The sequence below is a fragment of the Paenibacillus sp. XY044 genome (assembly GCF_002257645.1).
Taxonomy (GTDB): Bacteria; Bacillota; Bacilli; order Paenibacillales; family Paenibacillaceae; genus Paenibacillus_AQ.
This window is the reverse complement of the sequence record NZ_NQMO01000005.1, coordinates 288,357-346,027: the sequence shown is the minus strand read 5'-3', so window position 1 is coordinate 346,027 and position 57,671 is coordinate 288,357. Positions and strand designations below refer to the sequence as shown.

Genomic DNA, 57,671 nt, shown 5'->3' with positions numbered 1-57,671 from the left:
TCATGAAGGCATCCGAAGCCGGAGCGAGCATTATTACGGTTCTCGGCGTGTCCGATGATTCCACCATCCGGGGTGCCGTGGAAGAGGCCCGGAAGCAAAACACAAAAGTCATGGTCGATATGATCAATGTGAAGGATATTGAACAGCGTGCCCGGGAAATCGACCAAATGGGCGTGGATTATATTTGCGTGCATTCAGGGTATGACCATCAGGCGGCAGGCATCAGCTCCTTTGAAGACCTGCTGACGATCAAACGCGTGGTGACCCGCGCCAAAACGGCCATTGCCGGCGGGATCAAGCTGGGAACGCTGCCTCAGGTCATTGCGGCTGGCCCGGATCTGGTCATTGTGGGCGGAGGAATTACCGGTGAGGAAGACAAGCGGGCTGCGGCATCGCAGATGAAGCAGCTAGTGAGTCAGGTCTAAGATGAACACAGCCGATTATGCCTTCGAAATTACGAAGGAGCTGCAGCGATCGGTTACCCGCATCTCGGATGAAGAGGCGGACCAGCTGGCCGACATGATTCTCGGAGCCGGAAACGTATTTGTGGCGGGAGCCGGGAGGTCGGGCCTGATGGGCCGGGCGCTGGCCATGCGTCTGATGCATCTTGGGATCAACGCTTATGTGGTAGGCGAGACGGTGACGCCGGGAATCGGCCCGGAAGACCTGCTTGTGATCGGGTCAGGGTCAGGCGAAACGCAAAGTTTGGTTACGATGGCCAGAAAAGCCAAGGATATCGGTGCAGCGGTCGTAAGTGTAACCATTCACCCGGACTCCACGCTGGGCAGGTTGTCCGATCTCGCGGTCCGTCTCCCGGGTACGCCCAAGGATCAGCAGACGGCGGGCAGCGGAGAAAAGGCGACCATTCAGCCGATGGGATCGCTATTTGAGCAAACGCTGATCATTTTGTACGATGCCGTCATTCTCCGGTTGATGGAGCAGCGGGGCCAAAATTCCTCCCAGATGTTCGGCAGGCACGCCAACCTGGAGTAAAGCTTTACCTGGAATAGAAATCAAGCAATCCGAACAGGAGCCATCCCGGAGGTCGCAGACCGAGGGATGGTTCTTTTTTGCATAAAGCGAAAAAGCGAATCGTGTAGTATGCTATAAGAAGGAGGTGGCAGCGTGGCAACGGAAATCAAAGACCGTATTAATTTAAAGGAAATCAATTGCGCGAAGGAACTGACCCTTGCCGTGATCAGCGGCAAATGGAAGTTAATTATATTATGGCATCTGGGGCTTGAGGGGACGAAGCGGTTTGGCGAGCTGAAGAAGCTGATCCCCAATGTGACCCAAAAAATGCTGACCAACCAGCTTCGGGAGCTTGAAGACGATCAGCTGATTTCGCGAAAGGTATATCCGGAAGTCCCTCCCCGGGTGGAATACTCGCTGACGGAATACGGCCGCTCCTTGATGCCGGTGCTGCGGATGATGTACGACTGGGGCAGCCATTATGGGGACCGTGTCATTTGGAATGACGACAAATAACAGGGCTTCATTCTCTTCATCGGAACGAGTTTTTCCACCTTAAAAAAATATGAATGGCATCAATCCCCCGCAGAGACCAAGGCATCAGAGCGCTGAGCCCCACTTTGCGGGGTTATTTTTGTGACATCGCCTGCAAATGGGGTAATAATTAGAAATTGATTCCAATTTTAGGGGCTGCAAAGGAAGGGTGATGATGAAAGACCAAACGCCGACACGACGCATTGAAGCAGGCTATCTCATCCTTGTGTTTGTCATTATGATTCAGGAGCTGCTCATTTTTATCAAGGTATATGCAGACCAGACCTATACCACCCAGGAGCTGCTGTTCAGCCTGGGGACACTGGCTGCGCTGCTGATCGGTTTCTTTATGCCGGCCGGCGTTACGGCAGTGGCCGTCTTCTTCTATCTTGTGAGTTATTTTGTATGGCTGAACACTTATGCACATGTGGATATCTTATCCTTCTCATGGCTGCTGCTCGTTCCCGCCAACATGATCCTGGCCTCCGTGATTCATACCGGCCTGATCCGTAACAGGCGGTTGATTGAGCGGCTGGAGGATCTGAAGGACATGAGCCCGCAGCTGGACCTCGATACTTCCCTTGGGAACAAGCTTTCCCTGGAAGATGCCGTCATCAAACACTCCAATCTCGCCAAACGTTATCCACACCGGTACGACTTTTGCATGGCGATGTTCAAAATCGAATTTTTGCCCCTTGTCAAAGAGTCGCTTGGTTCCAGACGTTACGCCCGGCTGCTGATCGAGTTATCGTTCACGATTCAGAAGCAGATCCGTTATGAGGATTATAAATTTTTTATCGACCAAGGGCGCTTTGTAGTCTTGTGCCCGATGACGGATCAGGAGCATTTGCATCAGCTTACCGCCCGGATCAAGCAGGCCATGATGAATGTTGAATCTGTGGATCGAAGCGGGAGTCCGCTGAAGCTCGTCGTCCGCGCAGGGGCGCTCGTGTTCCAGCCGGAGCAGTACGGCAAATATGAACATATCGACGCGGTCATCGCCGCATTGGAGCGCAATACGGAAACCGATCTGATCGGTGAGTATGTGTAAGGAGAAAGGAGGGGCACCCGCATGTCGTATGCCCATTGGTTTATTCCTGTATGTATTGGCGTCAGCATCCTTTTTGCCGCAGCGGTGCTGGTGCTTACGATCGCCACGCTGATGTTCCGGGCCAAAGTAAAGAAAAAATACGATCGGGGGAATTTCAGTGGCTGACGTCATCCTGCTCCTGTCGATTGTATCGATCTGGATTGCCGTACTGGAGTCGATGGTCATCATGTCCGGCGCAATCCGGTTTGTGTACAGGCAGAACCGGGGGGCTCTGGTGCGCAGAGGGCAAATGGACGATTATCCGACCGTGACGGTGATGGTCCCGGCCCACAATGAAGAGTTGGTCATTACATCGACGGTGGAGCATATCCTGCAGCTGTATTATCCTCCGGAGAAGGTCCAGATCATCGTGATCGCCGATAACTGCACCGATCGCACGGCGGACAAGCTGAAGGCGCTGAAGGCGAAGACCAGCTATAAAGACAGGGACCTGATCCTATTGGAGAGAACCGGCACCGGCGGGAAATCGGGAGCTCTGAACGATGCGCTGAAGGAAGCCACCGGGGAATGGATCTGCGTCTATGACGCCGATGCCGCGCCAGAGCACAACGCCCTTTACTTTCTGATCCATAAAGCCATGGAGCAGCCTGAGCGTTACGGCGCGGTGTTTGGGCGCAACAAAGCGCGCAACCGCGGGCAGAACCTGCTGTCGCAGTTCATCAATCTGGAGCTGGTCACCATCCAGCGGGTGCATCATACCGGTCTGTGGGAGCTGTTTCGTTTGGGAACGATCCCCGGGACCAACTTTATCGTTAAACGCTCGCTCATGGAGGAGATCGGCGGATGGGACGAACATGCCATTACGGAGGACACGGCGGTATCCTTTGAAATTTTGGGCCGCGGCCAGCTGATCGCACTCGCACCGCAGGCAGAGGCCTATCAGCAGGAGCCGGAAAGGCTCGGCGTCTATATGAAGCAGCGCCAGCGCTGGGCCAAAGGGAATTACAGGGTGGTGATCGATAATCTCCACCATCTGTTTAATAGGAGCAGCTGGCGGATCAAGCTGCATGTGCTCTATTATGCCGCCAGTTACTTTTGGTTCATGGTGGCGATTATCGTCTCCGATCTCATTTTTATCGTCAATATCGTGTACCAGATCATGGCGTTCTTTTACCCGGACACGTTATCCCCGTTCCAATTTAGCAGCGACCTGTATGTGTATCTGGTTATCGCCTGGGCCCTGATGTACTACATTTATGTTCTTCAGATCAACCTGGCGCTGGCCACTGATATCGGACAGAGCAACGTCAGAAACTTCATCCTGTCCTGCGTGTCTTACTTCACGTATGCCCAGCTGTTTCTGGTCATTTCGCTGCTGGCCTTCTGGTCGATGATCGTCGATAAAGTAACGGGAAGACAGAGTAAGTGGTATAAAACCAAGCGCTTCGGGTAGGCGTTTCTCACCATTGCCCAGCCGCGGCATATAATGGACCGACCGGTACTTACAGAAAGGAGATCACGCCATGAGTTATCCCTCATATGGTGGATGGTGTCCCCATTATTACCCGCGGCCCTATTACTATTCATGGATTCGTGAATACCCGCAGATCAAGACTGATACCCTCAACGAGTCCATTCAGGGATATTATTCGCTGATGGAGGAAGGCTACAAGATTCTCAATAGACTGTCGGACCATTCCTTTGCCGTTCAGGTGATGACGGCTGCCCAGGCAGGCAACAAGCAGGAGGTGGACCGGCTGATGAAGTCGATCAGCAGCTCGTCGAAAATCTCGTCCGTGTTTTCCCCAAGCGGGATCGGGATTACCGTCGACCCGTTAGTTGAGACCAACCCATGCTGCAAGCTGGCTATGTTCCTGAAATGGGGAGATTAAAAAGTTTAACGGTGTGCATATTCAATGATCAGGCCCGAAACCTTTGCGTTTTGGGCTTATTGGCGTTCGATGCGGGGCTTCCAAAAGCCTGGGTTTCTTGATTCCTGCTGTCCTCAGCCTACGGAGTGCCGCGCCTCCTTGATCCTGTTGTATACTTAAATCTACGGAACGGACAACCTGTTCCGCGAGAGCACGGAATGACAGGACTTTGGCGAAAGCCGGGGTTATGATGACATACGAGGGGTGAGCGAATATGGCATGGGTGGAATCGCTGCAGCGGGCTATCGATTATATGGAGGACCATCTCTATGAGGACATCACCATCGAAGAGATCGCGAAGCAGGCGCACTCGTCGCCGTTTCATTTTCAGCGGACCTTTACGCTGCTGACGGATATAACGATCGGCGATTATCTACGGCGCAGGCGGCTGTCTCTTGCGGCGAAGGAGCTGACGGGGACGGATACCAAAATCATCGACCTTGCCTGCAAGTACGGATACGACACTCCCGAGGCGTTCTCGAAGGCATTTCGCAAGCAGCACGGCGTCACCCCGACGGAGGCGCGGAAAGGGATCGGGAAGCTGCAATTTTATAACCGCCTGGTCATCCAGGTGAGTCTGAAAGGAGCCGAACCGGTGAAATATCAAATCGTGGAGAGAGAAGCGTTTCAGGTCGTTGGAGTCAAACGGGCCTTTTCCTATGAAAATGGCCAGAACCTTGAGGGAATTCCGAAGATGTGGCAGGAGGTTCACCAGAACGGGGTCAACGACTTGTTGTTCCGCGTGAACAGCGGGCAGATCAAGGGCGTGCTCGGCGTGTGCCTTGATCAAGGGGCGGTGAGACCGAAGGAGATGGACTACTGGATCGCGACCGAATGCGATCAGGAAGTGCCGGAAGGCTTGGAGAAGCTGGACATCCCGGCTTCCAAGTGGGTAGTGTTCGAAGTGCGCGGTCCGATGCCGGATGCGATGCAGAACGCCTGGAAGCGGATTTTCTCTGAATGGTTTCCGTCCAGCGGGTACGAATATACCGGCACCGCCGAGCTGGAGGTTTATACAGACGAGGATCCTTCCAGTCCGGACCTGTATTCAGAAATTTGGATTCCGGTGAAGTAACGATCTATACAAGCGCTGCAGCCCAAACAAGGCCGCCTCTTTAGAGGCGGCCTTGACTGATGTTTAAGCGGCGGAAGCCGTCATTTAATTCCGACGCGCGGCTTACGGCTGGATTTTGGTCAAAATTTTCGCCTGGCTTTTGTCCTGGATCAACAGCTCGAAGCCCTCTTCAATGAGGTTGTCCAGCGCAATTTTCTTGGTGATTACCTGCTTGACGTCCAGCGTACCATTTGCGATTAAGGAAATAATTTCAGGGAAAATGTGGCGGTAGGCCAGGATGGCGGTAACGCTCGCTTCCTTCACCATCAGCTGCATCAGATCAATGCTCGCCGGTTTGGCGAACGCAGCGATCACGACAACCTCGCCGCCCTTCTTGACGGTGTTCACGGCATTGGTGAACGTCGGCTGCGCACCTGCGGCTTCAAAGGCCACATCCACGCCGGTTCCGGTCAATGCAATGATTTCTTCCTCGGTGTTCTGCCGGGCCCCGTTAATGATCGCTGTCGCACCGATCTCCTGAGCCTTCGCCAGCCGCTCATCGGAGACGTCCACCGCGATGATTTGGGCTGCGCCGGCCGCCTTGGCGGACAGAATGGTGAGGAGCCCGATCGGTCCGACGCCGAACACGGCCACCTTGTCGCCGACCTTCATGCGGCTGCTGCGCACCGCGTGAAAGGCAACGGCGGTGGGCTCCACCAGCGCGCCTTCCTCCAGCGACACGTGATCGGGCAGCTTATGCACCATATACGGCTGAACGATTGCATATTCGGCAAAGCCGCCGTTCGCGTTCAAGCCGACGAACCCGAAGTGCTCGCACTGGTTATACCGGCCCTGGCGGCAGTATTCGCACTCCCCGCAGTAGATCAGCGGCTCGATCGTGACCCGGTCGCCCACGCGGACGTTCGTCACGCCATCGCCGACCTCGGCGACCGTGCCCGTGAACTCATGTCCCAGCGTAAGCGGTGCCATCTCTCCGGAAATCGGGTGCGGCACTCCGGTTTGTACGCCGATACCGTGATGGTAAGCATGCAGGTCGCTGCCGCAGATGCCTGTCCATTCCACCTTAACCTTCACTTGTCCCGGCTTCACGGCGGGTTCTTCGATGTTTTCGATTCGTACGTCGTTGGTTCCATACCAAACGGCTGCTTTCATATCTATATCTCTCCTTGTCCAAGAAGTGGATGATGGGATTCGCCTTGCCTCAAGCAGGGCAAAAGTTAACCTTACCCTTTTATTGTACGCCCGGCTTATGTTTAAATAAAATTAATTGTGGTTACCTTAACTTAAGTTAAACTTATATAAGAAGGGGATAAGCTGCCTTGAATATCGATCAGCTGTCTTACGTGGTTGAAGTCGCCCGCGTGAACTCGCTTGCCGAGGCAGCGGGGAATTTGCATATTACCCAATCGGCGGTCAGCCAGGCGATCACGAGCCTGGAGCATGAACTGGGCCTGAAGCTGTTCAAGCGCTCCCGGCTGGGCACTTTTCCAACGGCCGAAGGCCAGAGTCTCATCAAGAAGATGACGGAAGCTGCCAAAATGATTCAGGAGATTCGCCTGGAAGCGGAGCACCGGACGCAGGTCATGAACGGCGAGCTGCGGCTGGCCACGATGCCTGCTGAAATGGCCGCGCTGGTCAAGGTCATCTCCCTGCTGCGCAGCGAGCATCCCGGGCTTCAATTTGAAATATCGGAGAAGGGTTCCAAGGAGATCATCAACGACATTCGGCATGATCTGGCGGATCTTGGCTTTGTAGGTCTGCCGGAAAGCATGCTGCATCAGGAGGGGCTTACGTTCGATGCGGTCTATACCGGCAAATTGATGATTGCCGTACCGCGCATTTCTCCGCTCGCCGCCCGCAAATCGCTGACGCCCGAGGAAGTCCGGGGGCAATGGTTTGCGCTGTATAAGGACGACTACGTCGATGCGTACATTAAGGAATTTACCCGCCAGTTCGGACCGGTGCGGGTGCTGTTCAAGACCAACAACGGCGGAGCCGTGCAGAGCGCATTGCAGGAGGGACTCGCCGTTACGGTAGGACATGATTATTCCTTTTACAGCCTGGGCGGACCGCTCCGCGACAATCTCGTCATGCTGGATGTCGAAGGTTTCGTCCAGGAGCGGGTTCACTTTGGCTGGATTTGGTCGGAGAGCCGAAAGAGGCCGGCATATCGGTATTTTATCGACCGTTTTAAACATGAATCCCGGTTTGGAGGTTGGGGAAACCAATGAAGCCTTTTACGATGAACGTCATCCAGATTATTCAAAATATACCGGAGGGCCGCGTGATGACCTACGGGCAAATCGCCGAGTTGGCGGGGAGCCGGAGAGCGGCAAGGCAGGTCGTGCGCATTCTTCATTCGCTGAGCAGGAAGCACCGTCTTCCTTGGCATCGGGTTGTGAATGCAAAAGGCGAGATCGCCATTGCGGAGGAGGAATCGCGCATGCTGCAAATTCTGTATCTTAACGGCGAGGGGGTAGAGGTCGACGCCGAGGGACGGGTTGACTTGGAGGCATATCGCTATCATCCGGCTTCTGTGGCCGATTGAGGTGCGGCCGGAGAATTCAGGAAGAAGCGAGCAATGCGCCCAGGTCTTTTCGATACTGCATGAATTGGGCTGAGGAAGGGATGACCCGCGCGGCGGACCGGATTCCGCCGATATTGATGCTTCGGACAACGGGATAAGGAGCAGACAGCAGCGCGTGCAGCAGGGAGAGATCCGAGGCGCTGAGCTGCCGGTACCGCTGGTAATATTCGACGGCGCGAAGCATTCCGCTCGCGTTCCAGGTAAAGTTGCGGTGGAGGATGTGGGATAAATCCTTCATTCGCACATGCAGTGAGCTGTTTTCAAAATCAATCAGATGCAGCTTCCCCTGTTTGTCCTTAATCAAGTTGGGATAATTGTAATCCCCATGGATAAAAGCGGATGCCTGCTGCTCCGCTGTAATTGCCGCAAGTAAGGCCGGCTCTCGCAGACGGCTTATTACTTCTTCGCAAAGAGGGACGAAGTAGCCTGTGTTATCGTAGCTTCCGAGCAGGTCCTTATATTCCGAGACATCGTTGTCCAAATCGAAATATCGGGTTCTAGAGGCAGGGGCTTCCCCTGCGGGAAAGCCTTCGGCGGCAGCGTGAAACCTGGCGAGCGCGCGAAGCCCTTTCCTTAAGTCCGTTGCCTTCCCAAAATCCGGCTGCCTTCCGTGCACCCAATTCGTCAGCATGTACACCGTGCCGCGATGGGTCATGACCGGTGAATGCGCGGTGGTAGGATGCACTTTTGGACTGCGGGTAAATCCCCGTTCATCCAGCCAGGCAAAGATCCGGGCTATATAAAAGACTTCTTCCGCCTGAACATCGTAGCCCTTTAAGCAGTAAGTACCCAGAGGGGTCCGAATCCGGAATACGTCCTTCACCCGCCTGATTTCGCGGATTCTCATTCCATAGGTTTCTTCAATGCCGGTCCTCAAGTCCGTCACAACAATCACCTCTTGTTATGGATTTGCCCACCTGCTCATGTATTCCATCGCTTGACGCCTGAGCGTCCAAGTCTGGTCTATCGTCTTCAGCATTTCAGCGCTTCTTTTGCTCCGGGGGAACCGGACGGCATACCAGGCTTCCCTCGGCAAACCGTATAATGCCTTGATCAATCTTCGCTCAGGTGGGCTTAAGGGCCGGATACCTTCGTATCCTCTTAAAAAAGCCTCCATGAATGTGGTGTTAAACCCGGTCGTATTCATAATTGTCTTGGCCGTATCCGCATAGGTGGAACCGACTCTGATAAAATCCCAGTCTATAATATGAAGACGCCCGTCATTTGCGATAATGACATTCGGTGGCGTGATATCGCCGTGAATAAGGGCGGGATTCGTCTTTTCCTGGGCGCAAATCCGGGAAATATCCGGATGGCGGATCTCGGACCATGCCTCATCGGAGAGGCGTTTCCAAGCCGCGCCGTATTTCTTGATGGCCCTTCGGAGCGTCGGACTTACGGAAGAAGCCTGAACCATGTTTTTCCGGAGAAGATGATCCTTGACTTTCCACAGCCGAACTTGCTCCAGGGTAGCAGATTGAGGTGAGTGCGGAAGCCCGCAGCGGAGGGTGTGAAGCTTTGCCAGGGCATGGCCCAGCTGCTCATAATCTTGCTCCGCCCCCAAAGGCGGCCCATGAATCCACTCCGTCATGTAAAAAGGTTTCCCTTGGCGCATGATCCACAGCTTTCCTGAGTCGGCAGGAAGCCAGTCCGGCATAAAGCCATACGCGTTGTTCATTAACAGGCGGACATACTTTGCGGCTGTTTTCATTTGGGCCGCCAGACCTGAGCGAAGATGGGGGTTCCGCTTATACGGCTTTAATGCAAACGTACCGAGGTTCGTCTGTATTTGGATCACGGCATTTTTTTGGTAAAGCGTAGAGACAGGCATGGAGCGAAGGGCTTGCAGGCGGAAGCGCCGAGAAATGCTGCGGATTTCCTTTTGACTAAGAAGATGTGCCATGGTGGGGTCTCCCTCCATTAGAATGTAACTTAGACGACAGCGCATGGTGTGATGACAGTTGATGTTTTTATCGTATTCTTTCTGTCGTGAAAGGTATGGATTCTCGCCTTGGATTTCGCAAAAGCTTATGGATTCCTATTAGGGTGGGCGCTGTTCCAGGGGTTGACTTTCCACTTAAGGGAAAGCTTTATACTGGAGCGGAGAGGAGGCTGGGAAATGTTCAAAATTACGGAATTTTCAAAAATAAGCCAGGTATCGGCCAAAGCGCTTCGCTATTATGACCAGATCGGGCTGCTGAAACCGTCTTTTACCGATCCGGATACAGGTTACCGCTTCTATACGGCGGATCAGCTGAAGCGGGTTCACCGGATCCTTGTTTTTAAAGACTTGGGGTTCACCTTGGAGCAGATGATTCCGCTGCTGGACGGAGCCTTGGGCACGGAACAGATGCGGGCGATGCTCCTTCATAAATCGGCCGAAATTACCGAGATGCTGAGGGAGGAACAGGCCCGCCTGAACCGGATCGGTGCCAGGCTGGATGAGCTAGACCGGAGTGAGGCTGGAGAGCCGCCCCTGGACGTCGTCGTGAGGGAAGCCGGCCCTGAATGGATCGCCTCCATTCGGGAAGTCACCTCCAAATCGAAGGTTCCGGGGCTGATCCGGGAGCTGCTGCAGGCCGTCAAAACGCTGTACAAGGGCGCTCTGAATCAGCGGGTGATCGTTCTGTGGCACAGCTGTGCCGAATGCGAGGACGCCGTGGACCTTGAGGTAGGCGTTCCGGTTGCGGGACCCCTCCCGGATCAGGGCCGGGTACGGGTTAGGGAGCTGAAAGGCGCCAAGCTCGCCTGTATCGCCCATTCCGCAGGCCTCGCGGGTTCCTATGATGTCACGGCCAAGCTGGCCGGTTGGCTCGAGGAGCAGGGATACGGCATCTCGGAGCAGGAGCCGAGCCGGGAGGTCTACTGGGAACTGCCGGAGCAGCCGGCCAGCCCGGTGCTGTCCGAGCTGCAGATGCCGATCGTGGGCAGACCTGGCGGGGCACCCGGGGCAGAGGAGGTGCAGGGTTGAGGGATAGCGGATGGATGCGGTCCGGCACCCTGCAAGTCCTCCTGCTGGCCGTGGGCATTTTTGTGATCAGTACCTCAGAGCTTCTGCCAATGGGGCTGCTGCCGGACATCGGGCGGCAGTATCACGTCACCGTTCAGACAGCGGGCTGGCTCGTCACAGCCTATGCGCTCGGGGTCGTCGTGGACCTCCCGAAGGCGGGAGGTCCTTTTTTGATTTTGCCGCCTTTTTTAATCTTTTTCTCCTTCCGGTGTCACAAATGCTTCCCCTTTCTCGTGATATATGCAAAACCAAAGCGGGGAGTGGACGTTATGGAAAAATTAACATGTGTCGTGGTCGGCGGCGGCTATGCCGGAATCAATGCGGTCAAGGCTTTGCAAAAATCGCTTAAAGGGGTTGGTCGGGAGCTCAAACTCATTCTGATCAACAAGGACCCCTATCACCTTCGCAAGGTACTGCTGTTCAAACCGGCGGCTCTGCAGGAGGATATTGCCGTCCCCTTGAGACGCTTGTTCCCCGAAGGGGAAGGGGTGGACATCGTTCAGGGGGAGGTCACGCGCGTAGACTTCGAAGCGCGGCGGCTGGCCTACAACCGCAGCGAAGGCGGGGAAGTGCTGCTTGGGTATGATATTCTCGTGATGGCGGCAGGAAGCATGGTCCGGCATCCGCAGCCGGATCAGGGCGGCATCGCGCTGACCTCGCCTGAAGCGGCTGAACAGATCCGCCGGATGTGGAAGCATAATCTACGCGAGGCGGCCGGCGCCGGTGCGGAGGAACGCGCCAAGCTGCTGGCATTTGCCGTGGCCGGAGGGGGCATCAGCGGCATTGAAACCTCGGCCGAACTGGCTCATGCCATCCGGGCGGATGCCGAGGGCTTGGGTCTCAATCCCGCGGACATCCGGGTGTACCTGGTCAATGCAGAGGAGCGGCTGTTTGCGCAGGGTCCGGCGAAGGTGTCCCGTAAACTGGAGGGTCTGCTTGCCGACGAAGGGGTCACCACGCTGCACGGACGCAAGGTCATCCGGGAACGGGACGGGGTGATTGCCCTTTCCGACGGGAGCGAAATTTCGGCAGGGCTGTGCATATGGACGCTCGGCATCGTACCGAATCCACGCCTTCAGAGCATGGGTTTTCCGGTCACTGCCGAAGGAAAGATCGTCGTTGATGCGAGCTATCGGGTGGAAGGGAAGCCCGGCGTATACAGCATTGGGGATTGCGCGCAGATCATCGATCCGGAAACGGGCAAGGCGGACGGAATGACCTGCAAGGAGGCGGGCGCTCAGGCGACCAGGCTCGGGCAAGTCGTGGCGGCGGATGCGGAAGGCCGAACTGCACCTGTCCATAAAGGGTACATGGATGTCTTCTGCTTCGGCCTCGGTCCGGACAAAGGAATGGTCTGGACCCGGCAGTGGGGACTCGATATGATCATACAAGGGAGACTCGGCTGGAATATTCGGAAATTCACCTGGGATCATGCGAGTCTGCTCAAGTGAGCACTGCTATGCCAATAGGAAAGGTGAGCATCCGATGAGGGAACTGTATGAAAATTACCGGCCGCTGCTGTTTTCTATCGCTTATCACATGATGGGCTCCGTGTCCGATGCAGAAGATGCGGTGCAGGACGTTTTCGTGAAGGTCGCGGACCGGGATATGTCGCAGCTGATTGAACCGAAAGCCTACCTGTGCAAAATGGTTTCGAACCGCTGCCTGGATATGCTGAAATCCGCCCGCAGGCAGCGGGAGCAGTACTTCGGGCCGTGGCTGCCCGAGCCGGTGGAGACGTCGGCGGAGGACACGGCTGAAACAGTCGTACGCGGGGAGCTGCTGTCCTATGCGATGCTGGTGCTGCTGGAACGGCTGTCCCCGCTGGAGCGCGCCGTGTTTATCCTGCGGGAGGCGCTGGGTTTCGAATATCCGGACATTGCGGAACTCGTCGACAAAACGGAGGTTCACTGCCGCAAGCTGTTCAGCCGGGCCCGGGGCAAAATGGGGTTTGATCCCGAGATGCCGATTCAGCCGGAAGCCGCGGACGAGGAGTGGGTCCACCGGTTTCTGGCGGCCCTGAAGCAGGGAAGCATGGATTCCGTATTGTCCCTGCTCTCGAAGGACGTCGCCATTACGTCCGATGGTGGCGGTAAAGCGTCCGCTGCGGTTCAGCCGATCATGTCGCCGATCTTCGTCGCCCGCTTTGCTCTGGGAATCTATCATAAATTTTTGGCCTTTGAGGGCGGCATACAAATGGAACATGTCTCACTGAACGGCCAGGCGGGGCTTGTGTTCCGGTCGAAGGAGGGAATCGAGGGCGCCATGCTCCTTCATGTGGAGGATGGCCGGATCCGCGACCTGTATATCGTCAGAAACCCCGATAAGCTTCAGCATCTGTAGAACGATGGGTTAACGTATCAGTTACTCCAGTTAGACGAATACTGATTAAATGCCCCGGGGAGTCCCCGGGTCTTTTGCTTTTTTCTCGCCCCCTAGAAAATACCTGGGTAATTTCCCCCATCATATGGGTAATACATGTTTACGGCTGAATCCAAACATCTGGGGTGGACATTGTGGGAAAAAGAGAGAGGATTACCTATCTGGAGCTGTTGAGAGGTATATTGATCATCGCGGTAGTCGCCATTCATACGACTTCGTTTTCGGTCACGAAGCTGCCGACCGGCTCGGCGTTATACCCGCTCTACTATATCGTGAATGTCGGCTGCAACTTCGCCGTTCCGGGATTTCTGTTCCTGAGCGCACTCCTGCTGTTCTACCATTACGATGGGCGGCAGCTGAGTTGGCTTTCTTTTTATAAAAAGCGGGTCAAGAAGGTCGTGGTCCCCTATCTATTCTGGTCGTTCTTCTATGCCGCCTATTACACGTACGATCACCGGCTTTCGCTGGAGCAGGGCTGGAACCGCTTCTGGAAGAACCTGCCGCTGGGGGACAATTACGAGCACCTGTACTTCATGATCATTATCGCGCAGTTCTACCTGCTGTTTCCGCTGTTCATGCTGCTGCAGAAGGCTCCGGTGCTGAAGCATCATCCGCTCGTTTTCGGAATCGCCATCCAGCTGGCCATCTATTTGCTGAACTATTATGTTTGGCATATGGACGAAGTCGGCACGTTTATCGGATCGTATATGCTGTATTTATACCTGGGGGCGTATGCTGCCAAAAAGATGAGGGAGAAAGGCGTCCAGCAAGCCTTTGGCTCAGGTATGGGCTGGATGTTCGCTGCATTTGCAGCATCTGCAGTCGTGTATGTAGGGCAGAAGTGGCTGCAGACGGCCGCACCGCACTGGGTTTCGCAGCCTTATCTTTCGTACGTCAACAAGCTGTCCGAAGGATTGTATTTCTCGCTGGCCTGCTTATTCCTGCTGCAGCTGGCGCGGGGATTCCGCCAAGGAAGCCCGCTGTACAGGGCGCTGTTTTCACTGGGAACGTATTCGTATGGCATTTACCTGCTGCATCCGTTCTTCCTGCTCCTGTGGCGGGAATATGTGCAGCAAAACGGTCCAGTCTCCTATCATCTGCTCTTATGGGCCGGCGGAGCGCTGTCCATCCTGCTGTCATGGGTGATCGTCAAGGCGGTCTCCCGGACGCCGCTGGCACCATACATTGTTGGCGAATCCGCGAAATAGTCATAATTTCCCCTATTCATTTCCCAAGCGATCCTCTATCATATAACACAGGCATTGAAGGAGGACACGATGAGATGAGAAAGTGGTTTTTCATGCTCGCGGTCATCATCATCCTGGTGCTGGTAGGCTTCAGAAGCGTACAGCATCAGATCGGTGGCACGGGCAAAAGGCACGTCACGACAGAAACCGAACAGGGGGCACCCAAGCAAGACGGGGCTTCGGCGAAACCGGACCCAGAGTCCCCAACCAAGGAAGAAAGTCCGTATTTGGACGTCAATTCGAATCAGGTGCATCTGGGCAACCTGCTGCTGGTCAACAAGGATCATCCCGTTTCCGGGGATGCGGTAAAGAAGGACGTTGTCAATCTGTTTGATCATAAAGAACTGATGGAAGGATACAGCCTGCTGGACGCGCATATTATGCTGTCCGAGGATTTGGCACGCCATTTTATGACGATGGTGGATGCGGCCAAGAAGGACGGTGTGGATCATTTCCTCATCAGCAGCGGCTATCGCGATTTTGACAAGCAGGAGGAGCTGTATAAGGAAAAGGGCTCCAAATACGCCCTCCCGGCCGGTGCCAGTGAGCACAATTTGGGACTATCCATGGATATCGGCTCCAGTTTGAAGGAGATGGACCAGGCCCCTGAAGGAAAGTGGCTGAAGGAGAACGCCTGGAAGTACGGCTTTATTCTGCGGTATCCCGAGGACAAAATCAGCATTACCGGCATCGAATATGAACCGTGGCACTTCCGGTATGTCGGCCTGCCGCACAGCGCCGTGATGAAAGAGAAGAATATGGCGCTGGAAGAATATCTGGACTATTTGAAGCAGCAGGGGAAGATCACGGAGACGGTGGAGGGCAAGACCTATGAGATTGCTTATTATCCGTCGGCGGATATGGCAAAAATGGATAAGCCGGCTTCCGCAAACTATGAAATTTCCGGGGATAATATTGATGGGGTCATTGTCACGACCGAGAAAGAGCAGGCAGCGGAATAAAGGGGCGAGACGTAACTGTAACCATTTGGCTGCTTGACTCTGCTGAAGGCAAAGGAGTAGGATAGTTGCATGACTATCAAACTAACGTCAAAAGACGATGAGAAGCGAACCAAAATTTTCAAGGCGCTGTCGGAAGTGAAGAGGATCGAAATGATCCGGTATCTGGTTCAGCATCCGGAGCACAAAACATGCGGTGAGGTCGGCGAATCGCTTGGGATGGACAAGTCCAACGTGTCGTATCATCTCAAGATTTTATATGAGGCCGACCTGATCCACATTTACCGGAAAGGCCAGAATAAATACGGACAGCTTAGAGAGGATACGTTTAACGCATTTTTGCCGGGTTTCCTAGACAGTCTATGATTGGGCGGGAAACCTCTCTTTATTCTGGATAATTTGAAAGTTTTAAAACTATCTGAAAAGATCAGAAAGTATACATTTCGGAGCTTCTGCTTCCTGATCTCGCAAGAAAAACTTCCTCTAGACGCGATTTGTCTTCTTTGAAGGTACGTCGATAGACGTTTTTCTTATTTAAATTTGATTGTTTTAAGGATCGCATTCGTCGCCTTTTGACCCCAATTTTAAACGATGGAGATGTGAATATTGTATGGTACAACAAACAATGAATCGTTCGATTCTGTTAAAATCGCGCCCGGTGGGCATGCCCGGACCGGAAAATTTTGAGTTCCGCGAAGGGGCCGTGCAGGAGCCGAATGATGGACAGGCCGTCATCCGCACGCTTTATTTGTCGGTGGACCCGTATATGCGGGGAAGAATGAGCGACGCGAAGTCGTATGTGGAGCCGTTCAAGCTGGATGAGGCCATTTCCGGCGGAATCGTCGGCGAAGTGGTGGAATCGAAGTCCGATGCGCTGCAGCCGGGCGATAAGGTGATCGGGATGCTTGGTTGGCGGCTGTATAACACGGTCGATGCCGGCAGCGTCCGCAAGCTCGATCCGTCGCTCGCCCCGTTGTCCGCGTATTTGAGCGTGCTGGGTCTGACAGGACTGACGGCTTATTTCGGTCTGCTGGATATCGGCAAGCCGAAGGTAGGGGAAACCGTCGTTGTGTCGGGCGCGGCCGGTTCCGTTGGGATGTTCGTCGGCCAGATTGCCAAGATTCAAGGCACGCGCGTCGTTGGCATCGCCGGTACGGATGAGAAATGCGAGTATCTGATCCGCGAGCTCGGTTTTGATGCAGCGGTGAATTATAAAGCAGCCCATTTCCAAGAGGCGCTGGCAGCAGCATGTCCGAACGGGGTCGATGTGTATTTTGACAATGTCGGCGGCAGCGTATCGGATGCGGTCATGAACCTGCTGAACGACTATGCGCGGATTCCGCTGTGCGGTGCGATTTCGTCCTACAACAGCACGGAGGATGTCGGCCCGAGAATTTTGTCCAAGCTGATCAAGACCCGCTCGATGATCAAAGGTTTTGTGCTCAGCGATTATGCACCCCGCCAAGCCGAAGGCCTGCAGCAGCTCGGGCAGTGGCTGTCCGAAGGCAAACTGAAGTACGAAGAAACGATCGTCGAAGGCTTTGATCATGTCGTCGACGCGTTCCTGCAGCTGTTCCAGGGCACCAATCTCGGTAAAATGTTAGTGAAGGTCAGCGAGCCCAAAGCCTAAAAAAGGCGCGTGACGAAAAAATATCTTGATCTGGTATGCATTTCATACGTTATGATCATTACAGGGAACGGCTAAGGTCCGCCGGCGTTACCGCTTTATCGCGGGCGTGACGGGGACTCTCTTGGCGCCGTTCCTTGCTTGTTGTGGATCATGAAAAAAGGATTAGAGCGAGAATCGCTCTAATCCTTTTTTGTCTGCAGCCTTTAACGTCTGCCGCGGCTTACGCGCGGATATAGAACAAAAACTCCTGGCCGTTCCGGACGGGGTCCTGTTCCAGCGTATACCCATGCTTCACGACTTCCTCCGGTACGTTGCGGAAGGAAGAGGGGCAGTCGGTAATGACCTGCAGCAGCTGGCCTTCCTTCAGATCACGCAGCGTTTCCAGCGTGTAAATGACCGGGTACGGGCAGGATTCCCCGCGGAGATCGAGCGTAAAATCAATGGACATGTTTCGTTTCCCCTTTCTTAAAGCCGATGCCAAACCGGTAGTTTTTTTGCCAGTACACGGCGATGCCAAATCCGACCGCCAGCAAAGCCAGCGTCAGAATGATCGCACCGGCCGGTCCCATGGCCGTAATGAGGTTGATCGGTTTGCCGGGCTTCACGATGGCATCGAAAATGCCGAGATGGTCCCAGGCGTATGCCAGAGCGGTGGCTCCTGCAATGTTACCGATGAATACAGGCAGGAACACGACCTGGCCTTCCATGAGACGGTACATCATGCCGGTCTCGCAGCCGCCGGCCATGACGATGCCGATGCCGAACAGGATGCCGCCGATCAGTGTGCTCGGCGCGGCGATCTTCGTAATCGGATCCATTCCGTTTACCAGAATAATGATCAGCGTGGCGACCGAGCTGACGGCCATACCGACGAAGATCGCCTTCGTCATGGACGCCCGTCCGCTGATCCAGAGGTCGCGGAACGCGGACGTAAAGCAGATCTGTCCCCGTTCGATCAGAATGCCGAAGGCAGCCCCGAACAAGGCGGCCGTGCCCAGCATCGTTTTGCCTGCCGCATAGAAATAGACGATCAGCACGGCGTAGGCGAGCGCCAGAACGGCGCCGATGTAAGGCTGAATCCTCTTGCGGGGCGCGGAAGGGGCGGCAGCATTCCCTTTCAGAAGGGTTGGCATTCCCTTCCACCACGAGGCATTCACCAGCTTGGTTCCGAGGTATGTACCGATTGCGGTAGCCGCAATGAAAATCCAGGAGTGGAGGGAAAATTGCGGCACGCCCGTAAAAAACGCCGCAAGATTGCAGCCGAGGGCAAGCCGTGCGCCGAAGCCGGCCACAAAACCACCGGCCAATCCCTGAACAAGCCGGCGTTTCTGCCGCGGGACCCTGATTTTGAAGCTGTTGCTGAGCAAAATCATGACCAGCGCGCCGATGAACATGCCCCATACGATCCATCCGTCGGTCCGGGTGAACGTGGTTCCGTCCATATGGATCAGCTTAAAGTAAGCCCAGCCCGAAACATCCACACCGCACCATTCCAGAAGATGCCCGCCGAGGCGGGTAAACTCCCCGGTGACGGCCCAGACCGTGCCGGTGATGCCGAAATAAACGGCGCTTAATATACCGGCCAGCGCCATGGCCAAATAAGGGCTCCAGTAGCGGTTAAACACCTTGTCGTACACCTGCTTCATTCTCGTCCAACATTTCCTTTCCGAACCCGTCCCGAGTAGGGGACGAGTGATTTCATCGTTTGGCTCTCCCAATGGTTACCTTGCTTTCCATAGGGATGCCATTCTATTCTACAACAAAGGCCAGGAATTAGAAGAGGGATTTTTCGCGCTAGGCGATGCCCATGGAGTTCGGGGGAAGTTGTGGTACAATGGCTCTAGTTAAACAAAGATTGGAGATGATTTCACCCATGAACAAGCCGCTCAAACAACAAGAGTTGATTTCATATATTGCCGAGGAAACGAAAGCCGACCGGGACAGCGTTGCGCTCGTCCTGAAGCATGAGGAAGCCTACATTAACAACGCCAAGGCCGACGTGAAAGGCGAGGTAGAGATCGATATGGATGATTTGGTCGATTATGTGGTGAGCCGCCGCGACGTCAAGCTGGATGAGATGACCATAGAAGCCATTCTGGAGGCGGAAATGGATTATTTGATGGACCAGGGTTTGGCCGGTTACGAGGACTAGGGCAGCCGGGGCATGCCGACAGACGGAAAAACCGCTTCGAACTTTGTACTGCATCTCCAATCGCAGATTGTATCTACGATTGGAGATGCAGTCCCGTTCGGGCGGTTTTTTTGTTAGTGCAGCATTTTGCCGTAATCCCGGATTTTGACGTCGACGTGAACGCTAATATCGGCTTTGGAAAATACCTCTTCCCACTTTAGCTGCTTCCATACGCTGTGGGGAATCGAATTACGGACATGCTGTCCGATACCCATAGGGTCGGATTTTTTCTCCTGCATGGAGTCAATCAGCTCTTGGCACTTTCGATGGACCGCTTTCTCCAGCTCGACTTCAAGCTTTTGTTGGTCGGTTCTCTTTTTCATATCAAGCTGTCCGATATATTCCAGCAGCGATCCCGCCAGCTTGATGTGGAGGACCACCTGAATCGGTTTGCCCTCGCGAATGTCCCGGGTCGAAAGAACCTTTACCTTCCGGCTGCTGGACAGGTACTCCAGCGTCGCCTGTTCTTCTCCGTCACGCTCTGACTTGAGTCCGACGTTCAGATCCCCCGCCCGCACCCCGTGATGGAGCAGAGCGAAGAACATCCGGTCATCCGCTTCGATTTTCCCGACGTATTGATCGTTCTTGAACAAGGCGATGCCGTCAACGGTCAAAGACTCCTTCTCCTCCTTTAGAATGGTGGCCACAGGATCGATGCCGTCGTCAAAGTAATCTCTTGTGAACGTGTACAGGCTGGTGTCCGGAATTTCCCCGGCTTTGGCTTCGGTCCGGATCAGTGTGTCGATATATTCCCCGGCTGTGGGGCCTTGGGGATAATCGTTGCGGATCAGGATGTGATGCGGGTCGGATTCCGACACAATGATATGCAGACGCGAGCCGATGGACGGGTCACGGGTCAACGTGTCCATATTGCTCCAAACGCCTCTTCTTGCCAACCTCTCCCCGAATACGACCTGGCGCAGCTGCCCGTTGACCAGGCGGCGGTTGTTCTGCCGGTCAAAGGTCATTTTGGCCTTTTTCCCTGACTCCGCCATGGTGGAATAGACAATCGCATCCTCGTGGTTTGACTTCGGGATGCTGACGGTCACTCTTAATTTCGTGTCTGCTCCTTCCCCGGATAAGTCATAGGCGATCGTCCGGACGAAACCCGCCCTTTCAATAATATGCTGGTCGGTACATCCCGTGAGCAGCAGAAAAACGGCAATCAGCGTTATCAGCAGGCGCTTATTAATGTCCATGACTGTTTGTCCTTTCCCGAAGCTTTTGGAACAGGAGCATCATGATCAGCAGCATCGGCAGGATGTAGGCAATCCCGATCTCCGTAAAGAGCACACGCCGGAGTTGATACTCCGACTGGGCTAAATATTTGGAATACAACCCGACGATAAATACTCCCAACACGATGAAGAACTCGAGACGCTTTGGGCGGGCCTTGGGAAAGATCCGCTTGACCGTGGACAGGGACGCAAACGAAAACATGGTGGTCGTCACCAGATTGCCGAATACGAAGATGACGAACACCAGGTTTTCCACCCGGTTAATAAACGGCATTTCAATAAAGTCCAGCATATCGATGATCGGGTACAGCAAGGACTGAAGCTGCTGGAAGCTGAAGAAGCCGAACGCCGTCAGCAGGACGATCACCTGGGCCAATGCGGTCAGCAGATGCCCGAACAGGACCCCTTTAAACAGCTTGCTCTGCTTATTGACATAAGGAAATAAAAAAATGCACAGCTCATAGCCTATAAAGGAAGTGTAGACCTCGGCCCAATTATGCAGAACCTGCCCCCCTGCGGGATCTTCAAAAAAGTATGACGTCAGGCGGACCAGTTTCCACTCGCGTAGCTGGTAAGACGTTAGCAGCAAGGTCCACCAGGTCATAAAGGCGAATATCGTAGCAGCTTTGCTGATGTTGTAAATATGCTTGGTGAGCAGTAAATACACCATGACGCAGAACAGCAGAAAGATAAGGGTTACACTGGATGTCTGGAAAGAAATCATCTGGAAGATCAGAAAGAAGTTTTTTCCGACAAAGGAAGCGATCATGATATAAAATATGGCCAATCCTACATATAGCGGGTAGAGAATCCATTTGGAAAGGGACTTCTCCAGAATGTCAAACATGGACCTTCCCTTCCCCATGCGGTAGACCGCCCAGTACAGCAGAATATTGCCGGTGGATACCAAGGCAAGAATGATATATCCCACCCAGCCGTTAGTTCCCATGTTCTCCGCCACCAGACGCGGGAGGGCAAACAAGGTGATGTTGTTTTCGATCATATAAATCAAGGTTGCGATATGAAAAGCACTTAGTTTTTCGTTCATAGTCATTCACCGCCGCTATTTCCGCATTTTATTGATTTTCTTGTTGGGCGTTCTTGTAATGGTCGGCCGTGAGCGCAATGCCCAGAAAGGTCCCCGCATATAAGTGTCCAGCATGTCTTTAAAGTTGATAGGGGCGAGCGGCGTGAGATAGGAAGCTCCCATATTGGTCACCCCGGCGAGATGAATGACGACGAAGCCGATACCCATGAACAGGCCGAGGTTCCCCAGAATACCGGCCATGATGATCAGTCCGAACCGGATGAGGCGGATGGATGCACTCATAATGTAACTGGGGATGACAAAGGAAGCGATGGCAGACGTAGCAACCGAGATAATGAGAATGTTGCTCGTAAATCCAGCCTGAACCGCGGCCTGCCCGATCACGATACCGCCAACGATGCCGATGGTCTGTCCGACTTTAGTCGGCAGCCGGGCCCCGGCTTCCCGCAGCAGCTCGATCGTCGTTTCCATGAGCAGCGCTTCGAGCAGCGGAGGAAACGGGACCTTGGCCCGGGATTCCGTCAAGTTGAGCAGCATCGTGTGCGGAATCATTTCATAATGATAGGTCGTGACGGACACATAAAAAGCGGTAAAGGAAATCGTGATCAGGAAACCGATGAACCGCAAAACGCGCAGCGCGGTGCCGATCAGCCATCGCTGGTAGTAATCGTCCGGCGACGAGAAAAAGTCGAAAAAGTCGGTAGGGCAGATAAAGCCCGACGGACTGCCGTCCACGAATCCGGTCACCCTGCCGGCGACCAACTTGGACACGATCGCGTCCGGACGCTCGGTCGTCATAAATTGCGGGAAGATAGAGTTGGGATTCTCATCAATGAACTGAATCAGCATATTGGAATCGGTAACGGCGTCATATTCAATCGATTGGATCCGTTTGACCAGCTCGTCGACAATCTGCTGATTGGCGATGCCTTCGATATATGCAATGACGACGACGTTTTTGGCGACTTCCCCGACCTCCAGCTTGACGAACTTTAAGTGGGCGCTCCTCAGTCTTTGGCGCAGGACGCCGAGGTTCTGGTCGATATTCTCCACGAATCCGTCATGGGGACCGGAGATGACCGTTTCGGTCTCGGACTGTTCGATGCTGCGGCCGACCGGTTTGGCGATATCGACCAGATAGGTGCTGCCCCGGAAGAAAACGGCCGCCTTGCCGTTCAGAATGCCGTTGATGCACTCCTTGCTGTCCACGACCACGACATATTGGGAACGGTTAAGGGCGATTTTGACTTCTTCTTCGTCCGCATCGGTAAAGGGCTGAATGACTTCGTGCAGCAGCTGGTCGTTTCCGACGATAGAAGCTAAATATAGGACATCTACTTTGCATTGCGGATAAGTCCGGTGGACAAAATCCATCGAATGTTCGAATTGCCGTATCGTGTGCTCAAGCGAAGGATGCTCGTTTTTCTCCGGCTCTTTGACCGTCGTCTTCTCTTCTTCGCCGGCCACGAAAAAATGCTTAATTTTTGCAATAATGTCCATAATCACACCTCATGGGTATTCTATCCAACTGCGGTTCAGTTATACGCTCCCCGGATGTAGACTGAACAGGTTGTTGTTTGAGCGCAGAACAGAAGGGTACTGTATGAAGTAGGGACTAAACAAAGCGAGAAAAAGGAGGCAGGCCGGGAATGAAGGATTACCGGGAGATGTATATTCGCGGTATTTTGGATATAGCGGAGGAGCACGGATTGGATTATACGAAGGAGCAGCTTGATCTCATGCATGAAGACGAGCTGATTGCGCTTCGGGATCGGCTGAGAATGAAATATGAGAACATCCATTTCAAACGGTACTGCTGATGCGACGCAGGTGCGATTATGGAGTGAAATATTTCTCCTTTTAAAAATTTGATTATGGAGAAAATATCTAGTAATTGCTATAATGGAAGCATCTGAGCAGGACCGAAGGGATGTGCGATAGATGAAGGCAATTGGCCTGGATATTGGCGGAACTTCCATCAAGGGCATGGTGCTCGATGGGAGCGGACAGGTACTCGACCTCGGCAAAATTGCGACCGATGCGCAGCAGGGAAAAGATCGGATTATGGCTAACATGCATTCACTTTTGCACGAGTTGATCCAACGACACGAGGATGTATCCGGCATCGGCATCGGCACCGCCGGCCGGGTCGATGTCCATACTGGAAAGATTGTGTATGCGACCGACAATTTGCCGGGCTGGCAGGGGACGGAGCTGATGTCGATCCTGGAGCAGACATACGAACGGCCGGTCTTTGTCGATAACGACGCTAACACGGCACTTGTCGGGGAGGCCTGGCTGGGAGCGGGAAAGGGAATTCCCGACATCACGATGCTCACCCTGGGCACCGGCGTAGGCGGGGCGAACATGACCCGCGGCGAACTGTTCAGGGGAGCCGGTTGGAATGGCGGAGAATGGGGACATACCATTCTCGTACCTGGGGGACGGCTCTGCAACTGCGGCCAACGGGGCTGCGTGGAGCAATACCTGTCCGGAACGGCGCTGGTTTCCCTTGCGGCTGAGTCCGCAGGCAAGGCGTATTCATCAGGGGTTGAAGTGCTGGGGGACTACAAGCGAGGAATCCCGTCCGTTGTGAAAGTTGTCCATGAATACGTCCGAAATTTAGGCGTGCTGCTGCACAATATCCATATCGGCCTCAACCCCGGGGCGATCGTGATTGGAGGAGGCTTGGCCGATTCCCGGGAAATTTGGTGGCCGCTGCTTGACGAATGCCTCTCCGGCTTTGGTCCGGGGATCGATGTCCGCCCGGCGGTACTAGGCAACCAGGCCGGAGCGATCGGGGCGGCAAGGCTGATTTTGAACCGATTGGGGAAGGATTAGGGTACATAGCAGAGCAGTCATTCGTGCAGAATGGCTGCCTTTTTTTCGTTTCGGCACAAATTTTTTTCTCGGAAAGGAATGTATCCCCTTACACCTTTGCTGCGCATCATGTAGGTGGAGTCATGTGATTCAAAAATTAGTTTGTATGTTAATTATTTGTCTGCGAATATTATTTACAAAAAACATTATTGGTTGTAGAGTGAAAAGAAGAACATGGACAAGAGAAAGGACTATCCGGCCGTGAATAAGGGAGACTACGAGGATCTGTACGGACAATTTGTATCCAGAACGAGCCGTGCGCTGAACCGGTACATGGCGTTTCATTTAAAGGATGACGATATCACCCCGGAACAATGGACGGTCATTAAGCGGCTCAGCGAGCAGGACGGCATCACGCAGAAGGAACTCGCATGGATTGCGGATAAGGACCAGGCGAACCTGACGAAGATTCTCGACATCCTGGAGCGGAAGCACCTCGTCCGCCGCAGCCGAAATGAAGAGGACCGGCGTTCGTTTCTGATCTATATCACGGAAGAGGGCAAGCAGCTGCACGTGGAGCTGGTCGGGCAGATCAACCGGCTGTACCGGGAGGAGGTGCTGGCCGGAATTCCGGAGGCAGAGCTGGCACTGTTCAGCGAGACGCTGAAGCGGATCAACCGGAATATCGGCGTGGGCGGTCCGTTTGTGGATGATCATGGAGCTGAGTAGATAAGAAAGAGTGACGTACCACGGTGATGGGTGCGAACAAAATATGGAATTTAAGAAGAGAGAGATGATGTGAATTGAATTCGATGAATACTTATCCGGGGGTTCGGGCGGTGCAGAAAGGCCCGGCTCCCGGAACCGTCCGGGATGCGTTCCGCATCCGGCCGCTGCCGCTGCAGTGGTTCCGGGGAATTGGCTCGGCCGTTGCGGCAGGAGTGCCTACGCTGGTCGGCGCGCTGACCGGGCATCTCGATTACGGGCTCTGCGCCTCGATCGGGGGCTTTGCTTTCTTGTACGTGGGCAGCGAAACGTACCGGCAGCGGGCGATCAAGCTGGCTTGCGTGGCCCTGGGCCTATCGCTTACCTTTGGCCTTGGAGCGATCTCGGCGGCAACCCCGTGGCTGATGGTGCTGCTGTTCGGCTTGATCGGTGCCCTTGCCGTATTCGGCTTCGGAGCATTTCAAATGGCCGGGCCGTCGGCGATGTTCTTCATTCTGACCTTCTCGGTCGGGACGAGTCTGCCGTACGATCTTCATGCCCTGCCTCTGCGAACCCTGCTCGTGCTAGCCGGTGGGGCCTTCGCCTGGATCGTAGGGATGAGCGGCTGGCTTCTTCGTCCTCATGGGCCGGAGACGAAAGTGGTCGCCGGGGCTTACCGAAGCCTTGCCGCTTGTGTGGATGCGATCGGAACCGACCTGTACCCGGAGAAAAGATACCAGGCGGCCGTTCAGCTCCGCGCCGCTGACGCAGCCGTGTCCGGCGGGGAGCTGCGCTGGCGCCGGAATTATGGGCCGACGCTGCGCCTGATGGCATTGACCCGGAAGGCCAATGAAATGTTTATGGCTGCCGTCGAAATCTCGCTGGACCGCCAGGCGGCGAAGGTGCCGGCCGGCACGGCGGCGTCCCTGCTCTCGATTGCGGATCGCTTGCAGCATCCGCAGCAGGAAGTGCTGCAGCCCAAGGCGGCTGCGGACAGCCCGAACGGGCATGTCCGGCGCTTGTCCGGGCTGCTGAACGAGGCGGCCGCCATCTGCCTGGGCGAGGCTGCGGGCCGCGTGAAGGCGGAGGAAGTGACCCTTCCTCCCTCTTTTTCTCTGCGCCGTCTCTTGTCCGGCGCCCTGAACCCGCATTCGGCGCTGCTTCATACCTCGCTTCGTTACGGCATCATGATTGCGGTCGCTGCCGCGGTCGCCTACTCGCTGGATTTGAACCGGTCCTACTGGGTGCCGCTCTCTTGCACGGCGGTGATGCTCGGTACGACGGTACTCGGCACGACCCACCGGGCCATCCAGCGGACGGCAGGCACCGTCATCGGACTGTTCCTCGGCGCCTTCATCTTGTCGCTGCGGCCTGAAGGCATCTATATCGCGCTCATTATGGCCGTTCTTCAATTCATTATCGAACTGATTTACTTGCGTAATTATGCTCTGGCCGTCATTTTCATCACCCCGAGCTCGCTGCTGATTGCGGAGAGCAGCCATCCGGACATGGCAGTAAGCTTCTTCATCTCGGCCAGATTGACCGATATTCTGATCGGGAGCGCTATCGGCATCATCGGCATGTTTTTCCTTTGGAGACGGGCTTCCTCCAGCAAGCTGCCACGGGCGCTCGCGGGCGTCATCCGGATGGAAGGCAAGTTGCTGGAAAGTATTCTGTCTTCCTCCCCCTCCAGTAGGGTCACCACATTGACGAACGAGCTGGAAACTGCGCTCATCCGGCTGCGCCTGCTGTATGACGGGGCTCTCGCCGAATCGGTGGGCCGGCGGAATCAGGCCAGCTCCTGGTGGCCTGCGCTGGATGCGGTGCAGCATATTGGATATGCCGTGATCACGGCTGCTGGGAACGCCCAAAGCCATGCCGCTTCGGGCGATGCGGTATCGGATTGCAGCGTATTTTTTGAACAAATGGCCCAGGCCGCCGAGCGGCAGCTTCCTCCGGATCCGGCGAATATACCTGCGCTCAGCTCCATCCCCGCGCTTCAGCACGAGCTGGCCGGGCTGCATGAAGCGCTGCAGATTCGGGACCGCACGGCGCAGTCCCCTGTCTTGAAATCATCATAACCCTTCCTCTCAGGCAAGCCGTATGGACTTCATATCCCGCGGACTTGCCTTTTTCTTGTCCTCCTCAGCCTGCGGGCTACACCGCCCACCACCAGACGTTCCTCTACAAAGTTCGGCATAGTTGTACTAAACAATACAACGCTTTTCGACAAGTTATGACGTGGTCAAAATCATATCGATGAACCTCTGGGCGGGAGGAGAAGACTCCTCCTTCCGGGTGTATATGGAAACCGGATTTGTCAAATGGACACCGTCGACCTCCACCCGGGAAATATCGCCTGCCGCGATATGTTCGCGGGTCTCCAGCAGCGACAGAAAGGCTGCGCCGTAGCCCTCCATCACGACCCGCAGCGTTTCGTTCAGGCCGTTCATCTGCAGCCCTACCGGCGGGGAGGGAAGATGGCGGGCGGAGCATAAAGCGATCAGCTGCTCCCTGCCGAAGCTGCCTTCCTCGCGGTAGATGAACGGCTCCTGCAGCATCTCTTCCAGGCTGACCCGGGCGCCGGCGAGCGGATGCCGTTTGTGGACGATGAAGCACATCTCGTCCTCATACCACGGGGTGCGCAGCAGAAGCGGGTGATCCAGCCGGATGCCGCCGATAAAGGCGATCTCTGCGTGGTAATGCAGCAGCATATCGGCGGCCTGGCTGGAATTGGCGGTGCTGAGCTCGACCCCTACGCCGGGATAAGCGCGTTTGTAGCGGGCGATCCACTTGGGGAGCAGGAAGTTGGCCGGAAGATAGGTGGCTGCCATGTGAAGTCTGCCGGCGCTGCCTGACTTCAGCTGCTCCAGCTTCTGCTCGATATGGCCTTCCAGCTCGAACAGCCGCCGGGCTTCGGCGGCCAGATGCTTGCCGGCCTTTGTCAGCATGACGCCCCGCCCTTGGGGAATCAGCAGGCGGAGGCCGATCTCGCGTTCCAGCTTTTTGATTTGGGCCGTCACGGCGGGCTGGCTGAGATGCAAAGCCTCGGCGGCGAGGGTCACGCTTCCCAGGGAAGCGGCCTGGTGAAAGAGGCGCAGCGCATGCAGGTTCATGGAAATTCTCCTTTACATAGGGATTAGGGATTACGGCTAAATCATAACTGAAATTTATGTTTCCTTAAAAATAATATATTAGATTTATACCAGGTTTGAGCATATTCTAAGCTTAAATTGCAGGCGGGTGCAACCAAATGAGGAAGCGCGACGTCAAAATAGGAGGAATTTGTCAATGAGGCTGAAATGCGTGGATTGCGGCAGCAGGCATCGCCTGGAGCCGTTTCGGGTTCAATGCGAATGCGGCGGGCTGCTGGAAGTGGAGCAGGAACTGGCTCAAATCGATACCGAGCTTCTGAAGCGGCGATTTCAGGAACGCCTGTCCGAACGGATGGGGGTCTATGCCAGCGGAGTATGGCGGTATAAAGAATTAATTTTTCCGGAACTTCCGGTCGAATATATTGTTACTAAATATGAAGGCAATACCGGACTGTACGCCCCCGAGCCGATTCGCGAGATGCTGGGGATCCGCCGGCTGTACTTCAAGGCGCAGAGTGAGAATCCGAGCGGATCTTTCAAAGATAACGGGATGACCGTGGCTGTGTCGCATGGTCGTTCTCTCGGGTACTCCGGGTTTGCGTGCACCTCGACGGGAAATACTTCCTCTTCGCTCGCCATGTATGCGGCCATGGGGGGAAGCCGCGCTTATGTATTCGTCCCCAATCGGAACGTATCCGAAAACAAAGTGCTGCAAACCCAGGCTTACGGCGCCCGGGTGTTCAGTTTTGACGGCACGTATGATGACGGAATCCGCTTCCTGCAGGAGCGGGGCGAGGAGCTGGGGTTGTATGTCTGCAACTCGGTGAACCCGCTTCGGATCGAGGGGCAGAAGAGCATCATTTATGAAACCGCCCAGACGCTCGGTTGGAGCCTGCCGGACTGGATCATCATTCCCGGAGGCGCGCTCAGCAACGTGTCGGCGCTTGGCAAAGGGCTGATGGATTTGAAGAGCCTTGGGCTCATCCCGTCGGTGCCGCGGATCGCGCTGATCCAAGCGGAAGGGGCCAGCCCCTTTCACCGCATGATGGCTTCCGGCAGCTCGGTACTGACGTCGGAACCCCGGCCGGATACGCTGGCTACCGCGCTGAACATCGGTAACCCGCCGAGCTGGAAAAAGGCGCGCAGCGTGCTTGAGATGAGCGGCGGCGTAACCTGTTCCGTCACCGATGGGGAAATTCTCGCCGCCAAGGCGCGGATTGACCAGAGCGGAATCGGGTGCGAGCCCGCTTCGGCGGCAACGCTCGCCGGGTTGCAGAAGCTGATCGCCGAGAAGACGATCACCAAGGACGAGACGGCGGTCTGCATTTTGACGGGAAATCTTCTAAAGGATACCGATGTGCTGAAGGGGAGCTTTCAGGATGTTCCGGTGGACTTGTCGGGTTCCGAATGGCAGGCGCTTCTCCGGTAAACCTAAGCTGTGCGCCCCATAAAGGTGGCGGGGGAAGCCGGAGGGACGATTGCAAACATACGGGGAGCGTTTTTGGGGTATTTTTTATGGAATAAGAAGGGATGGCCTATAGCCTGTGCGTCTTTTGCCTCCCTTATATCTGTCACGGATTTATTTTATCAATACCCAAGTATCCTCGCGGGTTTTCCATGACCACGACTCTGTTGGCACCCGCATCATTAGACGTTTTCCATGCAATGATTACAATTGGACAAGGGGCGCATGCTTTTTCATGATCAACAAGCGGAAATTTGTATATTTCGTCCTTTTTCCTCTCCTTATTTTGGGGCTGGTTATTTCTCTGACGCCGGCCTCCCTGTTCCCTGAGGCCGCGACGGCTGAGGTGGATGCTCCCGTGAGGACGGGGGGCACGGCGGGAACGCAGGGCAAACATACGCAAGGCAATCACACGCAAGGCAATTCTGCGAAGAACAAGCATTACGACGTGGTCGTAATCGGCAGTGAAATCCAGGGGGTGCTGCTCGCGAGGGAAGCGCAGAAGCAGGGGCTCAGCGTTCTGATTCTCGACCCGCGGAACAAGCCGGGCGGCGAGCTGATTCAGGGGCAGATGATGTTTCTGGACGAGCCGCACGACGCCAAGAAGCGGAGTCTGGTCCAAGGCGAAATCAAAACGTTGTTTGACGGCTACAATAGCGGAAAAATCCGTAAGGAGGCCGACTTTAACCGGTACTACGACCGGCTGATCAAGGGAATTCCGATCCAGAGCGGAATTACGGTCATGTCCGTGGCGAGCACGCCTTCCGGCGGGAAGGAAAAGCTGCTGAAATCTTTAACGTACCGGGACCATCAAGGCAGCATCGGCATAATTGAAGCGGGCTATTGGGTGGAGAACACGGACTTTAACGCCCTGACGGGTCAGCTGAACGTGAAGCGGATTCCCGGGATGGAGCGCATTTCAAAGGTCGGCCATCCCGACTACATGGCGGCCACGATGATGCTCAAGTTCAAGCACGTGAATTGGAGCAAGCTCCATCAAGCCGTGCTGGACGATTACCCGTTGACCAACGTGCGGGATAAATACGGAGGAAATACGTATGTCGACTGGGATTTTGCCACCGGGTTCAGCAACATTACGCTCAAATACAAGCCGCGCGATCCGCAGCTGCTGCTAAGAGGAATGAACACCTCTTATCAGAGGGGCGGCGAAGCCATAATGAACTCGCTTCTGATCTTCGACGTTAATCCTTCCGATCCGAAATCGGTGCAGACTGCTCTAGAGAAAGCTAAGGCGGAGGCACCGTCCATCCTGCAGTTTTTGCGGCAAAACATACCCGGGTTCGACCGGGCGGAGCTGAACGGTTTTCCGGATTATTTATATATCCGCGATTACAACCGGTTCGAAACGGATTATATGTTGACCTTCTCGGACGTCATGAACAGCCGGATGTTCTGGGACAACGTGAGCATCGGCGGCTATGCGCTGGATCTGCAGGGAACCCGGACGGTGCCGAAGGGCATCCATCTGGGGCAGCCGGACCGATACGGCATTCCGCTGCGTTCCTTTGAGCTGAAGGGCTATGGCAACGTCCTGGTGACCGGCAAAAATATCGGGGCAACCATCGAAGCCTACGGCAGTGCGCGCATCATGCCGAACACCGCCCTGGCGGCGCAGACGATCGGCATTATTCTGGGCCGGGAGCTAAAGCAAGGCAAGCGCCTGCACGACCTGAACCCGGATGACTTCCAACGGATCCATCAGTACTTGAAGACGGACTACCATATTAAAGTGGCCGGATAAGGAACACGTCAGGATGCCTGTGCGCGGTCTCTTTTCCCGGGGTCCTTGTACTAGTTCAACCATTAACCGTGCGGGCAGACGGAATCATCGACAGTATGTAGTCAAGGCAGAGAGCTTAGGGCTCTCTGCTTTTTTGCGTTCGGCAGCTGCTTTACGGGTTCACGCACCTGTCCGGCAGCTTATCCGGCAACTGAAGGGGTGCCTCTTTAATTGTCTTTTGTGCCGAATCCTCGGGTTCCTTTCACGTTGGTACGATAGGTTCGCCTTTCAGACAGGCACGAAACCAGAGGCAGCGGTTTGCCGTTTCACTCATTTACAGCAGTTGACCGATCTGCTAGAATAGCGGTAAATTAATTGTCAACCAACATTGAGTCGATTAGGTTGACAATTAACGTGTGGCTAATAGACCGATTTTACGATGTAACGATTAAACGATACCGAAAATATGACAGTTTGAAGGGAAGATGACCTATGCATAAAGACACGGTTCTGGAAAGTCCGGCACGACAGGATTGGCAGGCTATGGCCGACAAAGCGCTGAATGGACAGCGGCTTGCCATGGAAGAGGGGCTGGCTGTATTAAACGCGCCGAACGATGAGATCCTGGGGCTGATGCAGGCAGCCTTTGCGGTAAGAAAGCATTTCTACGGCCTGAAGGTGAAGCTGAACATGATCTTGAACGCAAAAAGCGGACTGTGTCCCGAGGACTGCGGCTATTGTTCCCAATCCATCGTATCCACGGCGCCGATCGAGAAGTACAGCCTGCTGGATAAAGAAACGGTGCTTGCCGGGGCCCGGGAGGCCCTAGCGCGTAAAGCGGGTACATACTGCATCGTGGCCTCCGGCCGAGGCCCGACGCCGAGGGAGCTGGATCAAGTCGTGGAGGCGGTTCAGGAGATCCGGGAGACGATGCCGCTGAAAATTTGCGCATGCCTGGGGCTTTTAAAGGACGGACAGGCGGAGAAACTGGCTGAGGCGGGGGTACACCGGTATAACCACAATCTCAATACGAGCCAATCGAATTATGGCCGCATTACCACTACGCATACCTATGACGATCGGGTGGACACGGTCCAGAAGGCAAAAGCCTCCGGTTTGTCCCCCTGCTCCGGGGCCATTATCGGCATGGGCGAAAGCGACGAGGATATCGTCGGAATGGCTTACGCCTTGCGGGAGCTGGACGCTGACTCGATCCCGATTAACTTTTTGAACGCGATTCCGGGGACCCCTCTGGAGCATGCCGGGCGTACGCCCGCGCTGAAGGCGCTGAAGGTGCTGGCATTGTTCCGGCTCGTGTGCCCGTCCAAAGAAATCCGCGTGGCCGGCGGCCGCGAGCTGAACCTCCGTTCCCTGCAGCCGCTGGCGCTCTACGCAGCCAACTCGGTATTCGTGGGCGACTATTTGACGACCGAGGGGCAGGATGTGCTTGCGGACCATGCGATGATCGAGGATCTCGGTTTCGAGATCGAGGAGCGGGCGATAGCTGAGGGACGCTGACCGTAACCGCCTAAAATCAACGTATGTTTCGACAATTTCCCGCATAGGATGAAAAGCCGGAAAACCGACAATTGCCAGCAGGCGATGAAGCGGCTATAATTAACTCATTAATCTATCAGTAAACGGGTGTTTATTAATGCAAATTCTCAAAGACGACGTCCGCCAAAGTATACTGAACGCCGCTCTGGCCGAATTCAAGCAGCATGATTACGCCGACGCCTCCATGCGCCGCATTTCCGCCTCGGCCGGCATGACCACCGGGAACATCTACCGTTATTTTAAAAATAAAGAGGAGTTGTTCGAAGCGCTGGTCGGGCCGGTCTATGAGCGATGCATCGCCAACATCCTGGTCATTAAGCAGGAAGTGGACCAGAACTTCGCCAAAGGGACGGAGGCGAGCGACTGCCTGCAGATGGTCGAGAGCATTATCGTCGGTCTGTTCGAGGAATCCAGCGCCGAGCTGATGATTTTGCTCAACCGCAGCACCGGTTCCAAATACGCCGGTGTGAAGGCAAGCATTTGCGCCTTGGTCGTATCGATTCTGGAGAGCATGATCCGCTTCGGTAAGGAAGAGACCGGCGAGCTGACGCTGGAAGAGAAACAGACGGCCCAGATGCTGGGCGGAACCGTAGTGGAAGGCGTATGTCTGATCCTGCGCGATCATGAAGACGGGGAGACGGTCAAACGGCTGGTGAACCAGTTGGTGTATCTGTACTACTTTGGCACGGATCATTGGAATAAAAAAAAGGGCTGAATCCATAGGATTCCCTTTTTTTCGCTCAAAAATGAACGCTTGTTTACTAAGGAAGTTGAAGGAGGAATATCAACAACATGCGGCAAATCATCAAGTGGCGCTGGGCGATTCTGGTGTTATGGCTGGTGGCGACGGTCCTGCTGACCGTATTTCAGCCCGACGTGAACGCTATTCTCCAGCAGAGAGGCCAGGATCCCCTCGCCGAAGACAGCCCATCCAAGGTTGCGGGGGCGCTGCTGAATAAAATGACCGGCCAGACCGGGACCAGCGACATCGTGGTGTTCCATGAGGACAACAAGCTGACGGACGAGGATATGAAGAGCATCGAGAGCGGCGTAATGGACATGAAGGCGAAGCAGTCCGAGCTTGGCATCACCGAAGTCCTGGATCCGTTCTCTATGCCCGAAGCCAAGTCACAGCTGATTTCGGAGGATGGCACAACCGTGATGGTCAGCTTCAGCCTGGATAAGAACGGACGGGATATGGAGGAAATCACGGACCAGTTTAATCAGGTGCTGAAGGATGTCAAAGCGACATACTACCTGAGCGGCGAGGATTTTATCCAAAACGACTACATCAAGGCATCCACGGCAGGCGTGGAGAAAAGCGCGGTGCTGACCGTCATTTTCATTCTGGTCGTGCTGATTGTCATGTTCCGTTCGATCATCATACCGTTCGTGTCCCTTCTTGCCGTAGGCGTATCTTACCTCTGTTCGATGGGGATTGCGGCGCAAATCATTGATAAAATGAATTTCCCGATCACGAGCGTGACCCAGATGCTGCTGGTGCTCATCCTGTTCGGCATCGGGACGGACTATAACATTCTTTTGTTCAACCGTTTTAAAGAGGAACTTTCGCATGGCAAGTCCACCGATGAAGCGATCATCGCTTCCTACAAAACGGCGGGCAAAACGATCGTATACAGCATTCTGACCGTCTTTATCGCCTTTGCGGGGCTCAGCTTCTCCGACTTCGGCATCTATAAATCGGCCAACGTGGTTGCGATCGGCACGGTCATCTTGGTGCTTGAAATTTTGACGCTGACGCCGTTTCTGATGAAGACGCTCGGACCGAAGCTGTTCTGGCCGTCGAAAAAAGTGGCGGGCCACAAGGAGAGCACCTTCTGGGCGAAGCTGACGGCGGTTTCCGTCAAGCATCCGGTCATCGTTACGGTCATCATCGTCATTCTGATGATTCCGGTGCTGCTGACCAGCGGCCAGAAGCTGTCCTTCGACCAGCTGAAGGAGCTGGGGGACGGCTATCCGTCGACCAAAGGCTTCAGCATCGTAGCCGATCATTTCAGCCGCGGCCAGGCGCTGCCGACGTCAGTGGTCATCGAAGACGACAAGGCGTTGGACAACAACGATTCACTTGGGGTCATCGACAAGCTGACCGAGAAGTTAAAGGGCATCGACGGGGTCAAATCGGTATCGAGCGTGACCCAGCCGCAGTCGGAGCCTGTGGATGACTTCTATATCAGCAGCCAGACGGAGACGGTGACAGACGGCATCTCGGCCTCCAAAAAAGGCGTGGACCAGATCAAGGACGGTCTGGACCAGATCGGAGATAAATTGACGACGCCCGACTTCTCGAGCGCCAATCAGCTGGTGTCGGGTACCGGGCAGGTCAAGCAGGGCTACGATCAAATTACGGCTGCGATCTCTCAAGTGTCCGGCGGTATTCAGCAGGGGGCAAGCGGAGCGTCGGAGCTCAGCAAGGGTATCGCAAAGCTTGAAGCCGGCATGAATACCGTCAGCACCAATACGTCCAAAATCAACCAGGGCCTTTCCGAGCTGTCCAAAGGTTATGCTTCGCTCGCAGGCGGTTATGAGCAGGTATCCGGACAGATTCCACAAATTCAGCAAGGGCTTGCCGGCATGAACACGATGATCGGCAAACTGGGCGAGAGCCATAGCGAATTGGCGGAGGATCCGACTTATATTCAACTGAAGCAGACCGGCGAAGGACTCGTTACCGGTTTGGCGCAGCTGGACGGCGGTCTCAAGGAGCTGAATGCGAATTATGCCAAGCTGAACGCATCCTTCGCCCAGGCTTCCGGCGGCTTAGGCCAAATTGCCGCGGCGCAGAAGCAGATGACCACCGGTCTGGCTGCGCTGGAACAAGGGGCCGACCAGTTGGCCAAGGGATTGCGCCAAGGCAGCAGCGGCAGCCAGGAAATCGCCGCGAACATGAAGAAGCTGAACGATGCGCTGGGCAGCGTCCAAAGCGGGCAGCAGCAGCTGCTGAGCGGACTCTCCAGCCTCTCGGGCGGCATGTCCCAGCTGAAAGAAGGCATCGACCAGAGCGGCAACGGACTGGGCGACATCTCCGATGGTCTCGGCAAGACCAATGACTTCCTGACCCAGCTGAACAGCTCGAAGACATTCTTTATTCCGCGCGAGGCGCTGGAGAACGAAGACTTCCAGCAGGCGGTGGACGCCTTTATGTCTAAGGACCGCAAGATTACGAAGCTGATCGTCATCCTGAACGACGATCCGTATTCCCCGGCGGCCATGGACACGATCGAGAAGATCAACGACGAAGTCTCCGGCACACTGAAGGGAACCGTGCTCGGGAATGCCACATTCGGGGCGGCCGGACCTAGCTCGACCACCTACGATACGAACAAGGCTCAGATCAGTTCCTTCAACAGCACGGCAGTTATCGTCATCATCAGCGTATTCGTCGTTCTGCTGTTCGTAATCCGGTCCTTCTGGCCTTCGGTCTTTATCGTATTGTCGCTTGTAGCTTCTTATTATGTAGCGATGAGTGCCTCGAAGTTCGTGACGACCTATATCATCGGGGCGGAAGGGGTATCCTCTTTTGTACCGTTCTTCTCCTTCATCATCATCGTCGCGGTCGGCGTGGACTACAGCATCTTCCTGATGGAACGCTACAAGGAAAATGGGGATTTGTCTCCGGGAGAAGGAATCGTCAGAGCAGCCCGGAGCGTCGGCGGGGTCATAATTTCCGCTATGGTCATTCTTGGCGGAACGTTTGCTACGCTGATGCCATCGGGGCTCGTTCTCTTGATCGAGTTGGCCACGGCTGTGATCGTCGGTCTGGTCGTTCTCTGTTTCATCCTGCTGCCGATGCTGGTGCCGGCCTTAATCGTACTGCCGGAAACCCTATCGCGCGGGCGTTCCCGCAAACAGCAGATGGCCCATGTCAGCGGAAAAGATTCCACGCTCGATTCTTAAGAACCCATAGACGCATGAACGTATCGTGCGCAGGCATATGGAGACATAATTATGTATACAGCAAAAAGACCGGAAGAGGCTGCAGCCCTCTTCCGGTCTTTGTATCTATATCAAGGCTTCACGCGGTGCGTTGTCCCGGGGGTGGTGGGGCGTGACCGCTTTAAGCCAGTGTTTTCAGCGCTTCCGGCGTGAATGGAGCGAGCTCGTCAAATCGGCCTTCACGCACTTTGGTAGCCCAAGCCGGGTCTGCGAGCAATGCGCGGCCAACGGCAACGAGGTCGAATTCACCTTCCTCCAGGCGCTCCAGGAGATCGTCGATGTCCTTCTGGCCTGCTCCTTTGCCTTCTGCGAACAGGCTCGTGAACGCTTCATCGAGACCAACGGAACCAACCGTAATGGCCGGCTTGCCTGTCAACTTCTTGGCCCAGCCGGCGAAGTTCAGGTCAGAGCCTTCATACTCCGGCTCCCAGAAACGGCGGGTCGAGGAGTGGAACACGTCAACGCCGGCGTCAGACAAGGCGCCAAGCAGTTGTCCAAGATCTTCCGGTGTTGGGGCGAGCCTTGCGTCGTATTGGTTCGTCTTCCATTGGGAGAGGCGCAGCACGACCGGGAAGTCCGGTCCTACGGCAGCGCGGACCGCTTCCACCACTTCAATCGCAAAACGGGCGCGCTTCATCATGTCGCCGCCGTAACGGTCCGTACGGCGGTTCGTTCTTTCCCACAGGAATTGGTCGATCAGATAACCGTGGGCGCCATGGATTTCCACACCGTCAAACCCGATCCGTTTGGCATTGGCAGCCGCATCGGCATAGGCCTGAATCACGTAGGTGATTTCCTCTTCCGTCATCGGTTCGGAAACCTGATTGCCGTTCAGATCAAGGCCCGACGGTCCGATCGGCATCGCTTCCGGGTTCGGCTCGGCGCCGACTGGGCGGGTCATGCCGATGTGCCAGATTTGAGGGATGATTTTGCCTCCTACTTCATGAACCTGCTTGACCACTTCGGCCCATCCGTTCAACGCATCTTCACCGAAAAATCTCGGAATGTTCGGGCTGTCGGTGGACGCCGGATGGTTGATTACGGTACCCTCTGTAATGATGAGGCCGACGTTGTTCTCAGCACGGCGGCGGTAGTAGGCCGCCACGTCCGGGCCCGGTACTCCGTTCGGGGAGAATCCGCGGGTCATGGGCGCCATGACGATGCGGGTAGGCAGTGTCAGACTGCCGATGGTAAACGGTTCGAATAATGCTGCGGTGGAACGGGTATGCTGTGGATTGCTGGTCATGTATGATTTTCCTCCAATATGTGAGATTTGTACTTTTCTATATTTCCATAAAAACAGATATATATGATGAAAAGAAAGAGCGTTTAAGCCAAATGGTTCAGGCGTGTACCCTATGTCAATTCAGCCTAAAGCTCCTTCTTGAGTTGTTCGATAAAACGGTTGATACCCTCCTCATTGCGTCTATAGTAGGTCCACTGGCCGGCCCGGTGGGATTCCAGCAAGCCAGCCTTTTGCAATTTCACCAGATAGCCTGAAACTACCGACTGTGCCAGCCCTGTTTTCTCCGAAATGCTGCCGACGCAAATGCCGCCCTTGAAATTGCAGGATGCCGGCATATGCTCCTGAGGATCAAAATGCTCCTCCGGATGTTTCAGCCATTCGAGAATTTTAAACCGGGTCTCGTTTGATAATGCTTTAATGGTTAATAAGGTATCCATGGCTCTTATTATATCTATTTTTATAGAAATGTAAATATGGTTTGGTGAAAAAGTTTGAAAAACTAAAAACGGCGCTGCAGTCCCGTTTTCAAATGGCTCTGCAGCGCCGTTTTTTACGAAGTAACGCACAAGTCCCCGTTTATTGCGCCGTTTGGGCGGATTTTGTTCCGGGTAAATAAACATGTGTAAATACTCGGACACCGTCCGTAACCGACCAGGAGGGGATTCATTGATGGACCGTAAGAATGAGCAGCAGCCGCAGAAGGATATCAAGGACAGCCAGCTGGAGGATTTCCGCGTAAGCGATGCGGGCGAACCAATGACCACCAATCAAGGCGTGCGAATTTCCGAGGACGAGCATTCGCTCAAGGCGGGCGAACGCGGACCGACGTTAATGGAGGATTTTCATTTCCGGGAGAAAATGACCCACTTTGACCATGAGCGTATTCCTGAGCGTGTGGTTCATGCCAGGGGTTTTGGCGTGCACGGTTATTTTCAGGTGTACAAGCCGATGACACAGTACACGAAGGCGAAGTTTCTGCAGGACCCGTCAATCAAAACACCGGTATTCGTGCGTTTCTCCACCGTGGCCGGTTCGCGCGGCTCGGCTGATACGGTCCGGGATGCCCGGGGCTTTGCCACCAAGTTTTACACCGAGGACGGCAACTTTGACCTCGTAGGCAACAACATCCCTGTTTTTTTTATTCAGGACGCACTGAAATTCCCTGATTTGGTGCATGCGTTCAAGCCGGAGCCCCATAACGAAATTCCGCAGGCGTCCACGGCCCATGATACGCATTGGGATTTTGTCGCCAATAACACGGAATCCGCCCACATGATCATGTGGACGATGTCGGATCGGGCGATCCCGCGCAGCCTCCGGATGATGGAAGGGTTCGGCGTACATACCTTCCGGTTGGTCAATGACAAGGGCGAAGCGCATTTCGTGAAATTCCATTGGAAGCCGCTGCTGGGCGTGCATTCCCTGGTCTGGGACGAAGCGCAGAAAATCGCCGGCAAAGATCCCGACTTTCACCGCCGGGACCTGTGGGAAGCGATTGAAATGGGCAGCTATCCCGAATTCGAGTTTGGCGTGCAAATCATCCGGGAAGATGAGGAGTTCAACTTTGATTTCGATATACTCGACCCGACCAAAATCTGGCCGGAGGAGCTCATTCCGGTTCAGCGAATCGGGAAAATGACCCTGAATCGTAACGTGGACAATGTGTTCGCCGAAACGGAGCAGGCGGCCTTCCACGTGGGCAACGTGGTACCGGGAATCGACTTCTCCAACGATCCGCTGCTGCAGGGACGCCTGTTCTCTTATACCGATACGCAGCTGATCCGTTTGGGCGGACCGAACTTCCACGAAATTCCGATTAACCGGCCAGTGGCGGAGGTTCACAACAACCAGCGCGACGGATACCACCGCATGACGATCAATCGGGGCCAAACCAGCTATCATAAAAATTCCCTTGGTAACAATGACCCCCGTCCCGTTTCAGAGCAGGAGGGCGGATACACCCACTATCAGGAAAAGGTGGAGGGGCGCAAGGTCCGGGCGCGCAGCGACAGCTTCAAGGACCACTACAACCAGGCCAAGCTGTTCTGGAACAGCATGTCAGACGTGGAGAAGCAGCATATCATTAAAGCTTTCCGCTTTGAAGTAGGAAAGGTGAAAAGCAAAAGCGTGCAGCAGCAGGTCGCCGATATGTTCGGCAACGTCGATCTGATGCTGGCCGAGCAAATCGCCTTGGGTGTTGGCGCCACCCCGCCGAAGGCTGGGGGAGAGGCCTCGGGGACGACGACGGCAGGAGGTGCCGAAACCCAGGCCTCCCCGGCGCTGAGCCAGCTTCACACCGCCATGTCTCCGGCTACCCGCAAGGTGGCGGTGCTGGCCGCTGACGGATTCGACGCGGGCGAAATGAAAGCCGTCCTCGCCGCCTTCGCTGAGGCAGGTATCGTGCCTGAAGTCGTCAGCGAGAATCTGGGGATGATTGCCGGAACCGACGGCAGCCAGCTGGAGGCCATGCATACGTTCTTGACGGCTGACTCCGTGCTGTTTGACGCCGTATATGTGTCCGGCGGGGAGCAGAGCATTGCCAAGCTGCAGAGTATCAAAGAGGCGATCCATTTTGTGGCGGAAGCCTACAACCACTTCAAAACCGTGGGTGCTTCCGCGCCGGCCACCGGGCTGTTGTCCGGCTCAGGCATTCATCTCGCCGATCCAACCGCTTCTTCGGGCCATCTGACATCACCTGGCGAGGATACCGGACTGGTGATCCGTAAGGAGACGGAAGACGGCGGCGTCTTCGCCCGGCAGCTGGTCGATGCGATCGCCATGCACCGCCATTGGGGCCGGGAAATGCAGATGATGTCCCGAGCGAAGTGAATCGATTTGAACATTGGATAGGAAAAAAAGAGGTCCGGCTCCGCTCATTGCGGGGTCGGATTTTATAACTTTCAGCCCGTTGTTCTGACACTTGACCGCTGAAGATCATTTGGAGACTGTTTGTAGATGATTTAGGGATGATCTGGAGATCATATGGCTAAAGCGATTGAAGAGCATTTGAGAGCGTTCCTGATCCATTGAAGAACGTGTTTGGATGGGATGAAAGCTTTATGGTAGGATGAGGAAGAATGTCAGGATCGAAACCATTGGCGTTTCATTGTTGAAAGGGTGCATACCATGAAGGAAAAGCTGGAACGGTACAAAATTTTCCGTATCCTGGCTTCATTATATCAGATCAAAGCGATTCGCCTGCTCATTCCGCTTGCGGTGATCGCTCTCGTTTATTGGGAGGGACAGCGGGAGCTGCGGCAAATTCACTTGGCGCGTACCTTCCATGAGCTGCGGCTGCTGCCGGTGGGCAGCGTCGTGGGGATCTTCCTCGTTTCCCTGTTTTCCGTCGGGGTCATGAGCTTGTACGATTATATGATCCGCATGCATTTCAAGCTAAAAGTGGGCTGGTGGAACACGTTCCGTTATGCTTGGATCGCCAACACGTTTAACAATATTATCGGCTTTGCCGGGCTGACCGGCGCCGGACTCCGTACCTTGCTATATAAAAGGAGCGGCATTGCGCCTTCCCTGATGGCGTCTGCGGTCGTATTTCTGTCGCCGGTCATCATCACGGGGCTCTCCATTATGTCCTGGGGCGTTCTAACCGGGCTGTTCCCGGCTACGGCGATGATTCAGGAGCATCGGTGGCTTGTCTTCGCCGTATGGGGAATGGCACTCTACCTGCCTCTGTTTATTCTGATGCAGCGCTCATCGCTGTTTGCGCGGTGGTTCAACAAAGGGGAGGGCAGGACGCCGTGGAGCACGGTGGCCGTTTCCCTGTGTGCATCGCTGCTGGAGTGGGCCTGCGCCGGCGTGACGTTCTGGCTGATTGCCGGCAGCGTCCTGCATGACGTGACCTTCCAGGGCATCATGGGCATGTACACCGTATCCGCCATTGCCGGTATCCTCAGTATGGCGCCGGGAGGCATCGGCGCGTTCGACCTGACCGTCCTCCTCGGCATTGAGAATATGGGACATCCCGCCGAAAGGGCGATGGCGGTTCTGGTGCTGTTCCGGTTGTTCTATTACGTCACGCCTTGGCTGATCGGCCTCATCATGGCGGCTTTCGAATTCGGAAGCCCGGCGAGACGCACCATGGAGAAGGCAGAGGCTGCCCTCGAGATTCCCCTGAACGCCTGGCAGCGGCTATGGCGCTGGCCGGGGCAGATGCGATTTCTCAGTGATCTGGGCGTGTGGGCGCTCGGAAAACTCGTGCTGGTCAGCGGGCTCCTGCTGCTGCTGTCGGCGGCCACGCCGGGACTGCTGTACCGGCTGCGATTGAGCGAGGAGCTGCTGTCCATGCCGATCATGCGTATCTCGCACCTGCTGTCGGTCATGATCGGCTTTATGCTGATCATCCTCTCCCGGGGCATATCGCTCCGCATCCGTGGGGCGTATCTGTGGACAAGCGGGCTGCTGTTCGCCGGGGCGGTCTTCACCTTTACGAAGGCGTTTGATTTCGAAGAGGCGATCTTTTTGCTGATCGTTGCGCTGATGCTGTGGATCTCGCGAGCCCGCTTTTATCGCTCAGGGGCCTTGATCGAGTGGAGAAGCGCAGCCGTATGGTACGTCCTCTCGTCAGTGATTGCCTTGGTTTATTACTGGGTCGGCGCCCATGTCCATCATGGATGGCTGCGCCACCTGCCGACCGCAGATCGGATGCATTGGATGGTCGGATCGAACCCTTATGCCGCTTCTGCTATGATCGGCCTCGCCGGGGCGTGGGTTTTGCTGACCATGCTCATCGTGCTGCGGCCCAGCCGCAAGGTGGCGGCTCCGGCGTCGACGGCCGATCTGGACAGACTGCGGCAGTATCTGCAGAATCATACCGGCAATTTGCTGACTCATATGCTGTTCACGGGGGACAAAAGCTTCTATTGGGCTGCGGACGGCGAAGTGCTGATCCCTTATGCTCGGTCACGGGACAAGCTGGTTGTACTCGGGGATCCGCTCGGTCCGGAAAAACGGGTGCCCGACGCGGTGGGCGAGTTTCTGCAAATGGCCGATACTTACGCCATGTCCGTCGTATTTTACCAGGCGACCCCGAGCTATCTGCCGATGTATCATGAGTACGGGTACCGTTTTTTCAAGCTGGGGGAAGAAGCTTTGGTGCATCTGGACCAGTTTACGCTGTCGGGCAAAAAGAACACGGACCTGCGCACGGTACGCAACCGCTTTGAGCGGGAGGGGGCGGTGTTCGAAGTGGTTCATCCGCCGTTTGCGCCGGAGCTGCTGCGCGAGCTGCGCGCGGTATCGGACGACTGGATGCACGGCAGGCGGGAAAAGGGGTTCTCCCTGGGCTGGTTTGACGAGCCCTATTTGCAGGAGGCGCCGATTGCCGTGGTCCGGGAGGCGGAAGGAAACATCTTTGCCTTTGCGTCCCTTGCCCCGGCTTATGACGGCGGGCGGACGATATCAATTGATCTCATGCGCCACCGCAGCAAGGTTCCGAACGGGACGATGGATTATTTGTTCATCCAGCTCTTGGAGTGGTCCAAAGAACAGGGCTACGCGGTCTTTAACCTCGGAAACGCGCCGCTGGCAAGCGTCGGCGAGACCCGGAGCGCGCTGCGCGAGGAGAAGCTGGCCGCCTTGGTGTTCCAGTACGGAGGGCAATGGTACGGATTTAAAGGCCTCCGGAAATACAAAGGCAAGTTTTCGCCCGAATGGGAGCCGCGGTTCCTGGCGTATCCCGCTTCCGTGTCACTGCCTGTGCTGACCGTCGATTTGGTGCGGCTCGTGTCGCGCAAAGTGTAAGGATGCTAGGCGGTTGCTCAGGATGGCGGTAAAGGTCTAGTATTTTATATTGTGAAGTTTGGTGATTGGCGAGCCAGCGTAGAACATCCTTAGCGCCAGGCCGACCGTAAATTTGGGAAATCAGCCCCAAAACCTGAAGAATGCCGGAGAATAGCTGAATGATTTGCGATTTAGACGATTTAGAGCTGGTTCACGGTTAAATTGATCTTGTCTATGTATAATGAACAAATTCGGTTTTTGTCTTTTAAAAGATGGACAGAAGTAACATATCTTTGCTCAAACGTTCGCTTCCATATATAAGACATGGGTTGGATATTGCCACTAGATATAGGGGTTTTTGGGTCTAACCGCTTGCAGGAGAATATATATGTCTTGTCCTTCTTTTGTAGGACAAAATATGGATGTGTCCATTGGATAAGGACAGACATCGTTTTTCATACTGTGGATGGCCAAAAGGCAAATGATCATCGTCATAAAAGGGAACTGGGTATGAAAACATCAGCCACTCTCCGCCAAAGAGATCCTATATGAAAAAACAGCCATTCCCCCTAAAGGGAGGCTGCGACATTTTAATTTTATTGTTAATAACAAAAGAGGCAGACCGTACCAGGCCCTTATAGGGTCGCCGATACGGACTGCCTCTTTTGTTGTTCATGCGAAGCTTGCTTTGCTATATAAGGATGAGACGGTCAGCTTGCGAGATCTTGCTCAGTCGCCTGCGATTCCGTCCGCCTTGGTTTAGGCGTTCTCCGGCGGTTGAAGAACATCGCAAACAGGGTGACCCCGATCAGAAGGACGAAGAAGACCGACGCGATGATGAGGTCCGCGGTCGTAAAGCGGCCCGTCTCGGCATTCTGGTTATTGCCGCCCATTCCCGGCATGCCGGGGAAGCCGCCGCGGTTGTTGCCGCCGCCTCCCTGGCCACCGGCCCATGGCATATTGCCCTGGCCCGGTCCGCCCTGCATTCCCTGGGGCGGTTGCATCTGCCCGTCCGGGGGCTGCATGTTCCCCGGCATCTGCCCGTCCAGCCAGGCCGGTGCCGCTCCCCCGGCCTGGCCTTGCGGCGCATTGCCTGCCCCTTGCCCCTGGGGAACGGCGTCTCCGTCCGCTCCACCGGCTTGGCTCTGCGGATCGCCGGCCGCGTTCGGCCCGCCGTTCTGCGCCGCTTGCGCACCGCCATTGCCGCCCTGCGCCGCCTCGCCGGCCGCGGCCTGGCCATTCATTCCCGGCGGTTGGCCGCCGAAATCGCCGAACCCGCCATCGGTCTGGGCTTCGACGACCAGCTCTCCGGACAGCTGTTTCTTGATGGACTCGGCCCGTTCGGTGGCGAATTTCACCAGGCTCTTATCGCCCGAAGCCCCTTCAAGCAGCTGTTCCTTGGTGTAGAACTTGGTCGGGTCTTTTTCCACATAAGGTGCGATTAGGGAAGATACCTGTGTCGTCAGCGACTGCATGTTCTCTTCTGCAAAGAAGCCGTCGGCGATCTGCTGCAGGTACTTATTATATTTCTCCCGGTATTCATCGACCGAGAGGAGGGCCTTGATCAATGGCCGTTCGTCCAGCGTCGTCCCCGATACCGGAGTCGTAATGCTGAAATTGATATTGTCCTCGCTCAGGAAATTGGCGGCCATATCCATGCCCATGCCGCCCATACCCTGGCCGCCCATGCCTTGGCGGACGGGGTTCGCATTGCCCTGCGCCTTGCCGGCCGCATCAGCGCCAGCAGGTGCACCGTTCGTGCCGTTCTGCCCGTCCATGGCGGGAACACCGCCTCCTTGGGCAGCGCCAGCATTGCCCTGCGCCTGGCCGGCCGCATCAGCGCCAGCAGGAGCACCGTTGGCGCCGTTGCCCGCAGCCGCTGCACCTGCGTTCCCGTCGGCTGCGCCTCCTCCTCCAGCAGCGCCGGCGTTGCCGTTCCCGGCGCGGCCCTGGCCGCCGTTCATGCCTCCGCGTCCGCCCATGCCGCCGCCCATGCCAACGCCGAAGCCGGCAAAGGCCATGTTGTAGTCCCAAGGCAGCATGGAGAACTTGCCGTTTTGCTCATACAAATAGTAATTATGCTTCATTTGTCCCTGGTAGCTGTCCAAGCTGACCAGTGCGGTGGTGGCGGCAAAATACCGCAGCATTTCATCCACATCCGCGACATCCGCGACATCCCCGCCGTGATTGATCGTGTCGAGGAACTTTAGCATGGCGGTTTGCGTGGAATTTGGATTTGTTTTTAGGTTAAGCCCGGAGTAATCCTTGATACGATCGCTGATCCATTTCAGGTCGCTGCCCGTGCCGTCCGGCTTGTACAGGTCCCCGGTGCTGTTCCCGAAATTGCGCTGCAGGTAAGGCTCCTCGATCGCTTCCACGCCGAGGTACAGCCCCCATTCCTTGCCGTTGATCGTCACGTACATGTACGCGTATCCGGGAGCGGGAACGTCCATTTTGTTCATCAGCTCATAGGACAGGTACTCGCGCATTTGCGTAGGATCACTGTAATTGTTGTTGAGGTTCAGCTTGCGCAGGCCGTAAAGATTCTCGTCGTCGTTGTAATGATCAAAATCGATCTTAAAGCTGTACCGGTCGGAGTCCTCCATCTGCGCGACGGAGGAGAGGGTCATGTTCCCTTTGACCCGGATGCCGACCCCGTCGACCTGCTTGCCGTCCACGGTCACGTTGGCCTGCATCATTTCTTCGTCCAGCGGGCTGTCCAGGATCGACTGCAGATCCTTCGGGTTCATCGTAATGTCCACCGTATGGACCTTGCTCTTGTCAAACACCTTCTCCATGTAGGTATCGGCCAGGCTGACGGTTTCCAGTCCCGCTTTCGGAAGAACGGCCGTTACCGTGACGAACAGCACGACGAGCAGCGCCGCGGCCGCTACAATAGTTCTGTTTTTCACCAAGCGTCAAACTCCCTTCCGTCCCAAAATGGTTGCTTCGGGACTTACGCGGTGAAGTTGCCGTCGTAGCTCAGCATGATGGCGGAGGTGACGCCTTCCATGCCCATGATCTGCTGCACAAAGTCGGTGTTGTTGTCCTTCAAGCGGATTTCATAGGTCATTTCCAGCCCGCTGCCGGGAACGACGGATTTGGACTTGATGCTGTGCTTTTTGGATTGCATGGAGATCATGTGCTCCAGCGGCTTTTCCACCTCGGCGTTCGTGTATTTCACGACCAGCAGGTACGGGTTGTCGATGGTGAGGCGGTTCACAAAGAAGAGGAGAACCAGACCGATCAGGATCGCGCCGATGATGACGAGCGGGATGAGGCCCGCGCCGCACAGAATGCCGGAAGCGACCGACCAGAAAATAAAGATCAGATCCATCGGATCCTTGATCGGCGTCCGGAACCGGACGATGGAGAGGGCGCCGACCATGCCGAGGGACAGCACGATGTTAGTGGATATCCCCATGATGATCAGGGCGGTTGCCATGGTCATTACGATCAGCGAGATGTTGAAGCTGTGGGAGTACATCACCCCGCTGAAGGTTTTTTTGTAAATGACGTAAATGAACAGCCCGACCGCGAACGCGACTACGATGCCGATCAGCGAATCGACGATGGAGAAGCTGCTCGTTTTCTCCAAAAAGCTGGATTTGAATATATCCGAAAAATTGGTGGTTGTCGTTTGATCCATGAATCGTTCCTCCGAATTTTAAATGGGATGCCACCGCTATTGGGGCTCTGGTGCTCAGCCGTACATCCGGCTGTACTGGTATTTGGAAAAGGATGTCTTCCGGCAGTCCTTTACTTGCAGAAGGTATTTGATCACATCCGGGAGATACTCGTCGTATTTGACCTCCAGGATGACCATGTTCGGGTCGAGGGTCTCGACCATCAATAAATCCGGGTTCAGGATATTGATATCCTTGTAGCTGGTTTTAACGGAGCTGTCAAAAGTTACCCGCACATTCCCCTGTTCGTAAATGTACACCTCGCGGATATAATCCACGACGCAGACAGGCTTCAGCTGAAACAGGTTCATGTGTACGGACAGCTCGCGCATGAGGGGACGGTCGTCCTCCTCCATCCAGGCGGTGTCGCCTATACGGATCCGCTCGTATTCTTCAGCGGTGATCCGGCATTTTTCCTTGTAGCACAAATTATCGCGCTTGCTCTTCTTCTCCAGATTAATAAAGCTGGTGTCGTGGTCGTACAATCTCACCCGAAACTTGTCCCGGTGGTACAACCCTTCCTTCTTCTGGTTCAGAATCTTGTTGTCAAAATTATCGAAATACACGCTCCGGATCAAATATTGCCCGTTCTGTTTGGCATGGGGGTCAAGCGTCATGAAGTGCTGCAGGTTGCTGCGGAGCAGGTGACAGTCGAGCCGGGTGATCGCATGCTTCAGCTCCCGGCGTCCTTTGACTGGCGGCCGTTCGGGGGTCGTTCCTGCTGGGTTCAAAGCCTCAATCCTCCTTTTGTAAAATTTGTTCACGATTTGTATTATCGCAGTGTAAACTTAACGAAACCTTAAGTTGGAAATTTCATGAAAATTCCAGGAAAACGCCAAAAAAACCCTCACATCTTCGTGATTAAGATGTGAGGGTTGGCGATATAGACGGGGTGGCCCAATCGGAGTGGGACCGTTTATTTGGGCAGACGGATGCGGATAATGACACCCTTCGGATGGTTGTGAAGCGCCTGGATGGTGCCATGATGGCTGTGCACGATCCACTGGGCGATCGAGAGCCCGAGACCGGAGCCGCCGCTCTCTCTGGAGCGTGCCCGGTCTTCACGGTAGAACCGGTCGAAGACGCGCCTCAGCCCTTCCTCGCTGATACCGATGCCGGTGTCGCTGACTTCGATAAACACCCGGTTTTCCTTGGTATAGGTGCTGATGCCGATGCTGTCGTGCTCTTTCGTGTACTTAAGGGCGTTGTCCAGCAGAATGACCATCAACTGGTGCATTCGGGCGGGATCTGCCTGAATTCGGGCCTTGCTCGTCAGCCGGAGCCAGATATGCTTGTCCGAGAGCTCGGCGATTTCGATATATGGGCTGCACATTTCGTGGATTAATTCGTCAAGCTCGACGGACTGCTTCTCCAGCTGGGTTTCGGTGGAGTCGGCCCTGGCCAGCGTGAGCAGATCGGTCGTGAGCCGGGACAGTCGGCGCGTTTCCGAGAGGGACAAGGCGATGTTCTCGAACGTGTCCACGATTTTTTTATCCGGCATGGTCTGCAGCAGTTCCAGCTTGTTTTGGATGATGGTGAGCGGGGTGCGCAATTCATGGGACGCATTCTCCACAAACTCCACCTGCTTCTCCCAGGAGCGGATGACCGGCTTCATCGTTTTCCGGGATAATATGATGCTGGCCGTGATCGATAACAGGATAAACACGGTCGCGCAAATGATGATGATACGCTTGAAGTTGCCCAGCAGACTATGCTCGGTATCGACATCGGTCAGCAGCTGGATGTAGCTGTCCTTGAAGAGTGGATCGGGAACGGTAAGCGTGCGGAAGTGATACGTGCCGTTCAGTGTCAGATTGGATATGACGCCGATTGTGGACGGATCGAATTTCAGGTTTTCCAAACCGTAATTTTCGTAGTTCAGCATGCCGATCTGCTGGATGTTGGCAATTTCCCCTTTGCTGTTCCACTGGACCGGAATGATTCGGGGGCTTGGGGGCGGCATGACCCTGCCAAACCGTAATCTTTCCGATGAGCCTTCCTGGAGCGGACTGCCGCCAAACCTGGATTCGATGATGCTTTTGTACATCGTCAGATCCCGGTCGGTTTTGGCAAACAGCGTCGTCCGCATTTGGCCGAATACGATCGTGCCGAACAAGCCGAACAGAACGGTGAACGCGATCAGGTTGTACAGCATTAGCCGGAGCTGCTGGTGGCGGATCACCTTGTTTTTATTCATGGTCATCACCGTTCTCCGACAGCATGTATCCCATGCCGCGGATTGTCTTGATGTATTTGTCGTAACCGGCCGCCTTGAACTTTTTGCGCAGGTTGCTGATATAGACCTCGATCACCGTATTGGTGGTACTGGAATCCATGCCCCAGACCCGGTCAAAAATTTGCTCTTTGGTCACGATGATATTTTTGTTGTTCATCAGGTATTCCAGCAGGTCGATCTGCTTGCCGTTCAGCAGGATCGCTTCCTCGCCGATGTTGACCGTACGGCTCTTCAGGTTAAGCCGGAGCTCCTTAAAGGAGAGGGTGTGCTCCCTGAACCCTCCGACGGAGCGCCGGACGATCGCTTCCAGGCGGAGCAGGAGCTCCTCGCGGTGGAACGGCTTGACCAGATAGTCGTCGGCCCCCTTCTTGAAGCCCTGAATCTTGTCGTCGATGCCGTCCTTGGCGGTCAGAATCAGCACCGGCGTGGAGATGCCGTATTCCCGAAGATGGGTCAGCACTTCGTAGCCGTTCATACCCGGCATCATAATATCCAGAATGATGACATCGTATATATTTTGTTGGGCGAGATACAGCCCCTCTTCGCCGTCGAAAGCCTGATCGGCCTCGAACAGGTCGCGGGTCGTTTCGCATACGGTATCGGATAAATGCTTATCGTCCTCAATGACAAGAAGCCGCATGGCATGTTCACCTCAATTGACGTTTGATCCTAATCGAAACCTATTTTGTCAGGAATGTCAAATGGGTGATATGTCTTGCGGATTAACAGGCTAAACGGCTGTATTGCATTCCGCTTCACGGGGCTCGTTCATTCAGCGGTTGTCTAAGGACGGTTCAGGCGTGATTTCCCGTATGCTGCTGCGGCTTCCAGGCACTCGTCAGCGGGCCGGCCGCACCGTACAACGGATCGGTAGTCGGGAGCGGCACACGGGCAATATCCTCCAGTACTCCTGGACGTTCCCCGGGCTTGCCGGTGCACAGATTGTAATCCATGCCGTCCGGATAGGCTCCGACCACCTTGAAATCTTTGCTGGCGGAGCATCGCTTATGCCCGGTTCCAGCCGGGAGGACGGCGACGTCACCGGCGTTAAGCTCGACCTTCTGGCCATGTGCACCGCCGAGCTGGAGAACCGCGGAGCCGCGAATGACCCCCAGCACCTCATGCGCATTGCTGTGATAATGATGATAATCAAAGACGCCGTTCGTCCAGCTGTTCAGCCAGCCGTTGCGGTTAAAAACGGCTTCCGCTTCCTCCGGTTCATCCTTAAGCGAACCCAAGTATAGGATTACCGGCAGGTTGGGGTTGCCCGGGATGACACCGTCATCCTGAAAGAATATCGTTTTGATCTCCGCTCCGTTCATGACGTCGCCTCCGCTTCTTAAGCTTCGTTTTTTATTGTAAATAGAATGAACTCAAGAAATGAATGTTATTGGCCATATAGGGACGTTATAACAAGTTGTTCAATGCAAAACTTTAGTTCAATCTATGTAAATAGAATGAACTAAAGAAATGAATGTGATAAGCCGTATTGGGCCGTTATAACAGGATGTTCAATGCAAAACTTTAGTTCAATCTATGTAAATAAACATGTTTGCACTTCGTGAAACGCTGTTGTTCTTGGAACCGTACCTATGCTATAATCAAGACTGGTAAACGTCAATTTCATATTGTCGGGTAAATGAATGAATATATCCTTGGATAAAAGTCATTTATGGCCTAACTTTTTCTTGCGGTTAAAGGGAAAGTTAGGCCTTTTTGTTTTGCTGAGGACCCGGAGGTTGTGCCGGGGACAGGGAAACACCCGCTTATTTCGTAATCAGGAGGGATATAAAGACACGCTTTTTGCGGACAACGGTATGGCAGCTTGCAGCAATCATTTTCAGTAACGTACCGCAACGACGCGTCTAATTCAATGGATCAATTACATAACCAACAACCATTTCATCAGCTCTTTGCCAGCTATACCAGCAAGCTATTAAGAGACCACTTTGGCAAAGGACCTGAATCCGTGGTGGTTTCTATCGGTCACACCTTTATTACGATATATTTGCGCAACTTCCTGACGCCGTCTGAACGCATCCTGCTGGAACAGGAGCAGGAGGACATGATTGTGCAGACCAGGGCCAATCTGATGCAGGCGGTGATTCCCGAAATTATTGGTTATCTTGAAATCATGAACGGATTGAGGCCGGAAGAGGTGTATTATGACTGGAATCTCCAAAAAGGCTCGGGGATGATCACGGTCGTATCGGCAGAAGCGGGCAAACAGGGCGCTGCGGTCAACAGGGAGTACCCTGTGAAATCCGAAGTTGAATCGGAAATGCTTCGCATTTGCCAGAAGATTCAAAAAACGCCCGAACAGATTGAATCTTATGAGCTCAATCCCAGAACGCTGCTGGTGGTACGAAACGGCGTATACCTGGAGCTGGAGAAGGAGCTGATCCGGCTGGGCCATGGCCGCTTGCTGAATACGGTGAAGAGCAGGCTGGAAAAAGAGTATATAATAGGCAGCAAGCACTTAAACAGTCTGCTGCACCAGCCGGTATCCGATTGTTTTATAGACTGGAATGATACGCTGGATAAGAGCATTCTTATGCTGATCATGAATCCGCCCCGATAAATTTCGCGGGCGGATTTTGATGTTCCTGAGGGGATTCATGGCGTACGGGGCGTGTAACGATGCGTTAGCTTGACCGTCATCTCGCGGATTTCCTCCTCGGTCGGCAGGAGTAAGCGGCTGGCCGCTGCGGCCATTCCCGCAGCCGTCTGAAGGCTCCGGACCACTCCCTTTACGGAGGCGGCGAACGTGTCGGCTGCGCCCGGCCCGATGCCGGTCAGCTCCTCCAGCGAAGCCATGGTGCCGGGCTCAACGGACGGGTAATCCCCGTCCTTGGCTCCGGCCGCAGCCTGGTCGTAGAACGACTTGACCAGCTGCCCGCGCTCTTGCCCCGATCCTTCGGCAATCACAAAGGCCTGAATCACGTAGGCATGGGCCTGGCGCCGCTGCGCAATGCCGCAGAACTTGCGCCCGCCGATGCTCAGGTCATAGTCGCCCGGGCAGTAGGCCCCGGCGATTTCCCCCTTGTCCACCGGGAGGCCAGTTGCGGCAAGCGCCTGCCGGATCAGGGCATACATCCGCTCGAAATCCCGGTGGAAGTGGAGATCTCCCGCGCCCCGCTTCGGCAGAATGAGCGAAACGTTGACCACGCCCGGATCGAGCGGAACGGCGGCGCCGCCCGAATTGCGGATGGCCGTACGGTACCCGAGCGATTCCAGCCAAGCCCGCGCCCGCTCCGCTCCGGGCAGCCGGCTGTCCCTCAGCCCGATGATAAAGGAGCGCGGATGCCGCCAAATATGGCATAAGGGCGGGCCGCCTTCGCCCGTGCGCCGGCACAGCAGCTCGTCCATCGCGAATGGATACAGGGCGTCCACGTCCTCCAGGTTTGCCGTCCGGTCCAAAATGAGCATCTGCCCCGCTATTTCCGTAACATCTTCAAACATGCGTACCGCTTCCTTTTCCTCATGTGATACCGGGATACCGGATATTCAATATTTCATACCGTCCCATATGGAATCTTCCTGATCCTGATTATGACATAAGCGGTGCAGCCTGGCTACTGCATGAACTTTGCCTTCCTGGCAGGACAGGCTGCCCGGAAATGTCAAAAATCGGACAAAAAGGAGGTATACACCTTAACCCCGTATACCATATAATGGATACAAACCGGACGGTCGGTTTTTAAAATCATAAGGAGCCTTCTGATCATGAAAAAGCGTAAATACGAAGCCGAACAGACCAAACAGACCATTGTCGAGGGAGCTAAGGCACTGTTTGCCGCCAAAGGGTATGCCGCAACGTCCATGATGGATATTTGCGAAGCTACGGGCTGCAGCAAAGGGAGCATCTACCACCATTTTCAGAGCAAAGAGGATTTGTTTCTCTACTTGGCGGAGCAGGCGTTTACGAATTCCTGGCAAACTTGGCACGAGCAGTCTGAGGGGGAGCGTTCCGCGACGGATCAGCTCTACGCATACGCCGACTATTTTGTCGACACGCTCCAGAAGCCGCTCAACAAGGCGGGCGAGGAATTTATGATCCGGGTGGGTGCCGAGTCGGAAGCCGGGCGGCGGTTTATGGCGATCATCCAGAACTACATGAAGGGATTTGAGGATCTGGTCCAGGCCGGACTGGACAGCGGGGAATGGAGAGGGGAGAGCGTGCAAGAGCTGTCCTTTATGATTCTCAGTTATTATTCCGGACTCAGCGACAGCTACCACCTGATGGACAAGGCAGCCATGAAAGAGCTGTTCCGCAAAGCCACCACGTTATTGCTCGATGGGATTCGCAAGTAATCATTCCTAGGGAGAGATGGCTTATGGAAACAAAGCGGTTCGCAGGTACAGACCCTTCGGGGAACATCAAATTTTCGGTGATTATTCCAGCCAGAAACGAAGAGGGCTATATCGGGCGCTGCCTTGATTCGCTGGCGGCTGCTGCAGAGCCTTATCCGGGGCAGGTGGAGGTCATCGTCGTCTTGAACCGGTGCACCGACCGCACCGAGGAAGTTGCGTCGTCATACGGCGCCGTCATTTTAAAGGACGACAGCAAGAATCTCTCGCAGATCCGCAATGCTGGCATTCAGGCGGCAAGGGGCGAGATCATCGTGACGATCGACGCCGACAGCTGGGTGACGGGCAACATGCTGACGGAGATCGACCGGCTGCTGGCGACGGGACGGTTTATCGGCGGCGGGGTGCGGAGCCAGTTTGAACGGGTATCGCTCGGCATTATCGTTTCCGGACTGCTGCTGATCGTGCCTCTCCTTTTCAAATACGGACTGGTCACCGTTGGGTTGTTCTGGGGGTACAAGAAGGACTTTGAAGCGATCGGCGGCTTTAACGAAAATATGCTGATGGCGGAAGATGCCGAATTTGCCAAGCGGCTGAAGCAATGGGGCAAGCGGCAGGGAAAGAAGTACGGCACCGTCACCAAGGCTACCATGACGACTTCCTGCCGGAAGTTCGATGCATACGGCGATTGGGGCGTCGTCAAGAACCCGAGAATTATATGGGCGTACCTGAAGGGAACGGACCGCAAGCACGCGGACGAAACGTACTACGAAATCCAGCGGTAGGCTTGCTTTCGGATCATCAGGCGATTTTTATCATAAATATATATTTCTGGGGCATACTAAGCGAACACCGATGGACTGAGGTTAATTACGGGAGGGTTCGCGATGTATTTCGGAAAAAAAGTGGTCGAGGAAATTCCCGAGGCCGATACTTTAATCTGGTCATGCGTAAACGAAGAATGCAACGGCTGGATGAGAGACAACTTTGCTTTTGAAACGGAGCCGGTTTGCGTCCAGTGCAGCTCTCCAATGACAAGCAGCATGAAGATGCTGCCGCTGGTCGTCAACGACCATCCGACGAAAATGCTGAAGAAAGGGACGCTCATTTAGGGGAGCGACGTTCTGTCAGTTCAAAGCGCTGTATGAAGAGGTCCTGCGGGGACCTCTTCTTTGCTTTGGATGCATGTTCTGGACCTGGGCCTATGGGCGCGGCCCCTAGTCGAAAATGCCCCCTATGAAGAATGATACATATAGGGGATTGGGATTATTTTCATGCGTTTAACCAGATATGTCATTTCCTTTTACATCGGCATTACATTCCCTTCTTAATATCTAGACTGCAAGCCGATTGAAATCGATGAGCGAAGGAGAGGGAATGAATGAGACGGAGGAAACTAGGTAAGAAGAGGGGCGTGGCTTTGATTTCACTGGCATCTTTGCTGCTCGGCGCAGGGAGCGTATATGCGGCGGTAGGGAACCCCTTTGATAAAGATCTGGTCGGACGGCAGGCGAACGGTTCAGTATTGACACCGGTCAATCAATACGTCACGCCGGCAGGCCAGCAAGTGGAGTTCGGGGGGAATCCGATTTCGGTGAAGGTGCGTCCGGACGGAAAAACGGCAGCGGCCATTATCGGAAGAAGCGATTACGGTGGCAACGGCATCAACGTCGTGGATTTGGAAACGGGAGCATTGATCAAAAATAATATCCCGTTAAGCCTTTCGCATATGTGGGGCCTGGCTTATTCCACCGACGGCAGCCGCCTGTATGCCACAGGCTCGTCCGGGACGACGGGCAAAGTCGTCGTCATGTCGGTTGCCGAAGACGGTACACCGTCGATCCTGCAAACGGTAAGCCTTCCTTTGGCAGCCGTAGGCGGCAACATTAACCCTCAGGATATTGCGCTGGGGCCGGACGGGAAGACCCTCCTCGTGGCGCTTAGCCGTGATAACAGCCTGGGTGTCATCGACTTGGAGTCGGGTCAACTCACCGATCGAATCCCCGTAGGCAACGCACCGACCAGCGTCGTGGTCAGCGGCAATACGGCTTATGTAACGAACACCGGCGGAAGAGCCGCGGAGCCCGGCGACCTCACGGTTGACTCTTCCGGGACGCCTATCGTTGCGGAGCAAACGGGAAGCTCGGCCAGCGGTACCGTTTCCGTGGTGGACCTGTCCGGGAAAACGGTCAGCACAACGGTAGAAGTCGGTCTGCAGCCTGCGCGGATGGATGTCTCGGGTTCATATGTTTTTGTTGCCAACACGAACAGCGACACCGTGTCGGTCATCGATACCAAAACGAACCGCGTCGCGCAGACGATCGACGTCGAGCCTTACCCTAATGCACCCAAAGGATCGGCGCCCAATGCGGTAAAGATCATTAACGAGAACCAGCTTGTGGTCAGTCTCGGCCGCAACAACGCGCTGGCTGTCTATGACTGGAACGGACCGTCCAAGGAACCAAGCCTTCGTGGACTGGTACCGACCGCGTGGTTCCCGGTGGATATCGCAACGGACCCAGCCCATAATCGGCTGCTCGTAGCTAACGCCGACGGGGTCGGCTCCCTCGGGCCGGAGCGCAACTTAAAGATACAGGGTATCAGCGTAACGGGACACTCTTCTTATGCCCAGCAAGGGTCGCTGTCCATCATCCCGGCTTCCTTCGCGAACAAAGAGCTTGTCCAATGGACGGATGACGTTTATGCCAACAACAATTGGTTTGAAATTGCCGGGCGCAATGCCAAGCCGCGCAACAACAAGAAGCCGGTGGCCATGCCCGAGCGGATTGGCGAGCCTTCGCCGATCAAGCATATTTTCTACATCATCAAAGAAAACCGAACCTATGACCAGGTCCACGGGGATATGGGCAAAGGCAACTCGGACCCCGCTTTAACCCAATTCGGAAAAGACGTAACCCCCAACTTCCACAAAATCGCCAATACCTTCCCCCTTCTCGATAACTTCTACGTATCCGGCATTCAGTCGGCTAGCGGACACCAGTGGGTCATGCAGGCAACCAATACCGATTATGAAGACAAGGAAACGGACGTAGGCAACGTGCGGAGCTATCCGGGGGGCGCGGGAGATTCCCTGGCTTACGCATCGACCGGACACCTGTGGGACAATGCCTTGAAGCACGGGGCATCCGTCGTCAACTTTGGGGAAGACACCACGACATTCAGCGGCCCTCAGGAATTCGGTACTTGGACGGATTGGTATAACGATTACTTGATTCTGTCAGGGCAAAAACAGGGAGAGCTTCA

Annotated in this window: 52 protein-coding genes (2 of these 52 cut by a window edge); 34 read left to right on the top strand and 18 right to left on the bottom strand. The window is 54.9% G+C overall.

The genetic code is table 11. The features are described from left to right. The 8 genes from hxlA to CJP46_RS21360 all read left to right on the top strand — a co-directional run. Positions 1 to 425, top strand: the 3' portion of a protein-coding gene (gene hxlA, locus CJP46_RS21390; protein WP_094597655.1) for a 3-hexulose-6-phosphate synthase. 208 nt of this gene lie to the left of the window's left edge; only the last 425 of its 633 coding nucleotides appear in the window; its start codon lies off the left edge, out of view; it ends in the stop codon at positions 423 to 425. Between the two features lies 1 nt (position 426). Then, the gene (gene hxlB, locus CJP46_RS21385; protein ID WP_094597654.1) at positions 427 to 993 is read left to right on the top strand and encodes a 6-phospho-3-hexuloisomerase; all 567 of its coding nucleotides are present in this window, start codon (positions 427 to 429) and stop codon (positions 991 to 993) included. Between the two features lie 132 nt (positions 994 to 1,125). Beyond that, on the top strand, positions 1,126 to 1,488 hold the full coding sequence (locus tag CJP46_RS21380; protein ID WP_094597653.1) for a winged helix-turn-helix transcriptional regulator: 363 nt from the start codon (positions 1,126 to 1,128) through the stop codon (positions 1,486 to 1,488). A gap of 193 nt (positions 1,489 to 1,681) precedes the next feature. Next, positions 1,682 to 2,557 (top strand): diguanylate cyclase domain-containing protein, encoded by an 876-nt coding sequence (locus tag CJP46_RS21375; protein ID WP_094597652.1) that lies wholly within the window; start codon positions 1,682 to 1,684, stop codon positions 2,555 to 2,557. Positions 2,558 to 2,578: 21 nt separating this feature from the next. Further along, positions 2,579 to 2,722, top strand: a complete 144-nt coding sequence (locus tag CJP46_RS36615) for a hypothetical protein (protein ID WP_179281259.1) — start codon at positions 2,579 to 2,581, stop codon at positions 2,720 to 2,722. Further along, positions 2,715 to 4,010: a glycosyltransferase family 2 protein gene (locus CJP46_RS21370; protein ID WP_094597651.1), complete on the top strand. Its 1,296-nt coding sequence runs from the start codon at positions 2,715 to 2,717 to the stop codon at positions 4,008 to 4,010. The genes CJP46_RS36615 and CJP46_RS21370 overlap by 8 nt, the downstream gene beginning before the upstream one ends. Before the next feature lie 70 nt (positions 4,011 to 4,080). Beyond that, on the top strand, positions 4,081 to 4,449 hold the full coding sequence (locus CJP46_RS21365; RefSeq protein WP_094597650.1) for a YuzC family spore coat inner layer protein: 369 nt from the start codon (positions 4,081 to 4,083) through the stop codon (positions 4,447 to 4,449). 253 nt (positions 4,450 to 4,702) lie between these two features. Next, a complete protein-coding gene (locus CJP46_RS21360) occupies positions 4,703 to 5,563 on the top strand; it encodes an AraC family transcriptional regulator (RefSeq protein ID WP_094597649.1) in 861 nt (286 codons plus the stop codon). 102 nt (positions 5,564 to 5,665) lie between these two features. Here CJP46_RS21360 and CJP46_RS21355 read toward each other — a convergent pair whose 3' ends face one another. Beyond that, positions 5,666 to 6,715 carry a 2,3-butanediol dehydrogenase gene (locus CJP46_RS21355; protein WP_094597648.1) on the bottom strand — a complete coding sequence of 350 codons (1,050 nt, stop codon included), beginning with the start codon at positions 6,713 to 6,715 and terminating at the stop codon, positions 5,666 to 5,668. A gap of 167 nt (positions 6,716 to 6,882) precedes the next feature. Here CJP46_RS21355 and CJP46_RS21350 point away from each other — a divergent pair, with 167 nt between their 5' ends. After that, the gene (locus CJP46_RS21350) at positions 6,883 to 7,794 is read left to right on the top strand and encodes a LysR family transcriptional regulator (protein ID WP_094597647.1); all 912 of its coding nucleotides are present in this window, start codon (positions 6,883 to 6,885) and stop codon (positions 7,792 to 7,794) included. Further along, positions 7,791 to 8,111 carry an MGMT family protein gene (locus CJP46_RS21345; protein ID WP_094597646.1) on the top strand — a complete coding sequence of 107 codons (321 nt, stop codon included), beginning with the start codon at positions 7,791 to 7,793 and terminating at the stop codon, positions 8,109 to 8,111. The genes CJP46_RS21350 and CJP46_RS21345 overlap by 4 nt, the downstream gene beginning before the upstream one ends. A 16-nt stretch (positions 8,112 to 8,127) precedes the next feature. On the opposite strand, the gene CJP46_RS21340 is transcribed toward CJP46_RS21345, so the two are convergent. Then, positions 8,128 to 9,036 (bottom strand): phosphotransferase, encoded by a 909-nt coding sequence (locus tag CJP46_RS21340; protein WP_256992450.1) that lies wholly within the window; start codon positions 9,034 to 9,036, stop codon positions 8,128 to 8,130. A 15-nt stretch (positions 9,037 to 9,051) separates the two neighbouring features. Continuing rightward, on the bottom strand, positions 9,052 to 10,053 hold the full coding sequence (locus CJP46_RS21335) for a phosphotransferase (RefSeq protein WP_179281258.1): 1,002 nt from the start codon (positions 10,051 to 10,053) through the stop codon (positions 9,052 to 9,054). A 216-nt stretch (positions 10,054 to 10,269) separates the two neighbouring features. Here CJP46_RS21335 and CJP46_RS21330 point away from each other — a divergent pair, with 216 nt between their 5' ends. The 7 genes from CJP46_RS21330 to CJP46_RS21300 all read left to right on the top strand — a co-directional run bounded on the left by CJP46_RS21330 (position 10,270) and on the right by CJP46_RS21300 (position 17,378). Continuing rightward, a complete protein-coding gene (locus CJP46_RS21330) occupies positions 10,270 to 11,121 on the top strand; it encodes a MerR family transcriptional regulator (protein WP_094597644.1) in 852 nt (283 codons plus the stop codon). Then, positions 11,118 to 12,611: an NAD(P)/FAD-dependent oxidoreductase gene (locus CJP46_RS21325; RefSeq protein WP_306431064.1), complete on the top strand. Its 1,494-nt coding sequence runs from the start codon at positions 11,118 to 11,120 to the stop codon at positions 12,609 to 12,611. Before CJP46_RS21330 ends, CJP46_RS21325 begins: the two co-directional genes overlap by 4 nt. Positions 12,612 to 12,645: 34 nt before the next feature. After that, complete coding sequence (sigJ, locus tag CJP46_RS21320; RefSeq protein WP_094597643.1) at positions 12,646 to 13,503, top strand: RNA polymerase sigma factor SigJ; 858 nt, start codon at positions 12,646 to 12,648, stop codon at positions 13,501 to 13,503. A 173-nt stretch (positions 13,504 to 13,676) separates the two neighbouring features. Beyond that, positions 13,677 to 14,750: an acyltransferase gene (locus CJP46_RS21315; protein WP_179281257.1), complete on the top strand. Its 1,074-nt coding sequence runs from the start codon at positions 13,677 to 13,679 to the stop codon at positions 14,748 to 14,750. 74 nt (positions 14,751 to 14,824) lie between these two features. Beyond that, positions 14,825 to 15,751: a M15 family metallopeptidase gene (locus CJP46_RS21310; protein WP_094597641.1), complete on the top strand. Its 927-nt coding sequence runs from the start codon at positions 14,825 to 14,827 to the stop codon at positions 15,749 to 15,751. A gap of 69 nt (positions 15,752 to 15,820) precedes the next feature. After that, positions 15,821 to 16,114, top strand: a complete 294-nt coding sequence (locus CJP46_RS21305; RefSeq protein WP_094597640.1) for an ArsR/SmtB family transcription factor — start codon at positions 15,821 to 15,823, stop codon at positions 16,112 to 16,114. 244 nt (positions 16,115 to 16,358) lie between these two features. Further along, the gene (locus CJP46_RS21300; protein ID WP_256992449.1) at positions 16,359 to 17,378 is read left to right on the top strand and encodes an NADP-dependent oxidoreductase; all 1,020 of its coding nucleotides are present in this window, start codon (positions 16,359 to 16,361) and stop codon (positions 17,376 to 17,378) included. 220 nt (positions 17,379 to 17,598) lie between these two features. Here CJP46_RS21300 and yedF read toward each other — a convergent pair whose 3' ends face one another. Both yedF and yedE read right to left on the bottom strand, forming a co-directional pair. Further along, the gene (gene yedF, locus CJP46_RS21295) at positions 17,599 to 17,826 is read right to left on the bottom strand and encodes a sulfurtransferase-like selenium metabolism protein YedF (protein WP_094597639.1); all 228 of its coding nucleotides are present in this window, start codon (positions 17,824 to 17,826) and stop codon (positions 17,599 to 17,601) included. Next, positions 17,816 to 19,024 (bottom strand): selenium metabolism membrane protein YedE/FdhT, encoded by a 1,209-nt coding sequence (gene yedE, locus CJP46_RS21290; RefSeq protein WP_094597638.1) that lies wholly within the window; start codon positions 19,022 to 19,024, stop codon positions 17,816 to 17,818. The genes yedF and yedE overlap by 11 nt, the downstream gene beginning before the upstream one ends. A gap of 227 nt (positions 19,025 to 19,251) precedes the next feature. Between yedE and CJP46_RS21285 the strand changes: the two genes are divergently transcribed. After that, positions 19,252 to 19,530, top strand: coding sequence for a hypothetical protein (locus CJP46_RS21285; RefSeq protein WP_094597637.1), 279 nt, complete (start codon positions 19,252 to 19,254; stop codon positions 19,528 to 19,530). 113 nt (positions 19,531 to 19,643) lie between these two features. Here CJP46_RS21285 and CJP46_RS21280 read toward each other — a convergent pair whose 3' ends face one another. The 3 genes from CJP46_RS21280 to CJP46_RS21270 are packed head-to-tail and all read right to left on the bottom strand — an operon-like array spanning position 19,644 to position 23,355. Next, on the bottom strand, positions 19,644 to 20,768 hold the full coding sequence (locus CJP46_RS21280) for a Ger(x)C family spore germination protein (protein ID WP_094597636.1): 1,125 nt from the start codon (positions 20,766 to 20,768) through the stop codon (positions 19,644 to 19,646). Beyond that, entirely contained in the window at positions 20,758 to 21,855 is a 1,098-nt protein-coding gene (locus CJP46_RS21275; RefSeq protein ID WP_179281256.1) for a GerAB/ArcD/ProY family transporter, read from the bottom strand. The genes CJP46_RS21280 and CJP46_RS21275 overlap by 11 nt, the downstream gene beginning before the upstream one ends. 15 nt (positions 21,856 to 21,870) lie before the next feature. Beyond that, the gene (locus CJP46_RS21270; protein ID WP_094597634.1) at positions 21,871 to 23,355 is read right to left on the bottom strand and encodes a spore germination protein; all 1,485 of its coding nucleotides are present in this window, start codon (positions 23,353 to 23,355) and stop codon (positions 21,871 to 21,873) included. 149 nt (positions 23,356 to 23,504) lie between these two features. Between CJP46_RS21270 and CJP46_RS36610 the strand changes: the two genes are divergently transcribed. From CJP46_RS36610 to CJP46_RS21255, 4 genes are all read left to right on the top strand, one after another. Then, a complete protein-coding gene (locus tag CJP46_RS36610) occupies positions 23,505 to 23,675 on the top strand; it encodes a hypothetical protein (protein ID WP_179281255.1) in 171 nt (56 codons plus the stop codon). A 121-nt stretch (positions 23,676 to 23,796) separates the two neighbouring features. Then, complete coding sequence (locus CJP46_RS21265; RefSeq protein ID WP_094597633.1) at positions 23,797 to 24,696, top strand: ROK family protein; 900 nt, start codon at positions 23,797 to 23,799, stop codon at positions 24,694 to 24,696. 213 nt (positions 24,697 to 24,909) lie between these two features. Continuing rightward, a complete protein-coding gene (locus CJP46_RS21260) occupies positions 24,910 to 25,404 on the top strand; it encodes a MarR family winged helix-turn-helix transcriptional regulator (protein ID WP_094597632.1) in 495 nt (164 codons plus the stop codon). Positions 25,405 to 25,487: 83 nt separating this feature from the next. Continuing rightward, entirely contained in the window at positions 25,488 to 27,461 is a 1,974-nt protein-coding gene (locus CJP46_RS21255; protein ID WP_143813007.1) for an FUSC family protein, read from the top strand. Between the two features lie 153 nt (positions 27,462 to 27,614). Here CJP46_RS21255 and CJP46_RS21250 read toward each other — a convergent pair whose 3' ends face one another. Next, positions 27,615 to 28,496 carry a LysR family transcriptional regulator gene (locus CJP46_RS21250; RefSeq protein WP_094597630.1) on the bottom strand — a complete coding sequence of 294 codons (882 nt, stop codon included), beginning with the start codon at positions 28,494 to 28,496 and terminating at the stop codon, positions 27,615 to 27,617. Between the two features lie 175 nt (positions 28,497 to 28,671). Here CJP46_RS21250 and thrC point away from each other — a divergent pair, with 175 nt between their 5' ends. The 5 genes from thrC (at position 28,672) to CJP46_RS21225 (ending at position 37,153) form a co-directional block, all read left to right on the top strand. Continuing rightward, positions 28,672 to 29,904: a threonine synthase gene (thrC, locus tag CJP46_RS21245; RefSeq protein ID WP_094597629.1), complete on the top strand. Its 1,233-nt coding sequence runs from the start codon at positions 28,672 to 28,674 to the stop codon at positions 29,902 to 29,904. Between the two features lie 271 nt (positions 29,905 to 30,175). Beyond that, positions 30,176 to 31,702, top strand: coding sequence for an FAD-dependent oxidoreductase (locus tag CJP46_RS21240; protein WP_094597628.1), 1,527 nt, complete (start codon positions 30,176 to 30,178; stop codon positions 31,700 to 31,702). 522 nt (positions 31,703 to 32,224) lie between these two features. Then, complete coding sequence (gene bioB / locus CJP46_RS21235; RefSeq protein ID WP_373558025.1) at positions 32,225 to 33,199, top strand: biotin synthase BioB; 975 nt, start codon at positions 32,225 to 32,227, stop codon at positions 33,197 to 33,199. Positions 33,200 to 33,335: 136 nt separating this feature from the next. After that, a complete protein-coding gene (locus CJP46_RS21230; protein WP_094597626.1) occupies positions 33,336 to 33,953 on the top strand; it encodes a TetR/AcrR family transcriptional regulator in 618 nt (205 codons plus the stop codon). A gap of 77 nt (positions 33,954 to 34,030) precedes the next feature. Further along, on the top strand, positions 34,031 to 37,153 hold the full coding sequence (locus tag CJP46_RS21225) for an MMPL family transporter (RefSeq protein ID WP_094597625.1): 3,123 nt from the start codon (positions 34,031 to 34,033) through the stop codon (positions 37,151 to 37,153). Positions 37,154 to 37,313: 160 nt separating this feature from the next. Here the strand turns inward: CJP46_RS21225 and CJP46_RS21220 are convergent, their stop codons facing one another. Both CJP46_RS21220 and CJP46_RS21215 read right to left on the bottom strand, forming a co-directional pair. Next, on the bottom strand, positions 37,314 to 38,438 hold the full coding sequence (locus CJP46_RS21220) for an NADH:flavin oxidoreductase (protein ID WP_094597624.1): 1,125 nt from the start codon (positions 38,436 to 38,438) through the stop codon (positions 37,314 to 37,316). A 125-nt stretch (positions 38,439 to 38,563) separates the two neighbouring features. Beyond that, complete coding sequence (locus CJP46_RS21215; RefSeq protein ID WP_094597623.1) at positions 38,564 to 38,875, bottom strand: ArsR/SmtB family transcription factor; 312 nt, start codon at positions 38,873 to 38,875, stop codon at positions 38,564 to 38,566. 232 nt (positions 38,876 to 39,107) lie between these two features. Between CJP46_RS21215 and CJP46_RS21210 the strand changes: the two genes are divergently transcribed. Together CJP46_RS21210 and mprF are read left to right on the top strand one after the other, a co-directional pair. Next, positions 39,108 to 41,267 carry a catalase gene (locus CJP46_RS21210; RefSeq protein WP_094597622.1) on the top strand — a complete coding sequence of 720 codons (2,160 nt, stop codon included), beginning with the start codon at positions 39,108 to 39,110 and terminating at the stop codon, positions 41,265 to 41,267. A gap of 288 nt (positions 41,268 to 41,555) precedes the next feature. After that, complete coding sequence (gene mprF, locus CJP46_RS21205; RefSeq protein ID WP_094597621.1) at positions 41,556 to 44,195, top strand: bifunctional lysylphosphatidylglycerol flippase/synthetase MprF; 2,640 nt, start codon at positions 41,556 to 41,558, stop codon at positions 44,193 to 44,195. Positions 44,196 to 44,884: 689 nt separating this feature from the next. On the opposite strand, the gene CJP46_RS37165 is transcribed toward mprF, so the two are convergent. From CJP46_RS37165 to CJP46_RS21170, 6 genes are all read right to left on the bottom strand, one after another. Next, complete coding sequence (locus tag CJP46_RS37165; protein ID WP_256992448.1) at positions 44,885 to 47,086, bottom strand: CotH kinase family protein; 2,202 nt, start codon at positions 47,084 to 47,086, stop codon at positions 44,885 to 44,887. A 44-nt stretch (positions 47,087 to 47,130) separates the two neighbouring features. Further along, positions 47,131 to 47,823 carry a DUF4956 domain-containing protein gene (locus tag CJP46_RS21190; protein WP_094597620.1) on the bottom strand — a complete coding sequence of 231 codons (693 nt, stop codon included), beginning with the start codon at positions 47,821 to 47,823 and terminating at the stop codon, positions 47,131 to 47,133. 54 nt (positions 47,824 to 47,877) lie between these two features. Further along, on the bottom strand, positions 47,878 to 48,591 hold the full coding sequence (locus CJP46_RS21185; protein ID WP_094597619.1) for a polyphosphate polymerase domain-containing protein: 714 nt from the start codon (positions 48,589 to 48,591) through the stop codon (positions 47,878 to 47,880). Positions 48,592 to 48,776: 185 nt separating this feature from the next. Beyond that, on the bottom strand, positions 48,777 to 50,063 hold the full coding sequence (locus CJP46_RS21180; RefSeq protein WP_306431063.1) for a sensor histidine kinase: 1,287 nt from the start codon (positions 50,061 to 50,063) through the stop codon (positions 48,777 to 48,779). After that, positions 50,050 to 50,736: a response regulator transcription factor gene (locus CJP46_RS21175; protein ID WP_094597618.1), complete on the bottom strand. Its 687-nt coding sequence runs from the start codon at positions 50,734 to 50,736 to the stop codon at positions 50,050 to 50,052. The genes CJP46_RS21180 and CJP46_RS21175 overlap by 14 nt, the downstream gene beginning before the upstream one ends. A 154-nt stretch (positions 50,737 to 50,890) precedes the next feature. Next, positions 50,891 to 51,418 (bottom strand): cupin domain-containing protein, encoded by a 528-nt coding sequence (locus tag CJP46_RS21170; RefSeq protein WP_094597617.1) that lies wholly within the window; start codon positions 51,416 to 51,418, stop codon positions 50,891 to 50,893. Positions 51,419 to 51,969: 551 nt separating this feature from the next. Between CJP46_RS21170 and CJP46_RS21165 the strand changes: the two genes are divergently transcribed. Then, on the top strand, positions 51,970 to 52,677 hold the full coding sequence (locus tag CJP46_RS21165) for a Na-translocating system protein MpsC family protein (RefSeq protein ID WP_094597616.1): 708 nt from the start codon (positions 51,970 to 51,972) through the stop codon (positions 52,675 to 52,677). 35 nt (positions 52,678 to 52,712) lie between these two features. Here CJP46_RS21165 and CJP46_RS21160 read toward each other — a convergent pair whose 3' ends face one another. After that, positions 52,713 to 53,558: a lipoate--protein ligase family protein gene (locus CJP46_RS21160; protein ID WP_094597615.1), complete on the bottom strand. Its 846-nt coding sequence runs from the start codon at positions 53,556 to 53,558 to the stop codon at positions 52,713 to 52,715. Positions 53,559 to 53,822: 264 nt separating this feature from the next. Between CJP46_RS21160 and CJP46_RS21155 the strand changes: the two genes are divergently transcribed. The 4 genes from CJP46_RS21155 to CJP46_RS21140 all read left to right on the top strand — a co-directional run. Beyond that, the gene (locus tag CJP46_RS21155) at positions 53,823 to 54,410 is read left to right on the top strand and encodes a TetR/AcrR family transcriptional regulator (protein ID WP_094597614.1); all 588 of its coding nucleotides are present in this window, start codon (positions 53,823 to 53,825) and stop codon (positions 54,408 to 54,410) included. A 23-nt stretch (positions 54,411 to 54,433) separates the two neighbouring features. Beyond that, positions 54,434 to 55,192 (top strand): glycosyltransferase family 2 protein, encoded by a 759-nt coding sequence (locus tag CJP46_RS21150; RefSeq protein ID WP_094597613.1) that lies wholly within the window; start codon positions 54,434 to 54,436, stop codon positions 55,190 to 55,192. A 102-nt stretch (positions 55,193 to 55,294) separates the two neighbouring features. After that, a complete protein-coding gene (locus tag CJP46_RS21145; protein ID WP_094597612.1) occupies positions 55,295 to 55,519 on the top strand; it encodes a cold-shock protein in 225 nt (74 codons plus the stop codon). Between the two features lie 269 nt (positions 55,520 to 55,788). Then, positions 55,789 to 57,671, top strand: the 5' portion of a protein-coding gene (locus tag CJP46_RS21140; protein ID WP_094597611.1) for a bifunctional YncE family protein/alkaline phosphatase family protein. 862 nt of this gene lie beyond the right edge of the window; the window shows 1,883 of its 2,745 coding nt (coding positions 1-1,883); its start codon is at positions 55,789 to 55,791; its stop codon lies off the right edge, out of view.

Coding starts and splice junctions, on each gene's coding strand:
- CJP46_RS21355 (WP_094597648.1), bottom strand. CDS start 6,715: ATGAAAGCAGCCGTTTGGTATGGAACCAACGACGTACGAATCGAAAAC.
- CJP46_RS21310 (WP_094597641.1), top strand. CDS start 14,825: ATGAGAAAGTGGTTTTTCATGCTCGCGGTCATCATCATCCTGGTGCTG.
- CJP46_RS21255 (WP_143813007.1), top strand. CDS start 25,488: ATGAATACTTATCCGGGGGTTCGGGCGGTGCAGAAAGGCCCGGCTCCC.
- CJP46_RS21250 (WP_094597630.1), bottom strand. CDS start 28,496: ATGAACCTGCATGCGCTGCGCCTCTTTCACCAGGCCGCTTCCCTGGGA.
- CJP46_RS21155 (WP_094597614.1), top strand. CDS start 53,823: ATGAAAAAGCGTAAATACGAAGCCGAACAGACCAAACAGACCATTGTC.
- CJP46_RS21330 (WP_094597644.1), top strand. CDS start 10,270: ATGTTCAAAATTACGGAATTTTCAAAAATAAGCCAGGTATCGGCCAAA.
- CJP46_RS21360 (WP_094597649.1), top strand. CDS start 4,703: ATGGCATGGGTGGAATCGCTGCAGCGGGCTATCGATTATATGGAGGAC.
- yedF (WP_094597639.1), bottom strand. CDS start 17,826: ATGTCCATTGATTTTACGCTCGATCTCCGCGGGGAATCCTGCCCGTAC.
- CJP46_RS21365 (WP_094597650.1), top strand. CDS start 4,081: ATGAGTTATCCCTCATATGGTGGATGGTGTCCCCATTATTACCCGCGG.
- thrC (WP_094597629.1), top strand. CDS start 28,672: ATGAGGCTGAAATGCGTGGATTGCGGCAGCAGGCATCGCCTGGAGCCG.
- CJP46_RS21225 (WP_094597625.1), top strand. CDS start 34,031: ATGCGGCAAATCATCAAGTGGCGCTGGGCGATTCTGGTGTTATGGCTG.
- bioB (WP_373558025.1), top strand. CDS start 32,225: ATGGCCGACAAAGCGCTGAATGGACAGCGGCTTGCCATGGAAGAGGGG.
- CJP46_RS21215 (WP_094597623.1), bottom strand. CDS start 38,875: ATGGATACCTTATTAACCATTAAAGCATTATCAAACGAGACCCGGTTT.
- CJP46_RS21265 (WP_094597633.1), top strand. CDS start 23,797: ATGAAGGCAATTGGCCTGGATATTGGCGGAACTTCCATCAAGGGCATG.
- CJP46_RS21280 (WP_094597636.1), bottom strand. CDS start 20,768: ATGGACATTAATAAGCGCCTGCTGATAACGCTGATTGCCGTTTTTCTG.
- CJP46_RS21305 (WP_094597640.1), top strand. CDS start 15,821: ATGACTATCAAACTAACGTCAAAAGACGATGAGAAGCGAACCAAAATT.
- CJP46_RS21275 (WP_179281256.1), bottom strand. CDS start 21,855: ATGAACGAAAAACTAAGTGCTTTTCATATCGCAACCTTGATTTATATG.
- CJP46_RS36615 (WP_179281259.1), top strand. CDS start 2,579: ATGTCGTATGCCCATTGGTTTATTCCTGTATGTATTGGCGTCAGCATC.
- CJP46_RS21260 (WP_094597632.1), top strand. CDS start 24,910: ATGGACAAGAGAAAGGACTATCCGGCCGTGAATAAGGGAGACTACGAG.
- CJP46_RS21150 (WP_094597613.1), top strand. CDS start 54,434: ATGGAAACAAAGCGGTTCGCAGGTACAGACCCTTCGGGGAACATCAAA.
- CJP46_RS21165 (WP_094597616.1), top strand. CDS start 51,970: ATGGATCAATTACATAACCAACAACCATTTCATCAGCTCTTTGCCAGC.
- CJP46_RS21270 (WP_094597634.1), bottom strand. CDS start 23,355: ATGGACATTATTGCAAAAATTAAGCATTTTTTCGTGGCCGGCGAAGAA.
- CJP46_RS21170 (WP_094597617.1), bottom strand. CDS start 51,418: ATGAACGGAGCGGAGATCAAAACGATATTCTTTCAGGATGACGGTGTC.
- CJP46_RS21190 (WP_094597620.1), bottom strand. CDS start 47,823: ATGGATCAAACGACAACCACCAATTTTTCGGATATATTCAAATCCAGC.
- yedE (WP_094597638.1), bottom strand. CDS start 19,024: ATGAAGCAGGTGTACGACAAGGTGTTTAACCGCTACTGGAGCCCTTAT.
- CJP46_RS21180 (WP_306431063.1), bottom strand. CDS start 50,063: ATGACCATGAATAAAAACAAGGTGATCCGCCACCAGCAGCTCCGGCTA.
- CJP46_RS21285 (WP_094597637.1), top strand. CDS start 19,252: ATGAACAAGCCGCTCAAACAACAAGAGTTGATTTCATATATTGCCGAG.
- CJP46_RS21300 (WP_256992449.1), top strand. CDS start 16,359: ATGGTACAACAAACAATGAATCGTTCGATTCTGTTAAAATCGCGCCCG.
- CJP46_RS21230 (WP_094597626.1), top strand. CDS start 33,336: ATGCAAATTCTCAAAGACGACGTCCGCCAAAGTATACTGAACGCCGCT.
- CJP46_RS21145 (WP_094597612.1), top strand. CDS start 55,295: ATGTATTTCGGAAAAAAAGTGGTCGAGGAAATTCCCGAGGCCGATACT.
- CJP46_RS21335 (WP_179281258.1), bottom strand. CDS start 10,053: ATGGCACATCTTCTTAGTCAAAAGGAAATCCGCAGCATTTCTCGGCGC.
- CJP46_RS21375 (WP_094597652.1), top strand. CDS start 1,682: ATGAAAGACCAAACGCCGACACGACGCATTGAAGCAGGCTATCTCATC.
- hxlB (WP_094597654.1), top strand. CDS start 427: ATGAACACAGCCGATTATGCCTTCGAAATTACGAAGGAGCTGCAGCGA.
- CJP46_RS21210 (WP_094597622.1), top strand. CDS start 39,108: ATGGACCGTAAGAATGAGCAGCAGCCGCAGAAGGATATCAAGGACAGC.
- sigJ (WP_094597643.1), top strand. CDS start 12,646: ATGAGGGAACTGTATGAAAATTACCGGCCGCTGCTGTTTTCTATCGCT.
- CJP46_RS21220 (WP_094597624.1), bottom strand. CDS start 38,438: ATGACCAGCAATCCACAGCATACCCGTTCCACCGCAGCATTATTCGAA.
- CJP46_RS21175 (WP_094597618.1), bottom strand. CDS start 50,736: ATGCGGCTTCTTGTCATTGAGGACGATAAGCATTTATCCGATACCGTA.
- CJP46_RS21345 (WP_094597646.1), top strand. CDS start 7,791: ATGAAGCCTTTTACGATGAACGTCATCCAGATTATTCAAAATATACCG.
- CJP46_RS21240 (WP_094597628.1), top strand. CDS start 30,176: ATGATCAACAAGCGGAAATTTGTATATTTCGTCCTTTTTCCTCTCCTT.
- CJP46_RS36610 (WP_179281255.1), top strand. CDS start 23,505: ATGAAGGATTACCGGGAGATGTATATTCGCGGTATTTTGGATATAGCG.
- CJP46_RS21160 (WP_094597615.1), bottom strand. CDS start 53,558: ATGTTTGAAGATGTTACGGAAATAGCGGGGCAGATGCTCATTTTGGAC.